Source organism: Gemmata sp. (assembly GCF_051859125.1).
GTDB lineage: Bacteria > Planctomycetota > Planctomycetia > Gemmatales > Gemmataceae > Gemmata.
Genome location: NZ_JBHYGG010000261.1, coordinates 1 through 46,910, shown reverse-complemented (window position 1 = coordinate 46,910; position 46,910 = coordinate 1). Strand labels below are relative to the sequence as shown.

Sequence of the window (46,910 nt, the reverse complement as noted above, 5' to 3'; positions counted from 1 at the left end):
AGCGACGGAGCCTCCCGCCGAGTCGATTCACGAACGCGATGGCCTGGGCCTCGGCCTGGGCCTCGGCTTCGGCCTCGCCGGGGAGCGGAACCATTGCCGCTCCGCCGTCCGGCGGAGCCCCGGCGGGCCTGGAACAGCCCACGCACGCCACGAGCAGGCACACCAGCACCCTTCGACAAGTCACGACTGCCTCCTGGCCGTCTCCGGACACCGGCACGCGGCTCGGCTGGGGACGCGAACTCGCCGGCACGGTGTCACACTTTGTGGCGAGCGCTCGCCACCGATCGGCCGACCGCCCGCCCGGGGCGGGTCGCCGGGAGTACCGGGTGGTGGCCACCCGCGCCCTTCGAGGGCGCGGGTGGAACCATCAGAGTCAACGTCCGGGCTTGTCGCAGTCGGACCCCGTGCCCGCGGGCGGCGCAGAGTGTGGCGGCTTCGGTCACGGCGGGAGCCCTCGCCGGCACGTTACCACACCGGCCCGGGGAACGCGAGCGGCGGCCCGCCGCGGCGCGATCTCCCGTCCGGCCGGCCCCGGAGTCGCCTCGCGGCCCCTCGGCCGTCCTGAGCGATCCTCGCGCGATTGCGGCCGGGTCGGTGTTGTAGCGGACGGGGCGGACGTGCGGAATGGGGCGGCGGGATGGACTAGGGGCGCAAGATGCCGGCGAAGCACTCCGCCGGCGTGGGGCCGGCCGGCTCGGCCGCGGGATCGTCCGTTGCGGCCGCCGGGCCCGCGGGAGCGGGCCGGTGGACCGGCCCGGCGGCCGCACCGCCGAGCCACCCCCGTAGCGCCTCCATCGCACGGTCCGGTCCGGTGCCGGGCAGGAGCACCGCCGGCACGTGCCGCAGGGCCGGCTCGGTCGCCACCGCCGCGAGCACCGCGGCCGCGGCCGGCCAGGGGACCGGGGCCAGCAGCACCAGCACGTCCGGCGGCTCCGCCCGGAGCCGGCCCAGACAGTCGCACGGGTGCGCCGCCGTCTCGCACCCCAGCACGGCGGCCCCGAACCGGGCCAGGGCCGCCCCGTCCGCACTCGTCACCAGCACCCGCATCGCGTCCTCCGTTCTGCCGTTCTGCTCGGGGCCGCCGCGGCGGGTTGGCCGGCCGACTCGGACCCGCCCACGGCGGCGTCGCCCGGACCCGTCAACTCTCCGCCGCGGCGGCCCCGGGTGGGGTTGCAACCGCCGCGCCCGCACCGCCCGCACCCGCGTCGGGACTCCCCCGAGGACGGGTCGGGAACAATCGCCCGTCCCCGCGGGTCCGGGCGACGGAGAGGATCAACTCGCGCGGGCCGGGCGGCTTGACCAGGTGCAGGTCGATCCCGGCCGCCGCCCGCGGGCGGACGTCCTCGATCGTCCCGCCGGTCATCGCCACGAGGGCCACGCCACGCAGCTCGGGACAACGGTTCGGGCAACAACCGACCCGGAACCGGCCCGCACCCCGGCGGTTCCGCTTGTGCGTCGTCGCTGCGGGGTGATCGCCGCACTGAACCATTTCCGAAACGGAAACGGTTCGCGGTGTCCGGTCGTTTTGGCCGTGCGTGGTCTTCTGGCCCACACATCGAGTCGGCGCGATATCGCGTCGATTGGACGCCGGGACGAGCCCGACGAGGGGCGAGCCGAGCGCGGGCCGGATTCAGAGCGGCCCCGGGCTCAACGCCCGGGGCCGCTCCGTTTCACTCTTGATCCGCCCAGGTTAACTCGACCTCACCTGAACCCTCGCTCGCGCCCGCTCTGCTCGCGTGCCCTTGGCCGAAGTCACTGGGAAATACCCGGATCGCCCGAGGCGAACGGGCCGGGTTACGCCGTCCGATCAGTTCCAAAGAGTCACCCATGCCGGCCATCGCACGCATCACCTTGGCGCTCTGCCTGCTTCCTGTGGTAGCCTTCTGCGCCTTCGGCTTCCTGGCGACCTACGAGTCGCCCGGGGTCACCCCGCTGCGGGTCGCCTACGCGGCCATCGGGGTCTCGTCCCTGACGGCCGCCGGGTGGCTGGTGCTCCGCGGTTCTGGTCCCCGCACTCCCTCCCAACCTCGGCCCTGAGTGCCCTCACCACCCCTCCGCGATCAGGTGGACCTCGCAGGCCCGGTGGTGACGCTCGAGGAGGCGTTCCGGCTCCTCATCATCGGCGGCCCCCAGCGCGTCGAGTACGCCCGGTTCCGGGCCGCCCTCGACCGCCACCTCGCCCACCACCTCCCCGGCGTGCGAGTGCTACCCCGCCGCCCGCGACGCCCTCGCCCGGGGGAACTGGCCCGACAGGCCTGTCGGGAGGGTCCCACCTTCGTACGCGCCGCATAGCGTCGGACGCCCTCCCCCACTACCATCACCCGTCCGGGGCACGCCCCGGGGACTCGGGCGGCGGAAGGGAAACTCCCCGCGTCACGGTCACTTCACGGACGAGCCGACCCCGTCACGGCGGACCCAACCATGTCAGCTCGACTCGGGAACCCCTTCTCGGTCCTCTCCGTCCTCGTCGTCGAGGACTCCGCGGACACGGCCCAGTCCACGGCCGACCTCTTGTCCATGTGCGGGTGCCGTGCGCGGGTCGCCGACGGCGGGCCGGCCGGCCTCCGGGCGGCCGGCGAGGAGGTCCCGGACGTGGTCCTGCTGGACATCGGCCTGCCCGGCATGGACGGGTGGGAGGTGGCCCGGCGGATGCGGCACGCGGCCCGCGGCAAGCAGCCGCTCATCGTGGCGGTCACGGGCCGCGGGACCGATGGCGACCGCGACCGGTCGGCCGACGCGGGCATCGACCTGCACCTCGTCAAGCCGGTCGCCCCGGCCGCCCTGGTCCTCCTGCTGGCCCAGGTCCGCGGGGTCCTGGCGGCCCACGCCCCCGCCCCGGCCGCCGCGTCGGGACTCGGGGAGAGTGCCGGGGCACGCCCGGCGGGCGGCGCACCCGTTGCTCCGCCGTGGCCCGCGGGTGAGGGGGCGCGGGACGCGGGCGGCGGGCCGGTAGCCCCGGCCCGCCGCGCCCTCGCCCGCCGGGTGGGGAGCACAACGGGGCCGGCGGCCGCGCCGGCGGCGGGGGGCGAGCGATGTCGGAGGCGGAGTGGCTGGCGGCGACCGACCCGGCGGTGATGCTGGAGGCCCTGCGGGGGGCGAGCGACCGGAAGCTGCGGGCGTTCACCGCCTCGGCCTGCGCGGACCGGCACCTGTTCCCCGAGGACTACCCGGGCGACGAGGCCCAGCGGTTCCCGGGCGACGTCGCCCGGTGGGTCGACGACGGCGACTACGAGGGCGGCGGGCAGATGTTCGACGAGTTCCTCCTGGTCGTGCTCGCCGCGTACCGGTACGGGCCGTTCCCCTTCTGGAACCGGGCCTGGAAGCAGGCCCGGTCCGTCGCCCCGGGGGCCGCCGGCGCGGGCGAGCGGGCCCGGTCGGTCGCCCGCGTCCGGTGCATCTTCGGCAACCCGTTCCGGCCGGTGGCGGCGGCTCGGGGGTGGGTGACCCCGACGGTCGCGGCCATCGCCGGGGGGTGCTACGCCACCCGCGACTTCAGCCCGCTGCCCGTTCTCGCGGACGCGCTGCAGGACGCGGGGTGCGACAGCGCCGCCGTCCTCGACCACCTCCGCGGGCCGGGGCCGCACGTCCGCGGGTGCTGGGTGGTCGATCTGGTGCTGGGAAAGGAATAGGCGACGGGGGGGGACGGCAGCACGACGCGCAGGGCGTGAGTCAGGGGGCGATCGCGGATGCGGTCGGGGCCGCCTGCCCGACCGTCCACAAGATTCTGCACAAGTCAGGTGCTTCCGAGGAAGCACCTGAGCCAACCACGAAAGGGGAAGCTGATGACGACCCGGGACGTGTGGTGTGCCACGCATCCGGGTTGACCCGCGGCCCCTCTCACGGCATAGGGCGGTCAGTCGGGCCGGCGGTGCTTCCTTGCCGCCGAAGGCCGTGGGGGTGGAGGATCGCTCCCACGGCCGTGCCCGAACTCCGCCACAACCCCGAAGCCTCAATCCTCGCGTCACTACCTGAACGGGTTCGCCTTCGTCCGGCGCTGCACGGGATCGCCGGCCGTGCCCCGGGCGATCAGCTCCGCCTCGCGCTCGGTCTTGAGCCCCGCGTGCAAGAGCGTGTGGTGGCCGGGTTGCTGCGCGTCGAGCGCCTCCCACTCCCGCCGCTCGCACACCACGTTGCCGCCGGTGGCGCTCCCGGGCATCGTCATCCGGTACACGACCCAATCGCAACAGACCTCGGTAACTCGCATCGGACCTCCGGGAAGGCGGCGGCGGTGTGGTGCCGCCGCGTCACGTTATCGGTCCGCGGGCCGCGGCACAGGAGAGAAGTTGAAGGTCGGGCCGAGAGGCCAGCCGGCCGGCGCTGGTGGCGTGCGGGCATGGGGTAGCGGCCCGCCAGCGGCTACGGGGCCGACGCCGGCACCCGGGGGGGCGGGGTGTAGGGAACTGCCACCTCGGAGTGGCACTCGGGGCAATGGGGGTAGTAGTTGGCCAGGACCGGGAACGACCCATCCGGCGCCTCAGACAGGGTCGCTGCGAACCGCACGGTGTTCGGGTTAAAGGTGAACGCGCAGCCGCACCGCGGGCAGTGAGCCGTGAGGGTCATGGTGGTCCATTGGTCCGGGTGTGAGGTGCTGGGTCAAACTACCCACTCCCCCACACCACCCCAATCCCCGTCCTCAAGTCTTCGCACCCTCCTGACGCGCGATCGGGCGGCACGAAACGGCCCCCTACCCGGGCGGGTCCATCCCCGCGCCCGACTCATCCCGCTCCGAGTGAACGTCAGGGGAGGCCCAGAGCGGCCCGTACCCGTAGGGCGCGATCGGCGGGCGGGGACACGAGCCGGGCCGCGGCCGCCCGGTCCGGAGGTTCGAGCGGGACGCTACGCAGGAGGGCACCGTCATCGGCCAGCAGCGCGGCGGACAGGGCGACGACGTCGGGCTCGCCGTCCGGGCCGCGGTCCTCGCCCGCCTCGACGCCGAGTACGCCGAGTTGAAGTGACCCCGGGCCGGCTGGCGGCCGGGGGAGAATGGGAGTACCCCCGGTGGCACGCCGCGTGCCACGGAATCACTCGACGGGGTGACCGTGGGGGGGGTGATTGGGCGACAACCCACCGCGGCGCACCCCGCCACTTCGTTTCCCTGCGGCTCGCTTACCGGTCCCGCGACAGCCGTCTCTCCGCCGGCGATCGCCCCGCAACGCGCGACAGGTGCGAGTGGCACCGGCCGTTCGGCGCGGAGCGGCCCCGTCGGTCGCACGCGTGCCACACTTGCCCGCCGACGCGGGCCGTGTTAGCCTGCGGCGGTGCGCCCGCCGGCACCGCCAGGAGCACTCCACCTGCGGGCACGCAACAACCCAGCTGAGACTCGCGTCGCGTTCGGTTCCCGGTCGGAGGTCCGTCCGTGCTCCCCGGGGTCGTCCACCCCCGGGGCCGGCGGTTACGTGAGGGTCACTAATGGTCGGGGTGTGCCGGCGCTGCGGCGGTACGGGGCGGGTCGACGTGCTGCTCCCTCGAGGCGCCGGCGTCCTCCTGTCGGCCTGCCCGGCGTGCGGCGGGACCGGCCGAGAGGCAACGCCCCCCGGCGAGCGGCCGCGGTTCGGGGTGGGGCCGCTCGGCCGGCGGGCCGCCCTCGAGCACGGGGCGCGGCACGCACTGACCGGGGCCGCCCTTCTCGCCGGCGGTCTCCTGGTCACGTGGGCGACCTACGAGTTCGCCCTGCTCACCGGCGGGCCCACCTACGTCGTCGCCGTCGGTGCCACGCTGGGCGGCGGGACGATGGTTCTCGGGGGCGCCCTGTCGGCCTCGTTCGCACTGGGCCGCCGGGTGGGGTTGGCCCTCACGTGGTCGGCGTTGGCGATCGTCGCCGGGGCCGTGGCGTGGGGCGTGGTGAAACTCCTCGCCTGGACGTACTCCTGAGCGCGTGGCTCTTCCGACGTCCGGACCTGTCGGCACCGTCGGGCCCGCTCGGTCACGCCACGAGCGCCGGGGCCGGCGACCTGGGGCGGGTCACCCCGGCGACGCGGGTGATTGCCGTCGTGATGCCGAACGATCAGTCGGTCCCCCACGGGTGGGCGAAGTACCGGGTGAGCGTCGCGGACCTCGAGAAGTTGACCGGGTACACGTTCCTCGACCGGGTGCCGCCAGCCGTTGCGTCGGCGCTCAAGGCCAAGGTGGACGACGTGCGGATCCCGCCCATGGGCAAGTCGAAGGGGAGCGAGTGACCATGCGGACCGCGACCGGGCCCGCGCTCCAGCAGGCGAGCGCGGGCCTCCTGTACCAGAGCGAGACCGACGCCCCGTGGGAGGTCGTGACCTGGGGGAGCGCCACTGGCACCCCGACCCCGTCGGAGGTGAAGCGGCTCGGCCGGCACCGGACCGCGGGGGCCCTGGCGAAGGCGCAACCGCTCGACGAGTTCTTCGCCCCGCTGACGACGGATCAGGACTGGTACGGCAACGAGGAGCGGGCCACCGCCCAGAGGTACCGCGACCTGTTGGCCGCCATCAAGCAGCACCTCACGGGCCCGGTCGTGGTGAAGGTCGGTACGCGGAAGCTGACGGTCTACGTCGTCGGCGTCGCGGCCGAGGGCGGGTGGGCCGGCATCAGGACGCGGGCCGTGGAGACGTGAGGGCGCCGGCGGCCACACAGAACAACAAGATCACGAACCGCTCGGCGTCCTGCTCCCGCACCTCTGCGTCGCACGAGGGAGGGCCGGCACGTCCGCACCCCACTCCCCAGCGACGGCGGTGAACGCCCACGCCACCCGCCGGAGGCACGCGGCCCTCGCCCCGGTCACGGCACCGGGCAACGGCCACCTCCAGCGGAGAGCGTGGACGCCCGGACGCTCCCTCCCCGGACCCGTCCAACTCACTGGGACCTTAACTCGAAGCGGCACGTGAGGTCGCCACCCGGGGGCAGGGTGTGCTTGAGCGTCGAGTTCGTGCTGTACCGGTCGGGCACCACTTGCTTCACCTCGTCGGCCTTGCCCGACCCGTCCGCACTCATACCGGCGACCTGGCGCCCGGTCTTCTGGTACGAGAGTACCTCGACCTTGCACTCGCCCGGCGACGGGCCGGCGTCCTGTGCGATGGCGAACCGCCCCTCGGTGATCGTCCCGGAGGCCGCGGTGCCCGCCCCGGTCGGGGTGAAGGTGATCGTCCCGGTGGGGAGCGGGTAGCCGTCGAGTTTCACCTCACCGGATACGGGCACGCGGTCCGGCCCCCGCCCCTGGCAACCCAGAAGGGCGCCCAGGCCGAGGAGAAATCCGAGTGGGAGCCGCAAAGGGCGGGTCATCGTGATCAGCATAAGCGGACTCCTGCGAGGTATGCGGCGGGTGTGTACCCGCCCGCGCTCACAGCGGGCGGGCCCGAGGTGCCCGATCAGGGCACGGGGAGTGGCTCGCCACCGCTGGGGCTCGCGGCGGCGTGCCAGGCGGGTCGGTCCGCACCGTCGGTCACGAACCGGATGGACCCGTCGAGGAGGGCCACGTTGACCCCCCCGGTGTGGTTGCTCTTGGCCGTGAGCCGGTGCGGCCCTCCCGACCCGCCCCCGGTGCACGGGTTGCGGGTACTGGTGACGCACCGCTCGGTCACGTCGCTGACGGCCTCGTTGGGCAGCGAGTCGTGCGTGTACTGCACGGTCCCCGAGTCGGCGAACAGGGCGCCGCGCGAGTCGTTCTCCATCTGCTTGCGGATCTCGGACACGGCCGCGGTGTTCGACGTGCCGTCCGTGATGTCAGCGAACTTGGCCTTCCGGCCGTGCGGGAACGGACCCTTGGTGGTCAACTCGGTCACCGCCGCCCAGTCGCCGTTCCGCTTGTACATCCCGATGCCGGCGTTGGCCGCGTAGTTGCCCCGGAAGCCGAAGTCCTGAGCGGTGTTGAAGATCGGGGCGTCGATATCCGAGGGACACACGAACGACGTGAGCTTGACGTTCCGGGCCGCCTGGTTGGCCGACTCCCACCAATTGACGTTGCGGTTGTAGAGGGCGAAAACCGGGCCCTGCTCCATTTGCGGGAGGATGAGCATGACCCACGAGCCCCGCTGGTACGTTCCGCCCGTGTTCATGACGTGGCCCTCGGGGAAGTTCCCGACCACATCGTGGTAGTTGTGGAGGGCGATGCCGATCTGCTTCAAGTTGTTCGAGCACTTGGCGCGGGCAGCGGCCTCGCGGACCTTCTGGACCGCCGGCAGGAGCAGGCCGATGAGGATGGCGATGATGGCGATCACGACGAGCAGCTCAATCAATGTGAACCCGGACCGTTTGGGGTCGCGCGGGAGCATGGGAGTGGCCTCTGTGGGAAAGGATCTCGCAGCACCCCGACGACCGGTCCCGGGTGCCGAATAACAGCAACTGAATTGTTGGCGCTGCGCGCCCTGTTTCACGGAAAAAATGTAACGAACCTCGGCGGTCTGGCCGCCGCATGAGCCCCACTCGCGTGGGGGCGACATGCGGCTGGGGTGGCGATCACGACGAGCAGTTCGATGACGGTGAACGTGCCCCTCGGGGAGGGAGACCGATTCATGGTGGCCTCGGATGTGCGAGGCACGGGTCGCTTCCCGGTCGTTGCGGCGTGGGACGGCCCCACCGAGATAGAAGAATGTAATCGTAGCCAGAGCGAAACAAGTTTCCAAAGAGTTATCATTCGCCGTTAACCACGATCGTGTCTTGTCAGCGGGTGAGAATTAGTCGCTGCACACCGGTACCACATTGCCTGGGTTCCTGCGACCCCGCGGCAGAGTTCCCGGACAGCGACAGATGTCAGGTGCTGCGATGTGCCGCCGCTCGCGGACCCGGCGGAACACCTCAAGGATTTGGTGGGCTGGTCGCAGCCGTTACAGCTCGCATTGAACCGGGCTGGAGTATGCTGACCCCGCCCGGTTCAATGCGCCGGGCGCGTAACTTCGTGACGGGAGGGGTCGATATGGCCAGCGGAACTCACGTTGTCATTGTTTGGGCCCGTGAGCAGTCGGGTCACGAAAAGTTGTTCACGCTCACCGCGAGAGCCGCGGACCCAACAGTTGCGAACCTCCCGCGAGTGGAGCAGCAGGTCGAGGAAGCTCAGTTCGTCGAGGTTCTGCGAGAGGAAGGGCTCACGGAGACTCAGGCCAAGGCACGGAAGTCCGAGCTGATGGCCGACTATAAGCGTCGTGGATACAGGTACCAACCGCGGAAGCCTCATCACCAAGACATGATGGGCGACTAACCACGGAACGCGAGCGGGCCGGGGAGTGATCCCCGGCCCGCGTTGCTTCGCCCGTCGTCCGGTCTCAGGCGGCCTTGAACCCCGCGACGGGCTGGACCCGCTTCTGGCCGCCCTCGGTGCAGGTCACTACCGCGGTCACCTCGGCCTCGCACTGCGGGTCGTACTTGCCGTCGATCACCTTGAACGCCAGCACCCGGGCGAACTCAAGTGCGGCCGCAAGATCCCGTTCGAACGACTCCTCGACGGCCTCGCGGCGCTCCGGGTGGACCTTCGCGAGGTCCGCGGGCGACAGCCCCAGGGCTTGCTGCTTGTGCGGTCCCTGGGTGAAGACCGCGGCGTACAGGATACCCGCCACTGCGAGCATGTCGTGGCCCGACCATCCGCCGGTCCGGGAAGGGATCGGCTCCCCGGATTGGATGGCGGCGAGGACGTCCTGGGCGTGCTGCTTGTTGAACTGGATCGCGTGCATGTGGTGTTCCTTGAGTGCTTGGTGTGTTGGGGGAGGCGGCCGCGGATCACTCGGCGGCCTTCGCGAACCCGCGGTAGAAGCCGGCCAAGAAGTTCGACCGGCGGCGGGTCGGGACGTTCGCCATGACCCGCGGGTACCGGCGGACGAGCCACGCCAGGGCCGAAGCGTCGTCTCCGGCGGCAACGAGCGGGGCGAGCTCCGATTCGATGATGCCGGCCCAGGCCTCCTGCTCGGTGTCGTGCGGCTCGAGTTCGCGCACGTGGTGCCCGAGGTGGAAGCCGGCCTCGCCGTAGCCGGACGAGCCGCCCCGGGCGGCGGTGCGGCAGTGCGCGCGGATGTACGTGGGGCACCCTAGGAAGGTGCCGGGCGGGTTCGCCTCCGGGCGGCGGGGGAACTTCTGGCGCCGGTCTTCGGCGGGGTGGTGGGACGTGTCGGACTGTGTGGTGTCCTGCATGGCCTGCCCTCGGTTACGAGCCGTCGCGCAAGCCGCAGAGTGCCCGACGACGCGTCGGACTGAAACGCAGCGGCGAGACGGCTCGCCAGTGAGAGGCACAACGGGTAGCGATCGGGGTCGCGGACCTACCCGGTGTGCTGTTGGTGGACCGAAGTCCCCAGGCCATGCATCTCCGCGACACCGACAGCGTACCTCAACCCTTCGCGGAGTCCAGCCGGGGTTATTGCGTCGCCGCGTCGCCCCTCACCCCGCCGCGGCGACCGCCGGCGTGTCGGCCTCGTCCAGGTCGTCCGCGTCGCGCGGGTCCTCACCGAACGGCTGGACGCACCCCACGGCCGCGTTCAGCGTCCACCGGAACCCGGCCAACTCGGTCAGGTGCCGCACCATCTCCTCCGCCAGGTAGCTCCCGGGGGCCGATGCTGGGATCCCGGCATCGGCCCACAGTTCGAGCGGCGTCTCCTTGTGGTACTCCCGCCGGAACGCGTCGATCCGGTCGGCCAGGTCCTCGACCGCGTGGGCGATGGCCCACAGGTCCGCGTTCATCTGGCTCGCCTCCAGCACCTCGTACCGGGTCGGGTGAGTCTCGGGCATGTTCATGATCCTCGTGAGGGTTGTGGGGTCGGGCTCGAAGCGTTCGCGGCGGTCACCGGCGGCGGCCGGGGATCGGGACGGCGTGACCCTCGAGCATCTCCAGGTAGGAGCCGACGGCCCACGCGCACCCGCCCGCGGCCGCGGCCACCTCGTACGACTCGTCGAGCAACTCCCGCTCGGGCCCCTCGGGCCGCGGGAGCCCGGCCTCGAGCCAGTCGAGCCCGACGCTGTCCCCGTTGCCCTCGGCCAGGTCGAGCAGCTCCTCGCGGGCCTTCGCCAGGATCGCGATGAGCCGGTGGACCCGGCGGTTGAACTCGCCCTTCGCGTACATCGCGCGGTACTTCCGCGCCGCGGGCCGGTCGGCCCCGGCCGGTTCCCTTGCTGTCGTCGTGGCTCCCATGCTCGTGATCCTCGTGACGGAATGGTTCGTGGAGTATCTGCCGGCCGCTCCGCCGGGGTCACTTCGGTGCCTTGAGGCGGGGGCGGACGCTGAGCAGCTCCTCGGACGTGCTCACCAGGAACCGCCGGGCGACCTCGGCCTCGGCCGGGCACACGGCCCCCGCGGCCTCCGCCGCGTCGAGGTCGCCGAGCAGGTCGTCGACGGCGTCGGTCAGCGCGACCCAGGACAGGACGATCCGGGCGCGGCTCGCCCGCTTCGACTTCGCGGCGCGGCGGCCGCCCTTGGTGGCGGGGGCGGGGATCAGGAACGCAACTCGGTTGCTCACGGGTGGCCTCGTGGTTCGGTGTGAGGGTGCGGGGCCAACCGCCTGCAAAACGCAGGCGGTTGGTTGGCTGGTTCAACCGTTACCCAGCGGGTAACGGTTGGCGGGTGCGGTCAGTCGTCGAGGAGCGGGGACGGGACGTCGATCAGGCACGGCGGGACCGAGTCGGCGTTCAGGAGCGTGTTCGAGGCGTCGCCGAGGTACTCGATCGCGTCGGCGAGTTCCCGCTCGCTGTACGCCTCGTGGAGCGGGTGCCGCGGGTCGAGGACCGCGGCACGGAGCCGGTTGGCGTCCTCGATGAGCCGCTCGAGCACCCCGCGGGCGAACGTGCACCAGCGCGAGGCCGCGTCGTGGTGTGGGTCGCGGGGCCGGGGCGTCGGGTGCGGGGCGTGGGCCGCTGCGGATCCGTTGGCCGGGGGCGGGGCCTTGCGGGTGCGTGCCATGTCGTGCTCCGTGTGCGTGGTGGTGAGGGGTCAGGCCGCGGGGGCGGTGGTGAACGCGGTGCAGACCGGGCACACGAGCTGCGTGCCGGCGGACGAGACGTCGAAGAACCGGTCGCCGGCGCACTCGGGGCACGGGGCCGGGGAGCCGATGGACCGCCGCCGCGGGGCGGGCCGCGGTCGGGGCCTCGGGCGGACGTGCGGGGACTTGCTTAGCTCGGGGCGTGCGGGTACTGTGGACGACATCGAGTGTCTCCTTCACTGAAACGGGATGGGACGTCGACACCGGCCCCGCGGAGTTGCCGCTCCGCGGGGCCAACTTTCTTCAAGCCTGAGCGTGCGGCAAAGATAATCAACAATCGTTGATGAGTCAACGGGCGTTGATGATTTTGCCGCGAGTGGTTAAGGTTGTGGCTGTGCCGAGCCGATCAGGGTGTGACCCGGAGTCGGCAACACACGGTTCGTCACCCGGGGGTAATGGAACGTGAGCGTGGCAACGGAACGTAGTTTCGGCGAACGACTCAAGCAACTCCGTGAAGAATTGGGTGTAACTCAGTACGCCCTCGCCAAGAAGTCTGGCGTTACCGCTCAGGCCATCTCGAAGATCGAACAGGGCGATCGTGACCCGGGTTGGAGTACGGTCGTTAAGCTCGCACATGGTCTCGGAGTTTCGGTCGCGGAGTTCGACGAGTCGGTAGACGCGGCTGAGCCAGCCGAGCCGAACGACGAACCTCCCCCACCCCCGCCCGCGAAGAAGCCGGCCCCCAAGAAGCCGAAGCGCTGACCGCTCCTCACCTCGCCTTCCGCCGCGCCGCGGGCTCCGCCTCCTCCTTCATGCCCTCGGCACGCTCCCCCGTCGCCGCGAGTGCCCGCACGTCGGTGCGGGCCAGGAGTTGCCGCAGGCCGTCCAGGTCAGCGGGCGGGTCGTCGCCCGGGGCGAGCTGGCGGGCCGCGTCAGCCACGCCCCCGAGCACCGCCTCGCACGCCTTCCGCCGCAGCCAGCCGAACACGTCGATCGTCACGGTCACGTCCTCCAGGTTGTGGGCCGGTCGAACTGACCGGCCCAGGTTCGGTCTCTTCACCACGGGATCTCGTCGCCCGCCACTGGCAGCGGCTCGTCCCGCACCGGGGCCGCGGTGAACGCCTCGAAGTCGGCCCGGCCCGCGTGCCACCCCTCCTCCAGGTTGGCCCGCTGCCAGTCGTCGAGGTCGGCGGCCCCGTCGGCCGCGAGGCTCGCCCACATCGCCCCCACCGACGTGCCGTCCTGGCCGAAGGTGCGGCCGATGTCGAAGCAGTCGCGGGGGCAGGTCAGGCCGTCGAGGTCGCACACGGAAGGCTCCTTCAGGTTGGGTGGTGGCCGGGTCGCGGTCGGTCACTCGTCGTCGCCGGTGCCGCTCATCGCCGCGGTCAGGCCCGCCCCCGCCAGGACCACGGAGCCGGTCACCACGGAGCCCAGGGCCAGCAGGACCAGGCCGCACGCCACTTGGATCAGTGCTCCGAACATCTCGCGTCCCCCGTTCGTCGCGCCCGTTGCGACCGTCAACACCGATACTATAGGCTTGGCCTAGGCTTGTTGTCAACCGGATTCCTGGTGAAATATTGGCACGGCCTAGGCCGGCGGCGTACATTGGCGGGTAGGAGGGTCCGATGCCGAGCAACCCGCGGAAGAACAAGGGCGTGTACATGGAGTTGCCGCCCGACCTGGTCGAGCAGGTGAAGGCCCTCGCCGAGCGGAGGGGCCACACGTTCAAGGACGAGGTCATCGAGGGGCTGCGGCGGCACGTCGCGTACCCGCCGCCCCCGCCGGCCCCGGTCGAGTTGCTGCCCCTACCGCCGGTCACCACCGCGGTGAAGCCGGCGGTCACGAAGAAAGGGAAGGGAACGGGTCGCGGATAAATACTTGACACCGAGCAAGCATATACAGTATGGTGCCACTCGTGCCGCAAACCCCGTCGTTCTCCGACCAGCTTCGATCGATCATCGAGGGCTGCGGGATCTCCCGCTACGCGCTGTGCCAACGCACGGGCATCGCCGAGTCCGCGATGAGTCGCTTCCTGTCCGGCAAGCAGGGGCTCACCCTCGCGAGCCTGGACAAGTTGGCGGCGGCGCTCGGCCTGGTGTTGACGACCGGGGTTCAACAACTGCCCCAGCGGCGGCCGCGGGGGCGACCCAAGAAGGAAGAGCCCGCGATGAAGACGGTGACCAAGACGAGTCCGAAGCAGTGGCAGGCACTCGCCGCGTACTACGCGAAGGACGCCCGCGAGAACCACTTCTCGTCCCGGCGCGGCACGTGGCACATCGAGGACCTGAACGTGCTGTGCCTTTACAACAACAACCCCTACGCAAAGGGGCGGCACTTCCGGGACGAGGAGACGGCGGAGTTCAGGAAGCGGCTCGCGGAGAAGGGCATCAAGGAACTCGCCTACGCCACCGACGGCGACGGCGACAGCGAGTTCCCCGACTACACCTACGCCATGATCATCGACGCGGGCGAGGACATGCAAAACTGGGTCGCCGCCACGATGGAAGAGATCGTTCGCAGTACCCTCCGACGCCTCACCACCTCGCCGGAAACTCCCCTCCTTGCAGCGGCCGTTGATGTGGCCACCGGCAACAAGGCGACTCCCAAGAAGCCGGTCCCGAAGCGGGGGAAGAAGTGACCACCGGGGTGTCGGCGGTCCCGTGCTCGCTCGTCTCGGCGGCCGCCCGGAGGCAACTCGCGGCCGTGCTCGCACAGATCGGCCGGTACTGCCCCGCGGACCGGGAGCGGATCGGCCGGGTCGTGCGCGCGGTCGAGCCCCTGTCGGCGGAGGCGGTCGCCGACGGGACGATGGGCGAGTGGCTGGAGGACTCGCCGTCCGCGGACGACCCGGCGACCTGGGGGTACGGGACCGCGGAGACGCCGGGGGTCGTGGTCATCAACGAGCGGCTGCCCGAGCCCGCGTTCCGCGCGACCCTGGCCCATGAACTCGGGCACGCCTGTTGTGTGCTCGAGGACGTCGAGCGGACCAATGCCCCCAACGACGAGTGGGCCGAGGAGGCCGCCGCCGACTGGTACGCCTACAAGTGGGGGTTCGGCCCGCTGATCGGCCGGATGCGGCGGCGGCGCGACTGGCTCCACCACGGGGCCAACCCGGGCGGCTTCGTCGAGGAGATGGTGAGCCCGGGGCGGTGGGTGCGGTACCGACTCAGCCGGCGGTTCCGGTACAGCATCGAGCGGCACGGGTGACCGCCGAGCCCGAACCGGTAAGCAACTGGGTGCTGGGCGGTTCGTTGTGCGTTCGAGGGGAGACCGCTGCGACGGCCAGCGAGTGGCTGGCCGAGGGTGTGCGGCTCGGGTGGACACTTCACATCTCCCAATTGGCCGTGCGCCCGATGTTCCGCGTATTCCATGTTGCCCATCCAACCGTCAAATTCGGAACGAAGACACTTTCGGGCGAACCGGTGAGAGGTTAAAGTATGCGGCTGAACGTTATACGCCGTCTCGGAGTTGCCCGTGTCGCCATCCTCCGTTCTGCTGGCGGTCCTGTTCGGGTCTGACGGGGAGCTTCTCGACCTCGCCACCCTTCCCGGGGTATTGAAACTCGCCGGCTTGGTTGCCGGCGTGTTAGGCCCTGTCGCCGTGGCAACGTGGACCCTGGCAGCCCGGACGTACCGGGCGAGAGTGCGCGCCGCGGAGAGGCAGGCGGCGACGTGGAAGTCGCAAGCGGAATGCTCGGGCGAACAGGCCGACAAGTACCGCGGCGAGGCGAACGCGGCCCGCGCCGCGCTGGCCCCGTTCCAGGTCGAGTTCGCCGAGTCGCGAGACTACCAGCACGCCGCAGAGAAGGACCTGCAGGGTACCCGCCACGAACTTGAGGCTGTCAGGACGAGCCTCCACCGCGAGCTGAAGGAACTGGGCAAGCTCCGTGGTGAGATCGAGCACCTCCAGCACACAGTTGGCGTGCTCCGCACAGAGGCCGGGGTGACAGAGGAGCAACTCGATGACCGCACGAGGGCCCTCACGCAACTGGAGCGGCGTGTGAAGTCCGCGCTGAAGCTCGAAGGCCAGTTGTGGAACGCAAAGGCACTCCAGAAGCGTCCCAAGTTCCGCGACCTGGGCCGGCGGCAGTGCGCGATCGTCTCCGTGCTGAACCTCAAGGGGGGTGTCGGCAAGACCACTGTGACCGCCCACCTCGGGGCGGCATTCGCCCGCCGGGGGTACCGGGTGCTGCTGCTCGACCTCGACCTCCAGGGGTCACTCACCAGTCTGCTCCTCACCCAGGACAAGATCAACGCGCTGGTCGACGATACGAGCCTGATGCAACACTTTCTGAGCGCCGCGGCGGAGGACAGGCGAGTGAAGCTCGCGGACTACGTGCAGGAGGTCTTCGCGACCACCGAGGCCGGGGGAGCGCTTCACCTCGTCGGCACGACGGACAAGCTCGGGTACGCCGAGCTGAACCTCACGATGCGGTGGCTGATGGGGAGCGGGGAACGCGACACACGGTTCCTCCTGCGGAAGGCCCTCCACCTCATGAGCGTGAGCCGCGAGTACGACCTCGTCCTGATCGACTGCCCGCCGCTCGTTAACATCTCGTGTGTGAACGCGCTGGCCGCGAGCGACTACCTGCTGGTGCCCACGACCCTCAGCCGGCGGTCCTTCGAGCGGGTGCCCCCGATGCTGAAGCGGGTGGTGCGGGACGAGCGGTTCGTGCGGTTCATCAACCCGAAGCTCCAGGTACTCGGGCTCGTCGCGAACCGGACCTACCCTTCGGGGATGACCAGCACGGAGCGGGACGACTGGAACCAACTCGCCGGCTGGTGCCTCGACGCCTACGGGCAAGAGGTCACACGGTTCCCGACCGTGATCCCCGACATCAGGGACGTCCGCCACAGCGAGACGGAGTTCGTGGCCGAGCCGACGGGCACGCGGCTCGAAACCTTGTTCGGCCAACTCGCCGCCGATGTCGAAAAGGAACTCCCCAGTGAATGTCGCCGCTCTGCAAAAGCACCTTCGTGACCTGGCCGAGTTCCTCGCGGCTGCCGAGGCGGGGAAGCCCGTGGTCACGGAGCTGACCGCGGTCCACGACGCGCTCGCGCCGTTTAAGGACGAGAAGCTTCCGGCGTTCGTGACGTTCCTGCGCCAGGCCCACGAGTATTGGACCACAGGTGTCCTCACGCCAAAGGCAAAGGCGAGGAAGGCGAGCCCAAAGAATTCCAAGCCCCCCGCACCGACCATCGACGACGTGCGCGCGAAGGTTGCTGTGCTCTATGAGACGGCCCCGACCGCGTCCGATGAACAGATCAACGAGGTGTTCGGCCCGCTCGTCGGGACCTTCGGCCTTGAAGACCTCAAACTGATCGCGACCGCCGCGCACGTTGAGGGGAAGGTGACAAGCCTTCGTGCCAAGCAAAAGGTCGTTGACGAGATCCGAAGAGCAATCACAGACCGCCGAGGCGTGGCTCAGCGATCCGTGCAGTAGCCGGCAAACGGGCGTCTTGCTCCTCGACGTGGGTTGACAAGTTCCGTTGAGGTGCGGCCCCTCAGTCGCGCAACGAACGACGACCCGGCCGAGTAGATGCCCGCCCTTGTGGGAGAGGTCATCTGACACGCGTGATCCGAACCTGGGTCCGGATCGAGTTGACAGGTCCTCTGTTGCCCTGCGCAATTGATGCGACCGCTACAGCCGGGCGATTGGTCCCCCTGGCTGGTCCATCTGCACTTCTCCAGAATGGATGCGGGTTAGATTCTAGTAACATTCCTGTATGACACCATCAATAGTGCCTCCCCACTTTCCTGACGCACAGCACGTCGGGGCAATCCGCCGTGCACTCTGGACGGACCGTGAGTTCGGACGGGCCGCGGTGATGGTTGGGGCCGGGATGAGCCGGAATGCCGTCCCCCTTCGCGTTGGCCGGACGTCGATGCCGACGTGGGAAGAGTTGACCACGGCCTTGATCGACCGGCTCTACCCCGATGGATCGGGTGGGGAGAGACGACGCGAGTGGCTGAGCCGCGTGGCGGGTGCCACGAGCGTCGCGAACCGCCTGGCGGAAGAGTACACGGTTGCGTTCGGACGGCACGATCTCGACAACCTCATTAAGGAGACCGTGCCTGACGCCGATTTCGGTCCCGGCCCGCTACACCGCTGTCTATTGGAGCTGCCGTGGGCGGACGTGTTGACGACCAACTACGACACGCTCCTTGAGAGAGAGGCAGCAACGGTGTTCCGTCGGCGGTACACGGTGGTCCGCCGGCCCGAAGAGATCTCATCGGCCGCCCGACCCCGGATCGTCAAACTGCACGGTTCGTTCCCGTCCAACAGCCCGTTCATCCTCACCGAAGATGACTTCCGGACGTACCCGCGCCGCTACGCCCCGTTCGTCAACTTGGTCCGACAAGCGGTGATGGAAAACTCCCTCTGCCTCATCGGGTTTTCCGGCGACGACCCCAATTTCCTGGCCTGGAGCGGATGGGTGCGGGACGAGTTGGCAGAGTATGCGCCGAGGATCTACCTCTGTGGCTTGCTCGATCTGTCCACGTCACAACGGAGCCTGCTGCAGGCCCGCGGGGTCATCCCCGTCGATCTCTCCCCGCTTTTCCCGAGCACGGGGTTTCCGAACGCCGCTCATCGCCACACCCTGGCCTTACAGTGGCTCTTGAACAGCCTGCAGGCACACCGCTCTTCACACCCGCTTGACTGGCCGAAAGCACCACCCCCACAGCCGCCTGACGACCCCGAGATGCCGCGGTTGCCTCCGTCGCCCATCCCGACACCTGTGTCCGAGCCTGAGTTCCCGAACCAAGACGGAGAGGGACTCGACGGGGCCAAGACCATCTTGTCGGCCGCCCGGGCGTGGACTCACAATCGGTCGCTGTACCCCGGGTGGTTGATCGCACCGGACGAGGTCCGGGACCGCGTCTGGAGAACGACGAAGCACTGGATCGCACACTACGTCGAAGCGCGACCCGGGATCTATCCTGTGCAGCAATTAGAAGTTCTCGACGAACTCAACTGGAGGTTGGAGCTCGCGCTGTCCCCAGTGTGGAACGAACTCCGTCCGGAACTCGAGCGAGCGCTCTCGGCCGTCAACCCGTTCCCTACGGAGCTCAAGGATCTGCCTACCACGGCAGTCACGCCGGGATCCACCAAAGAGCTAAAGTCGAACTGGCGCGAGGTGCGACGTCAGTGGCAGACCCTCGCGTTTGCACTTGTACGTTTCTACCGCGAGGAACGGTTAGACGAACCGTTCGAGACGTGGCACGGCCGCATGGACCGTCTGCCGCTTGATGCGGACGCAAGGGCTCGCCTTTGTTACGAGCGGTGCCTCTACGCCGTCGCCCGTTTGGACGACGAACAGGCAACGGAGAGTGTGAGTAGGTGGCCAGAGGACACACAGGATCCGTTCTGGTCCGTGAGAAAAGCTGGCATCTTGGCGGAGTTAGGGAGGGTGGACGAGGCGATTGACCTCGCACAGACCGCAGTGGACGTGCTCCGGCGCGGGATCCTCGACACCGCGGACCACATCTTTGCGCTTTCGCGCGAAGGCTGGGCGGTCTGGCTCCTCAACGGGATCGACCAATCCGAGAGGCGGCGCAGGCGAGCGCCCCGCGACCTCGAGCGCAGTAACTTAGTCGAACGGTTCCGCCAACTCCGGAGATTCGGGGCGGACCCGTGGGACTTGGCGGACTGGTTCACGACGCGGCTCGGCGGCGAGCCGCCTCAACCCACGGCCCCATCCGAGACGCGGTTGGGGTTCGAGCCAGGCACTGCCACGCACACGACGCGGTCGAGCGAGGACTTTCACGACCGGCTGCTCACGGTGTACCAACTTCTTCGGTTCACCGAAGAAAGCGGGATCCCTCCGGTGGTCCCGAGCGTTTACTTCTCCAAAGACGCGCACGTAACCGCCGCGACATGGTTCGCGGACCACGACCCGTCGCGAACGCAGTCTCTAATGTTCCGGCTGCGGGCGGAGAATATTCTGGACTCGTACCTCTCTCGGTCCCGCATCGCGGCGCTCCCACAACCACTCGTGGACCGGTGGCGTACCGATGCACTGCGGGCCGCAGAGGCCTCTGTTCCCTGTGCCGGTGCTGGCCGGCGGGACGCACCACCCGTAGAACGCCGCGCGGCGGATCGACTAACTGCTGCCACCACAATTCTTGCACGCTTGATCGTTCGCGCACCGGAGAACGAGCGACAACGACTGTGGGAATTCGCTCGATCACTCGCACCGATCCCTGCCGTTCGCGGCCACGTCACTAACCCCCAGGCAGTGCGCGCGCTGTTCCACGCCCTTGCCGCAAATGCTTCGGTGGAAGAGATCGAGGCCCAACTCCCAGCGTTATTCAACATCCCGCTTCCCGGTGAGCCAGACTTTCACGTCTTTCACCCAGACAACTGGCCCGATCCACCCTTGGTGGTAGGCGACCGTGCGAGGCGGCGGTCAAGCGGTTTGAGAACTGGGCAACTAACCTCGGCCCGTCGCCGAGCCGTTACCGCTTTGAAGTCAGAAGGAACCCAACTGCGCCGCGCGGCGATGTGGCGGTGCGATCTCCTTCACGATCTCGGCGCGACATCAGCCGCCGACGAGCGAGCAATGGCGGTTGCGTTTTGGGGCCCTGTCCTCAAGAAATCGGGGTTGCCTTGGGAGTTGTGGGGGCCGTACACGGGGAAACTCGCGCTCTCGATACCAGTGCCTAGCGGGCGGTCTGCGGCGGTGAGAGTGAAGGAAGACATTCTGGCTAAACAGCTAGGAGCGGTCCTCGGTGGGTTCGTCCAGCCGGACAGCTACTTTCGACTGATCCGGTATGCGACTGCCCCACGGACCACCCCGCATGACACCCGCAGGGAGTACATCGAGTGGACGGCGGAGGATCACGAATCGCTGTTCAAAAAACTGCGTGCATGGTGGAACGACCACGGACGGGAGGCGGTAACCAGTCGCCGCGAGAGGCGGCTCTTCGAGGACTGGGACAGGGACGCACTCGCGCTGTTCATGCGGGGCTTGTGGGACGTGGTCCGGGATGTACTGTTGCCGCACGTTCGGCGGCGGAGCCGCCTCGCGAGTGAGATCCTTTCCTTCGTCGAGGAAGTGCGGGACTGCGGCCTACCTGTAGGTAGCGTGTTGCCGGCTACGTTGCTTGTTCGGCCGCTCAGCGAGTTGAACGTCGTTGTCTCGGACCTCCGTCGTGAGTTCGCGCACACTGGTGTAGAGTTCTACCTCTCCGCGCTGCGAGGCCTCAACCACTGGGCGGAGTTGTCCCGTTCTGACAGGGGGCGTTCGACTACCCTCCCGGCGATTCCGCCAGATCTGCTCCGGGAGATCGGGGCGACCGTGGCGACTCGTCGCCCGGGTGCGCTCAGGTTGGCGCTCCAAGCGTCGGTCCACATCCTCGGCCAACTTCAAGTCGCCGCGGACCGTCAGTTTCGAAACAGCCTTCTTGTCGGCCTCGACTACCTCTTCTCCGAGTTGGCTTATTCCGAGCGGGCGAGCTCTCAGCGAGGTATCAAGTACGAAGAAATTCCATCGACTCGATACGAGGTGGTGCGGCTCGCGAAAGCCCTCTCGGATCTCGGTGACGCGGGAGACAGGGTAGTGCAAGCGTGGCTTGAGGCGGCTCGGTCGGACCCGCTCCCAGAGATCCGACGGGCTGCGGGTACGATTTCGGACTCAGAAGAGGATTGATCGCGACGGAGTCGCGGGCGATGTTGTGGCCCCCGTGAGTAACCACGCCGATCCCGCCCGGACCGTACTGGGTGCTCGCAGGATCGGTTCGGTTCGGTTCGGGTCGGATCGGTGCCGTAGCTACCCAGTTGGCATAACCTTGACAGAACCCCCTCCGACCTGACACAACCCCCCGCCCGGACCCGCGATTTCAAGGCGTTCCCGGGGTTCCGTCAGTTGTGTCAACTGTCGGGTAAGGGAAACACAACCGGCCTCGACTCCCCGGGGGGCGGGGCCGATGATGGTGGGCAACCACCCCCAGGAGAGGCGCCGTGGCCCACCTCGTCCGCCAGGCCAAGACCTACTACACCGACCCGGCCGGGAAGCGGGTGCCGAAGGGCACGCCCGGGGCCAAGAAGGTCACCGAGAAGAGCGCCAAGTGGTACGGGTGCGGGATCCCCGGGCTGCCCCCCAACAAGCGGGTGCCCCTGGCCGCGACCCGGGACGCCGCCCAGCGGATGCTCAACGACCTGGTCCGGAGGGCGGACCAGGGCCGGGCGGGGATGCTGGACCGGGACGACGCCCGGAAGACCCTCGCCGAGCACCTGACGGCCTTCGAGGGGGACGTGGCCCTCGGACTGGGTGTGAAGGGCGGGCAGAAGCGGACCGCCCCGGACCCCGAGCACGTCGCCCTCGTCGTGGCCCGGGTGCGGGCCGTGGTCGAGGGGTGCGGGTTCAAGATGGCCGCCGACCTCGCCCCCTCCTCGGCCCCCCAGAAGGTCGCCCGGTACCTCCAGGCCCGCGTGGCGAGGGACACGCGGGACGGGGGGTTCTCCCCCCAGACTGCCGACTTCCACCTGGCCGCGGCCCGGCGGTTCGTCCGCTGGCTGGCCCGGAAGGTCCCGGTCCCCGCGGACCTGCTGGACGGCCTGCCGGGGTTCAACCCGAAGGCGGACCGGCGGCACGCCCGGAGGGAGATAGGGCCGGTCGAGCTGGCCGACCTGATTGAGACGACCCGGGCCAGCAAGAAGGTGGTCCGCGGCCTCACCGGGACCGACCGTGCGACGCTCTACTTGACCGCCTTCGCCACGGGCTACCGGGCCGGCGAGTTGTCCGAGTTGGGGCCGGAGAACTTCGACCTGGACACCGACCCGCCGGCGGTCGTCCTCCCGGCCAGGCTCACCAAGAACAAGAAGGCCGCCCGCCAGCCGATCCAGCCCGGACTGGCTGAGTTGCTCGGGGCGTACCTCGCCGGGAAGCCCCGGGGGAGGGCGGTGTGGCCCGGGACGTGGGGCGAGAAGCCGGCCAAGGTGCTGCGGGTCGACCTGGCGGCCGCGGGGATCCCGTACTGCGTCGAGGGGGTGAACGGGAAGGAGTACGCCGACTTCCACGCACTCCGGCACTCATACCTCTCGGCCCTCTCCGCGGCCGGGGTGGGGGCCAAGGAGCTCCAGGAACTCGCCCGGCACTCGGACCCCCGGCTCACCCTCGGGATCTACACCCACTCCCGAGTCGAGGCCCTGGGGGCCTCCGTTGCCAAGCTCCAGATCCCCGGGGTGGGGGAGGCCAGCCCGCTGTCCCGCCTCTCACGCCAGGACCTCGAACGGGCCGTGGTCGCCCTGGCGGCACTCGTTCGGGCCCTCACCGGTCCCGGATACACCACGGTTACACCCAGGGTTACACCGGCACTGGGCACGCCCGGGGATTCGGTGGGACCGTCGGAGACTCTTTAGATCGTTACATGACCCATGGGGGTAACGCAACGCACCCTGGGAAAGCCAGGGTGCGGGACGGGTGGGGATGGTTAAGGACGGGTGGGGACTGAGTACCCTCGGCGCGATTTGAACGCGCGACCCCCGGTTTAGGAAACCGGTGCTCTATCCACTGAGCTACGAGGGCAAAGGTTTAACATATCAGCACTTGCGTCGCCCCATCTCGCTCACTCCTCCGGTCGGTGACACCCCGACTGACACCCCGTATCCTCGGATGCGGCCGGGGGGCGTTGTGACCGCCCCCGGACAAGACACGCGAACCCCCAGCGAGGCTCGCCATACCCGAGGAGCATGATACCGCGTCCGCAGGCGCAGGCAAATCCCTGAAGCCCAACAAGCCGTACCCCGGGTTCCCGCTGTTCCCCCACGCGACGAAGCGGTGGGCCAAGAAGATCCGCGGCGGGACGCACTACTTCGGCCCGTGGGACGACCCCGACGGGGCACTGAAGAAGTACCTCGCCGAGAAGGACGCGCTCCACGCCGGCCGCAAGCCGCGGGAGGTGTCAGCGGGTGTCACGGTCAAGGACGTCTGCAACCAGTTCTTCAACGCCAAGAAGGCGATCGTCGAGTCCGGCGAACTGACCAACAGATCCCGGGAGGACTACCGGTCCGCGTGCGAGGTGGTGATCGCTTGCTTCGGGAAGGCCCGGCTCGCGGACGACGTCGGCCCCGACGACTTCGCGGCCGTGCGGGCGGCGCTGGCCAAGCGGCTCGGCCCCGTGTCGCTGGGGAACACCATCCAGCGGGTCCGGAGCGTCTTCAAGTTCGCGACCGACAACGGGCTGGTCACCTGCCCCGTGTTGTACGGCCAGAGCTTCAAGCGGCCGTCGCGGAAGACGATCCGCGTCGAGCGGGCGAGGAGGGGGCCGAAGCTGTTCACCGCCGCCGAGGTGCGGGCCATGATCGACGGGGCGACGGTGCAGGTCGGGGACGCGGAGCCGGAACTGGTGCGGCCGGGCCGGGCGGTCCGCGCGATGGTCCTCCTCGGGATCAACTGCGGGTTCGGCAACGCCGACTGCGGGCGGCTCCCGCGCTCGGCGGTGGACCTCACCCGCGGTGTCGTCGATTACCCCGGGCCGAAGACGGGCATCCCGCGGCGGTGCGTGCTGTGGCCCGAGACCGCCGCCACGATCCGCGAGGCCTCGGCCGCCCGGCCGGAGCCGACGGACCCGGCCGACGCGGACCTCGTGTTCGTGACGAAGTACGGCCGGCCGTGGGCGAAGGACACCGCGGACCCGACGCTCGCCAAGGAGTTCAAGAAGCTCCTCCGGGCGCTGCGGATCGACGCGCGGAAGGGGGTCGGGTTCTACACGCTGCGGCACACGTTCCGGACCGCCGCCGAGTCGAAGGACCAGCCCGCGGTGGACTACGTCATGGGGCACGAGGTGGCCCACATGAGCAGCCACTACCGCGAGACGATCAGCGACGACCGGCTCCGGGCCGTCGCGGACCACGTCAGGAAGTGGGTGTTCGGCGAGGCCGCGTGACCGCCGCTCAACGACCCGGGCCGGGGATCACTCCCCGGCCCGCTCGCGTTGCGGCGTCCACTTTAGGACCTGGGCTGCGTACACTGCGGGGGCCATCTAGGGCCGAACTCCGCCGCCGCGGGCCGTACACCCTCCGCAGAGGCCCGAGCGACCACCGCAGCTCCCCGATCTCGTTCGTGGGCCGCCCGTCGGGGTGCCGGTAGTGCGTCGTGGCCCACCGCATGAACGCGACGAGCAGCTCGCTGACGGTCAGGTTGCCGACGCCGAGCCGGACTCGGCCTCGACGGTCAGGGCCGCGATCGCCTTCAGGTCTTCCGACGCCTCGCACGGCCTCGAAAGTGACTCTACAATGATGCGTACCCGTCCCCCCACGGCTAGTTCCGGAGAGTGCCCGTGGCCAAGATCCTGGTCGTAGACGACGACGCGGACGCCCGCGACACCCTGGCGGTGCTGCTCCGGGACACGGGCCACCAGGTCACGTGCGCGGCCAGCTGGCGGGAGGCATTGCCGGTCGTCCTGGCGCAACCACTGGACGCTGTCGTCCTGGACCTGCGGATGCCGGAAATGGACGGCTCGTCGTTCCTCGAGGTGGTCCGCTCGTACCACCGCCTCCGGACGCTCCCGGTGGTCGTGCTGACCGGGGTCGGGGACGGGCCACTCGCCGACCGGGCGCGGGCGCAGGGGGTGGCCGCGGTCCTTCAAAAGGCCACCACGGCCCCTCGCGACATCCTCGCCGTGATCGACGAGTGTGTCCCCCACCCGGCCGACGGCCGGCCACCCGACCCGGAGGGCCTCGCGGAGGGGGCCGCGCCGCCGGGGGAGTCGCCGGTGCCGAGGGTGTTGATCGTGGACGACGAGCCGGCGGTGCGGCGCATGGGCCGCGCGGCGCTCGAGTGGGCCGGGTTCGAGGTCGAGGAGGCGGGGGACGGGGCGGACGCGGCCCGCGCGTTCCGGACCCGGCCGGCCGACGCCGTCGTGTGCGACCTGTTCATGCCCGAGCGGAACGGGATCGAGCTGATGAACGAGCTGGCCCGGGAGTTCGGGGACGTGCGGTTCGTGGCGATCAGCGGGGGCGGGGGCGAGGGCAAGTACGACCTGCTCCCGGCGGCCCGACTGATCGGGGCCCGGGTTGTGCTGAGGAAGCCGTTCGACCGGGCTGCGTTGGTCCGCGCCGTGCGGGACGCCCTCGCCTAATAGCCGCGACTCAGGGGTGGTCGCCCCCGAGTCGATTCATTCCGATCCGTCCCCCAAAGGGAGGGCCGCCGAAATCACCCCTGCGGTTTCCTCCGGCAGTGACCCAGAGCAGGTGAGGGCAATGCCCACACCTGACGCGGGTCGGATATCGTGTGCGGGTTACGCCCACAGAATCGACCGGGTGGCCGGTGGGAAATGAACGGGGGCGGGGGTTGTTACACCCCCGCCCCCGCGTCTCTCCGGAGCCCTGACCCTGTGCCGGCCGTCGCCCAATCAGCCGTGCCGGACCAGGGGCTCCGACTGAGTCCTGCCCGCGCGGCCGCCGGTGTCAAATCGCTTCCGGCCGAAAGGTCAGCCACCCGGCTCACCCGCGCCCGAGCTCGGCGCAGTCCGCCCGGGCGGCCGCCAGGTACGTGCGGACCGTGGCCGCGTACTCGGCCGGGTCGATCTCCTCGGGGAGCGTCTGGAGCAGCTGCGCCCGGACCGCGGCCGGGGCCGCCGCCACCTCGACGTCGGCCCCGTGGACCTCCGCGAGCAGCGCCGCGGCCCGGACCCGCTGGGCGTCGGACAGCGCGGCCCACGGCACGGGCGACAGGGCCCCGAACTCGGTCACCACCTCGACCCGCTGGCCGTCCCGGGGCACGGCGGTGACGAGCCGGGGCGGGGCGTCCCGCGCGGGGAGCGGCTGCGGATCGGGGGTGGGGCGGCCCATGGGTTGGTCCCTCCGGGTGATGCCCGCGAGCCACGCGCGGGTGACGTGCAGCGTACCACGCCCACCCGGGCGCACAAGGGTCGCGGTGGCGGCCCGCTGCCGTGTTACGCGGACCAGGCGAGGCCCCCGCCGGTGCCGTCGTCGTGGAACCGGAGCCGGCGGGCCGACAGCTGGTTCCCGTTTAGGCGGCGGTTCACCGTCATCGTGCCCGCCCCGACCGCGTCCGCGATCACCCGCTGGCTCATACCCTGCTCGTGGAACTTCCGCACCCACGCGGCCCGGTCCTCCCGCGTCAGGTGCCGCCGCTCGTCGTTGAGCAGTGCCGCGGGTTCCATGCCCGGAACCGGCGTGATTTGCTGACACGTTATTCCGTGCACTCTCGATCACACCTCTGGATCGCCCGTCGCGCTCGCCCCGCGGTTCGGAACACTCCGCATGCTCCCGCCCCGCCGCTCCCCAACGTCGCCCCCGACCCCGCCCGTGCCGATCGGCTCTGTGGCGGTCGCGTGGGACGGCCACCCTCAGCACCCGCTCGCCGTGGACGTGGACGCGATCGCGTTCGTCGTGCTGGTCGAGGGCGCGGCCGTGCAGCTGGCCGAGTACCTCCGACGGCACCCCGAGCGCCGGCCCGGCGTCCTCGCGACGCTCGCGGAATGGCTCGACGCGCGGTGAGACCGTCCCCGTTGCGGTTCCGGCACAGATCGAAGATGCTCGTGTGGCCCGGCGAGAGCCCGCACCACGCTCGGAACGGGCCGCCTGGCGAACCGACACGGAGGATCTGCGATGCCCGCTCACAAGCTGCCGGACCTGGACCCGGCGACGCTCGACCCGGACCGGGTGCTGTCGATCGGCCAGGTGGCGAAGTTGGCCCCGGGCGTGGCCGAGGAGAACCACTGCCACCGGGTGACGATCCGCCGGTGGGCCACGAAGGGGGTGAGGGTCGCGGGCCGGGTGCTGCGGTTCGGGGTGACCCGGACCCCGGGGGCCAGCGGCTCGTGCGGTGGGGCGACTACCTCGCGTTCCGCGACGAGTGCGCCCGGCTCCGAGACGACCCGCCGGCCCCGGAGATCGTGACCCCGGCCGAGCGGAAGCGGCGGGCGAGCGTGGCGGCCGCGGAAGCTCGTCGCCTCTTTGGTCTGCCGGCCGGGAAGACGCCGTGACCGCCGCCCTGCTCTGCACCGGTTTCGCCTGCCTCGCCGCCGCGCTCGCCGTGGCCGCCTGGCCCACGTCCGGACGTGGGTATTCGGCGAACCCCCCTGACGTAAACGCACAACAGCGTGAGGGCATACCGATGGCGCGTTGTCTCTGCCCGAATGATGCGATGGCTATTCCGCAGGTGGCTTGCGTGCGTGGTGGATCGGAAACGACATTCTTCTGGTGCTGGTCGTGTACGGAACTGTTTGCGTTCGTCGGGGAACCGGGGAAGTTGGTTGCAGGATTTGCTCAGGCGGGACGGGACGGTTGGCGTTTGTTCAAGACTTATGGATCGGATTCAGAGGTTCAGTCTGCCGTTGCCGCCGTTTCTCAGGTGAAGCGAGAGGGGGCGGTAGGATAAGTGCAGTTCGGATGTTAAGAAGTCGCACCCGTGTGGTTACATGGCTTCGGAGGCGAGCCGCGTGACCTCTACACAACGCCGCGGGCCGGCGCGGCTCGCCCCAATCCCGACGCACTTGTCGGGAGCCTGCGTGCCGTACAGACGCCCCCGGCAAGTCGGGCTCTCCGGGTCGTTCCTAGGGTGTGGCCCGCAGGTGATCCGGAGGGCGGAGCATGGACCGGGAGGAGATCGAGGCCATCGGGGTGCGGCTCCTGGCCGAGGCGCGGGCGCTGCGGGAGGCGTTCCCCGATGCGGCGGTGGTACCGGGCCGCGCCGTCCCGGACGTCCCGGACGGGGAAGCCGGACCGGAGGGGGCGCTGTGGCGGGCCCTGCGGTGCCTGCGGGACGAGGTGGCGCTCGTGCGGGCCGGGGCGGCGGGCACCGTGGTCGTGCTCGGCGACGAGATCGCGTGCGTCGAGCGGCTCGTGCCGGCCGGGTGACCCGGCCGGACGGGCGGCTACCGGAGGGCGGCGTACTCGGCGTCGAGGCGGGCGAGGACCGCGGCCTCGCGGGCCGGGTCGTGCGCGAGTTCAACGGCCACGCGAATCGTGACGTACCGGGCGACCCGGTGCCGGAACGTCGGGGGCGGGTCGTCGGCCCACGCGGACCCGAACCCGGTCCGCTCGCGGAGCACGGGCTCCAGCTCGTCGACGGCCCCGGACAGGGACACGTCCCCGGCGATCACCCGGGCGGCGACCCGGCCCGATGCCTCGCCCTCGCGGACCGCGCGGACCCGCTGGGCGTCGAGGGCCGCGGCGTCGCCCTCGTGCCCGCGCACCTCCTCCCGGGCGTCGGCCCCGAGGGACGCGTCGATCCCGAGGGCGGTGAGGGCGATACCGAGAAGTGCGGCGGCCGAGGCGGCCCCGGTGCGGCGGGCGGACATGGGCGGTCCTCCTGACGGTGCGCGAGCGGGTGTTCGAATACGACAACGGCGGAGCCTGTCACCGCGGCCCGTCGATCCGGGTCACCGGTCCCCGGCCCGCTCGCGTTCTGTGGCGTCTACCCCTGGACCCGAGTACAATGACACCTTGCGGCCGGCCGGGGGCACACCGCGCCCGGTGGACCGCGACCGGGGCCGAAATGCAGATCACCGTGTACCTCCGCTCCTACGCCGTCGCCGGCTCCCCCACCTCGGTCTCGTTCGGCCCCGACCACGCCCGCCAGCGGCACACCTTCACCGTCGATGGGCAGGTGCACGAGGCCGCCCACGCGGTGCGGTCCGTGGTCGTCCCCGACGGCGCGAGGCTGGACACGGTGGACGGGGTGCTCCGCTGGAGGGACGGCACCGGGACCAACAGCTCGACGGCGCAGGAGGTCTTCGAGCTCGCGAGGGCGGGGGACCGGGGGTTCAGCCTCGGGACGGTGTGAAACGCGAATTCGCGATTCGGAACTCGCCCCGGCGTCTCATCAACCGGGATCCCGGCCGATATCGGAATTCCGTTATCGGCCCCAACCACGGTCATCACGACCGTGGTTGCTTCAGTCATCACCTTCTTGGTGACGACTGGCCCCGCGTGTGGGCCAGAAGACCACGCGCGGCCGAAACGACCGGACACCGCCGACCATTTCCGCGACGTCACGAAATTGGCTAGTGCAGCGCACCCCGAGCGGCGACGCGCAAGCGGAACCGCCGCGGCGCGGACCGGGAGCCGGCCGGTTGCAGCGCGACCCGACCCAACTGGTAGCCACCGGCTACCGGGTCACCCCGTGTACCGGGCCCGGTCGTTGGCCGCCTTCAGCTCGTCGTGGATGCTGAACAGGACCGCGATCACCATGGGCGTGATCATCAGCCGGAACGTGAGGAAGTCGTAGATCGGGCTGTCGGACGAGCGGCGGCGGGACACGGAACCCTCGGGTCGTGGGCGGACGGTCGGAACAACGGGCACGCGGGCGGTGAGAGTACCCGGCCCGGACCGGGCACGCAATCATGGTTGCGCGTGAACGTCAGTCAGCCCGACTGTCGCGAACGGTACGACCGGCGTAAAGTGACCCGGCCGCAATCGCGCGACGTTCGCTCAGGACGGCCGAGGGCCGCGGGGTGAGGTTTACCCGGGCGGAGGGGAGATCGCGCCGCGGCGGGGCAGCGGCGAACGCGGGCCTGCGGAACGGAGAGCGTTACGCAGCTCCCGCCTCGGGGGCCTTGGGCAGTCGTCAACGAGAAGTTGATGACTGGCCCGAACGCGGGCATGGGCTGGTGTGGTGGAGATCGCCGCACGAGACGCCGGGGGCCGGTCAGGTCGGGGGTTCGGGCGGGGTCGGCCGCGGCGGTGCGACCGTCTCACCGGTGACCGGGTCGGTCGCGGTCGGAGTGAGGGCCCACGCGACGTTCCGCCACCACTCAAGGCGCGCCCGGGTCGCGGCCAGCTTCTTCGCCGCGTCGGCGAGCCGACGCAGGGCCGGGGAGAGGGGCGCGGCGGCCGGCGTGTTCTTCACGTCCGCCAGGCTCATCTCAAATCCCCTGGTGTTCCTCAGGCGGCCGGGCCGACGATACCGGCGGCGTGCTGGAACCGCAAGGGGATGGGGCGTGTTCTTCAACCCTTCCACCCGGCCCGCCCCGCTTCTCGGCCTTCCGCTTGTCGTACTCCTTCACCCGCGTGGCCTCGCACTGCAAGCAGTAATGGTTGCGGCCGTCGGGACTGTCCACGCGCTTCGAGAACTCCCGCAACTCCTTCACGGCGCGGCACCGCCCCCGGCACACCTTGGTCCGCTTCTCGCCGGCGAGCGTGAGTACCACGGCTTCGAGGGTCGAGCCCGTGGCCGTGCGGCGGGCACCGGCCGCCCCGAGGACCGCGGCGGAGATGGTCCGGTCGCCGTTCTCCACGTCGGTGGTGCGGGCGACGTGCAGTGTGACGTCCTCGGCGAAGATGGCCACGAGCGCGGCCCAGTTGTCCGCCGCGTGGACCGCGTCCGCGTCCACATGCGCGGGCGGGTGCGGCGGGTCCTTCGAGGCGAGCTTCAGCGGCGCGACCGGGTCGTCGCGGTGCAATTCCAGCCACGTCCGCACCTGCGTCGCGGTGACCGCGTGCCCGTCGGCAGCCTGCTCGACAGCGTACTCGCGCAGGGACTGCGGGACGCCGGGCTCCGACAGTGCGTACATCGCCGTCGGCGTGACGTGCCTCAACACGTCGGGGTCGGCCGCGCCGAACGCCCGGTGGACCGCGAGCAGCCGGGACGCGCTCCGCCGCGGCACCTGGGCCTCCGCCGCGAGCCACGGCTCCCACTTCCCGCGACCGAGCCGCTTGCGCGCACGGGCCAGCACCCGCCCGGCCTCGAGCACTTCGCCCACGCTGCGGCGGAGGCGGACCCGCAGCTCGGCGGCCGCGCGGTGTAACCACGCCCGGTCCGGCTCGGCCATGCCGGCGTAGTCGAACGGGGCGGCGGTCTCGTCGGTGGTGTCGGTCACGGGGATCGCTAAGGGGGCGTGGACCTGCGTGACCATCTCGGTCACGCAGGTCGCGGCGTCAGAACAGGCGGAACTCCCCGGTGTCGGGGTCGTAGCTGATCTGGCCCCATTCCTCCTCGGTCAGCTCGTCGTCGTCATCGTCGAGGTCGTCGTCGTCCCCGGGCTCGTCGGGGTCGTCCTCGTGCGGCCGGGCCGCCGCGAGGCTGAGCCGGACCCGAGCGGGGTCGGCCCGGACCAGGGGCGGCACCAGCACCGCCGGCACCTTGGAGAACGTGCCGGTGGCCGGGTCGAAGACCGCGTACAGGTCGGTGGAGACGCGGCGGTACAGGCGGGGCTCTCGGTCGGCACTCATGGTGGTGCTCCGGGGTGGGGAACGAGATCGGGCGGCCGCGGTCACCGCTCCCGCCGCAGGTCGAGGATCGGCACCCCGATGTTGCCCGGGGCGGGGACCTTCTCGACGTCCCGCATGCTGAACGGGTGGCCGGCGCGGATCCACTCGTTGAAGATGTCGCCGGCCGGGTCCCCCCGCTCCTCCATCGTGGCCCGGATCCGCGCCACCGCCTTGTCGATGGACTCGCTCCGGGCCAGGCCGAGGGACACGGACTCGATGAGGTTGTTGAGCGCCTCGAGGCAGTTGGCCAGGAAGGGGACGCCCAGCTCGAGCAGCCGGTTGACGAGCGTCAGGAGGGTCTCCCGGATCGGAACCAGCTCCTCGCTGATCGCGTCCTCCATCTTCGACTGCCGGTCGATCAGCTCGGCGTACTTCGCGCCGAGCTCGCCCCCCTCGCGGACCTGGGCCATGAGGCTCCTGATGTCGGCGTTGGCCGAGGCGGCGGCGATCGGCCCGTTGTACTGGGCCAACTCGCGCCCCCGCTTGGCCAGCGCGTCGAGCGCGTCGCCGGCCGCGGAGCCGACCTTGGCCACGGTCGCCATCGCGACGCCGGCGGCGGCCCCGTACGGCCCTAACCGGTTCAACCCGGCGACCGCCCCCTCGATCGCCCCGCCGATGGCCGGGGCGGTGCTGCCCGCGGCGACCCCCGATGCCGCCCGCCCGGCCGGCGAACTCCCCCCGGGCCGCCGTCTCCTGCAGCGCGGGCTCTGGGACCGGGGGGATACCCCCGGACGGCAGTGACCACATCCATCCCGCCGCACCGAAGCCGCCCTTCGCCGACTCGACGTTGAGGGCGGCCTTGGCACGCTTCAACGTCTTGATCGAGTGGCCCGCTTCGGTGGCCCTCTCGAACACCGTCGCCGCGGCAACCGATCCCCCGCTCAGTAGCCCCCGCGGGAACGCCGCGGCGGCTTCCTGTGCCCCGATCGGCTCGCCCGCGGGCTCGGGCTCCTTCGCAGCACCGGCCGGGGCGCTCGCCTTCATCGCGGCGACTTGCTCCTCGATCCAGCCGAGGTAGGACCACATCACGGACTCGTCCGAAGTGAGCGGCCCGTTCCCGAACCGCTTCCGCGACACGTCCTCGACCTTTGCGAGGTACCGCACGCCCTCGCCGACGCCGTACCGGAACTCCTTCACCTCGAACCCCACGTCCGGGGCCGGCCCCACGGGCTCCCCGGCGAGCGCCCGCCGCAGGTTCGTGACGCGATTCCACACGGCGATCTCGTCGGCGGAGAGCAGGTCGCCGCCGCGGCCGCCGGCGTACACCGTCGCGAGGTGCTCGCGGGCGGTGGGACCGTGCCCGTACGCGAACGGCCTCGGCTCGTACGGCGCGGCGGGAGCCGGGGTCGGGGCGGGCGGCGGGGGCAACAGGGTCTCATCGAAGATGGCGATCACGGGGCGGGTCCTCGTGGTGTGGAACTGGGTGGGGGTCAGGTGTTCCACGGTGGGACACCTGCCGGGGTCACGACAACTTGCGGCTCGCGGTCTCCAGGACCGCCAGGAACTCGCGGGCCTGGTCCTCGCGGGCGAACCGGATCACGATGTCCCGCTGCGGGCTGAGCCCGGTGAGGCTGCCCTCCGGCAACCGGATCGTCGCGCTCTCCGCGGGCCGCACGCTCTCGGCCAACCTCGTCACCGCGGCCACAGCCTCGGCCTACTGCACCAGCGCCTTCAGGTCACTCGTCGTCATCTGCGTCATCTCCAGGTTGTGGCCGCACTCGGCGGCCGGATCAGGTACAGGAACTACTCGCCGCTCAGGTCGAACAAGGTCGCGCCCGCCACAGCCGGGGCTCGCGGCGCCGCCGCAGGAACTTCGCCGCGGTGCTCTCGCTGCACGTCGCCACCGGATGCCACGCCCCGCCGGTCTGGTGCTCGAGCCGCACCCGGGCGGCCCCGCGAACGGTCGTCGTGGCCACGGTGACCGTCACGTTGATCGTCCTCATCGTCGTGCGCCTCGTCGGAGTGAGTCCGCAACCACTACCTGCCCGGCCCGAGGTCGGCCCGCTCGCCCAGCTCGATCGCCGCGAGGTAACCCGCCGCGGTCCCGATCACCCGCCACCGGTTGCCGCGGGCGTGCGGCTTGAAGGGCAGCGTCACGGGCGGGGTGCTCATGCGGCCCTCGTCGCCGAGGCCAGGCCGCGGACCAGATCTTCGAACCGGGCCACGCTCGCCCGGACCCGCTCCAGGTCGCCCGCCGCCACGGCGGCGGTGACCTCGCCGGCCGCGGCCGCAACGCCCGGGTGCCGGCCGCTCACCCCGAGCGACGCGACCATCGCGTCGGCCTCGAACTTCAGCCGGTGCATCTCCGCCTTCGCCGCGGCGGTCAGCGCGTCGGCGTTGTTCTTCAACCACTCGCGGTCGCCGCCGGTGAGCAGGGCCGCCGGGCGGACCCGGATCGTGCCCACCGGGGTCACGGTCAGCGCGGTGCCGCGGGTGCGGAACGCGGCGAGCTTGTCGGTTGCGTCGGCTGGGGCGATCATGCTGCGAGTTCCTCCGTGTCGTCAGCGCCTTCGCCCCCAAGTGTCACGCTGTCACGCGGTGTCACACATTCCGAACCAACGTGGCCCTTACACACCTTTAATGCCTCTGACCCTGCGCCCCATGCGTGAGTTAGAAAGTCATGCGTGGCACCGCGTGATAGCGTGAAGCCCCCGTCCGTGCCCGAGTCAATCCGTTCGCGCAGTCCGATCCCCGAGTGCACCCGGATCCGGGTGCCGTCGCGGCGGTGCTGACTCGCAACCACGCGGGGGCACGCGGCTTGCAGGTCGCGGCCGAACATGGTCTCCGACCCGCACTCGCGGTGGCGGTCCTCGTTCCAACTGCGCCACGCCTGGTACAGGACGGGGAAGTCAACGGTCTGGTCCGCCCCGACGGTGCAGGCTTCGCGGATGAACACGCGGACCGGGCTCGACATGGCATCCAGTTCCTCGGCGCACTGCTCCGCGGCCCGGTTCGGGGTGAACCCGCCCTGGCGCCGCAGCCTCACCCACCCCTCGGCGGCCCAGGCGAGGATCCCGGGCAACACGGCGGTCAGTTGCGACCGGAGAGTTTGGTTCTCCCGCCCGAGCCACGAGTTCGGGGTGCTCAGGATGTAGAACCGGGACGCGATGGCCCCCGAGGCGTCCGGCAGCCGGTGCGTCTCGTTCGACGCGATGACGAACCGGACCCGGAGCCGGGCGGTCACCTGCCGCCGGTTCTTGCGGTTGACGGTCTGCGCGTCCTCCCCGCTGATGGACAGGAGCCGCTCGATGACGGCCGCACAGTCCGTGCGCCCGGACAGCCGGGCGTCGGGGATGACGGCCACCCGGCGGCCGAGCAGGGGCTCGAGCCCGAACGGCTCGCCGAGCGCCGCGAAGGTCGTCACGGCCACGTTCGCGGCCCCCACCAGCTCCTCCATGACACCGAGGATCGTGTCCTTGCCGCTCCGGCGCGGGCCGGTGAGGAACAGTACCTTCTGCCGCGCGGTGTCGGCGCTCAGCAGGTAGCCGAACCACTCCTGGAGCCCGGCGATGCTCGCGGCGTCGCCGCTGAACCACTCGCCAATGCTCCGGAGCCACACCTCGGGCCGCGCCGGCGGTCACCGGGAACGGCAGGGCGGCCGGGGTGAACCACCGCGGCGTCGGGGGCGAGAAGGCCGGCCGGCCGGCGGCGATGTCGCCGAGGGTGAACAACCCGTTCGGCGCCGGCGATCACGTCCACGAGGTCGCGGTCGCCCGGGGCCGGGCCATCCAGAACGGCGGGTCGCTGTCCGTGTTTGGGTAGTTCACCTGAGAGGCCAGGTTCAACCGCACGTCGGACTTCACCCGATACCCGTCGGGTAACAGTTGGCGGGTGCGGTCACTCGCCGGCGAGCGGGTCGGGGATGGTGAGCAGGCACGGGGGGATGGAGTCGGCGTTCAGGAGCGTGTTCGAGGCGTCGCCGAGGTACTCGATCGCGTCGGCGAGTTCCCGCTCGCTGTACGCCTCGTGGAGCGGGTGCCGCGGGTCGAGGACCGCCGCCCGGAGCCGGCCGGCGTCGTTGAGGAGCTTCTCAAGGACGCCGCGGGCGAACACGATTCACCGGGCGGCCGCGTCCCGGGGCGTGGCCGGCGGGGCCGCGGGCCCCTTCACCTTCTTCGCGCGTGCCATGTCGTACTCCGTGTGCGTGGTGGGTCAGGCCGCGGGGGCGGTGGTGAGCGCGACGCAGGCCGGGCACACGGGCCGCAGGCGGTCGCGTCGAAGAACGTGGCGGCGCAGCACTCGGGGCACGGGGGCGGGCTGCCGATCGACCGCCGGCGCGGGGCGGGCCGCCGCGAGTTCCGTCGTGGATGACATCCCCTTCGCTGCGGCCGTCGCGACCATCGCAATGGCGTTCGTTGCCGGCGTGGCCTCGGGCCGCCTCATCGAAGCCGACCGGTGGCGGCACTCGGCCGACGCCGAGCCCCGCGAGGGCGTGCCGGTGCGATCGGGCCGGCGGCTGTACTCGGTGAAGCGGATCGTTCCTTCGCCCGACCGCGACCACTGACCGGCCTCACTTCCCCTTCTGCCGTGCCGCCACGCCGGACTGCTCACGCCCGGCTACCGACTGCACCCGCCGCCGCAATCGCACCGTGGGCGGCGTGATCCTGGAACCGCGGCCCCGCGACCGACGGCCCGCGACCGGCGTGTCAGTCGGCACGGTCCTGCCCGACCGCGTGGTACGACTGGTGGAGCGTGGTCTGCCTGTCGCGAGCGTGGTCTGCCTGTCGCGATCGGGCGCATTGTGTCGAAATGAGAGCGGCCCCGTGTCACCACGGGGCCGCTCCGCGTCAATCGTTACGGCCCACCCGAACGGCGGGGCCTTCAGCGTCCCAGTCGTCGGCCCCGGCCGAGGTGCCGGGGCCCCGGCCGGCCCGGGCGCGACACAGGAGCGCGTCCTCGAGCACCGCCCGGGTGCCCCCGTCGAGCACGGACGCGGCCGCGATCGGCCCGAGCAGCGCCAGGAGCCCGATCAGGTCCGGCCAGGTCCGGCACGCCACCAGGCACGACCGGTCGGGCGTGCAGAACGCCACCACCCAGCACGCCCCGGCACGGGCCTCCCCGGCCCGCTCCCAGAGCACGAAGTGGGTCCCGTCCGTGTCGCCGAACTCCTGGCCCCGTCGGTACCCGGCCGCCCCCAGCCGCTCGTCCCGGAGCTCCCCCGGCTCGGGGAGCACCTCGCACGGGCGGAACTGACCACCCTCGAATACGAACTCCTGCTCCATCGTTGCCCCCGCGTCGGACCCCTCTCCGCACCCGCCGCCCACCCCGGCACGGGGCTTCCCGGCGTCAGCACGTTCGTTTCGCACGGTGTCGGGGCGGTCGGGAGGGGCGGCGTGGGGTGGCGACATGCGGCATCACTATTGGTTCGGGACGGTCAGGATGCGGGGGGACGGTGTGCAAGAACTTGCCCCGAGCGAACCCGTATCAGTCAGCATACGGCGTGCCGCAAACTCTGAGACAGGTTGGGGCTGGTCCGAGCGAGGGCGAGCCAACCGCGACTCACGGCAGGCAACCCGGCGGTAGCGCAACGAACACGTGTTGTCTAATTTCTCAAGAATTTTTGACAGGTTTCGCCCAGGTCCGCGATTATGGAGGTGGCCCGAGATCGGTCCGCACCCGTCCCGGGCTACCTTCACCCGACATCGCCCCGGGCGCGGTGCTCCGTCGCCCGGACCCTCCATCCTCCTCACCGCCATGTCACTTCCTCCCCCGCGCCCCACCGACCTCGCGGTCTCCGGGGTCCCGATCGAGTGGCCCCCCGAGCGGCTGTCGCGGCTGACCGCGGCCCTGGAGGCGCTGGGCGAGGCCCACGCCGACGCCCGCGAGCTGGGCCTCGACCCGTGGGAACTGGCCCTCACCCTCTCGGAGCTGGCCGGCACCGGGGCCGAGGCCCGGGACCTGCGGTGGCTGGTCACCCACCGGCTGGTCGCGCACGCCGCCGAGGCGGACGCGGCCGGGCCCGGGCGGCGGGCGTTCCACCCGGTCGCCGACCGCGCGGTGGGGGACCGGTCGTGCTTCGTGGTGACCCCGGGCGGACTGTTCTTCGCCGACCGCATCATCGCCCGGCACGCGGCCGCCCCGCCGGGGACGCGGGCGGGCGGGCGGCCCCGGTGGGACCCCGAGGCCCGGGTGCTGACCCGGGGCGACGAGGTCGTCAAGCGGTTTCGCACCCCGGCCCGGTCTCAGGAGATCATCCTGGCCGCGTTCGAGGAGTCCGGGTGGCCCCCGCGGATCGACGACCCGCTCCCGCGCCTGGCCGGCGACGACCCGCGGCAGCGGCTCCACGACGCGATCCGCCGCCTCAACGGGAACCAGCTGTCGGCCCGCCGGCTCCGGTTCCACGGCGACGGCACCGGCGAGGGCGTCTCCTGGTCCGGGTGACGGCCCCGCGCCCACCGATCGCCCCCACCGCGCCCCTTGAGGTGCCGACCCCGCCCGGCGTACCCTGACAGTCGACCACGGGTCGTCAGCGGGTTGGAACGCAGCCACGTCGCCCTTCCGCAAGGGTGGAACTGCGGCCGACAGGTCGTTTCTCCCGCCCCGGGTGCGCCGCCGTCGCGGCGCGCTCAAGACCACTGCCCCGATCCGACACGCTCAGCGGTTCCCCGCCGTGGGTGACCGCGCGCCCACGCCATCAGCCCCAAGCGAGGAGCCCACCAGATGTCCACCACGAAGCGCGCGGCCCGCCGCCCCTTTCCCAACGCCCGCAACGCCGGCCTCCGGGTCGAGGGACTCGAGGACCGTACCGTGCCCGCGGTGATTACCGTCACCAGCCTGGCCGACGACCTCCTCGGCGACGGCCTCGTGACCCTCCGCGAGGCGATCCAGGCCGCGGAACTCAACACGCCGGTCGACGGCTCGGCCGCGGGCTCCGGGGCCGACACCATCGTGTTCGCACCGGGACTGTCGGGTGACATCGACCTCTCGATCGCCGGCGACAACAAGAACGGGCCGACCGCTCTCCTGATCACCACCCCCATCACCATCGACGGGTTCAACGGCGGCGACGGGATCGTCATCCGGCGCGCAGACGTGGCCGCGAACCTGCGGCTGCTGGGTCTCACCGCGTCCGCCAACCTCACGCTCCGGGGCGTCACCCTGGCGGACGGCCTGGTGGAAGGGGCCGCGGGCGGGGACGGCCTCGGCGGGGCGATCTTGAACAACGGCGGCGTCCTCAACGTCGTGCAGAGCCTCCTCCGGGACAACACGGCCCTGGGCGGCCTCGGCGGCGGGGACGGCCTGGGCGGGGCCATCTTTAACGACGGCGGCGTGCTCAACCTCACGAACAGTACCCTCACCGCGAACGTGGCCCTGGGCGCCGGCGGTGGCGAGGGTCTTGGGGGCGGCATCCTGAACCGCAACGGCCTGCTCACGGTCCTCAGCAGCACCCTGAGCGGCAACGTCGGCGGCGACGGCCGCAACGTCTACAACCTCGCCGACGGGCTCCTCTCGACCGCGACCGGGGTGGTCAACAACAGCATCCTCGGCCAGGCCGGGCCCGCGGACGTCACCGACATCGTGAGCGAGTCGATCGGCGGCGGCCTGCCGCTGACCTCGGGCCTCGGGAACCTGATCCGCAACCCCGGGAACTTCCTGGGCACGGTCGTCAGCACCCTCGACCCGCTCCTCGGGCCACTGACCGACAACGGCGGCCCGACGCTGTCGCTCCTGCCCGGCCTGCCGGCCATCAACATCGGGATCCCGTCTCTGCTGACGGGCATCACGACCGACCAGCGGGGCGGCATCCACCTCCGCATCCTCGGCCTGGGGGTGGACATCGGGGCCATCGAGGTCGGCGACGGCGGCGACGATACGACCGCTCCGACGGTGAGTAGCGTCACGTCGACCACCCCGGACGGGACGTACGGGGTCGGCGCGGGAGTCAACGTGACAGTGAACTTCTCCGAGCCGGTAACCCTGGCGGGCGGGAACCTGACCGTGGCCCTGGACAGCGGCGGCACGGTCACCCTGGCCCCGTTCACCGGGACCACCGCGACCGGGACGTACACCGTGGCCGCGGGCCAGACCAGCGCGGACCTGGACTCGACCGGGCTCACCCTCGGGGCCGGGGCCACCCTCAAGGACGCAGCGGGAAACGCCGCCGCCCTCACCGTCCCGGCCGGCGCGTCCCTCGCCGACCTCAAGAACATCGTCATCAGCACGGGCACCACCTCCGACACCACCGCCCCGACGGTGACCATCGGCCCGCCGTCGGCGGCGGCGACCGCCCGCGGTCCGGTGGCGTTTACCATCACCTACGCGGACCCGAACTTCGACGCGAGCACCCTCACCGCGGCCGACGTGGTCTTGAACGCTACGGGCACCGCAACCGGGACCGTCGGCGTGAGCGCCGGCGCCGGGAGCACCCGCACCGTGACCATCAGCAACGTCCGGGGCAACGGCACGCTGGGCATCTCGCTCAACGCCGGGACCGCCCGCGACGACGCCGGGAACCTGGCCGCCGCGGCCGGGCCGAGCGCGACCGTGGCCGTCACCAACACGCCGATCCTCGCGGTGAGCGCAAACGACGGGGGCGTCCGCGTCCTCAACGCGGGCACCGGCCAACCGATCTTCACGTTCCGGCCGCTGGACGCGAACGGGAGGGCGTACACGGGGCTCGTACAGGTGGCCCTGGGCGACCTGACCGGGGACGGCGTGGCCGACGTGTTCGTGGCCCCGACGCAACCGGTCGGGGCGCGGGGGCTCGACGCGAGCAAGGCCGGGCGGGTGTTCGTGTACGACGGGGCGGCCCTGGCCACGGGCGCGGCCCCGGGGGCGTTCCGGGCGTTCACCCCGTTCGCCACCCACCAGGGGCCGGACGGGGCGACCGACCGCGCGTACCGCAACGGCCTGAACATCGCGGTCGGGGACGTCAACGGGGACGGGGTGCCCGACCTGATCGCCGGGACGCGGGGCGGGTCGGCCACCGCCGGCGACACCGAGTACGGCCGCATGGTGGTCGTCAGCGGCGCGTCCGCCGCGGGCGTGACCACGATCATCGGGGCGGAGGTGACCCCGTTCGGGAACCTGTACCAGAAGGGCGTGGTGGTGGAGGCCGGCGACCTGGACGGGGCCGCCAACGCCGCCGGCCTCCCCCGGGACGAGGTCGCGGTGACCCGCGGCGGCCCGGTGGCGGCGAGCAACCCGAACAAGACCATCAAGCTCAAGGCCTACGGGTTCGAGGGCGGCTCGCTCGCGGAGCTGAACCTGTCGGGGACCGGGGCCCCACTGGCCCCGTTCGCCGCGGTCACCGGCCCGAGCGGCGAGGTCCTGGCCCGGGACGGCCGGCTCGCGTTCGTCGACCAGAACGGCGACGGCAGGAGTGAACTCGTGGTGTCGATTCTGGACCCGCTCTCGACCCCGGGCAACGTGCGGGTCCGCGTGGCGACGTTCGCGGTGGACACGGGCACGGGGCTGGCGACCCCACTGGGGGCCGGGTCCGGGGCGAGCAACAGCGTCCTCGTCGGGGCCGCCGTCAAGGACCACGCGATCGCACGCGTCGACGCCGACGGGAACGGGACGAGCGACCTCGCGCTGGTTACGGAGGGCGCGCCCTCGGGCGTCGCGTACCTCGACCCGCGGACCGGCGCGGTGCTGCCCGGGGGGTTCTCGCTGGGCGTAGCCCGCGGCGGCGTGGCACTCGACGGGTTCTGACGGCTGCGGCGCGCAAGTCGGTCCCGGGCCCGCGTCCGGGGGTGTACCAACCCACGGACGGAACCCGTGACCGCCCACCCTTCCACCGAGTCGCTTTCGCACGGCCCCACCGCGGCCGACCCGACCAGCGTGTCCCCACGCGAGCGGTCCGAACTCACGCTCCGCTCGCGGCTGAACCACCTGCTGCTCACGCGCTCCGGGATGCGGAGGACCCAGCAGGCGGTCCCGCCCCAACTCGAAGCGGCGATCCGCGAGATCCGCCGGGCGCTGGGACTGGAGCCGGCCGGCACCGGACCCGGATCCAACCTGGCCTGACGGCTCACTTCCCCCACCCGCCGCGGTCTGCGCCTCCTCGCCTCGACCACCCCAGCCGCCTCCCCCGCCGCGAGCGCCCGCACGTCGTGCCGGCCAGGACCTGCCGCGAGCCGTCGGGGTCTGCCTCACCCGGGTCACGCGATCGCGGGACGGCCGTGGCCCCCGCCCGCCCCGGCGATTAGCATGGCACGTGCGCACGGCCGTCCGTCCGGGTCGTGGCCCCACCGCTCGGAGATGCTGATGACCCCCGACCGCCGCCAGTTCCTCGCCGCCACCGCGACCGCCACGGCCCCGCTTGCCGCGGCCCCGCTGGCCGCGGCTCCGCCGGCCGCCAAGCCCCGCCCCGTCCGCGTCGGCGTCTCGACGTACTCGTTCTGGCAGTTCAAGAACGACAAGCTCCGCAACGTCGAGGCGTGCGTCAACCTCGCCGGGGAGATGGGGTTCGACGCCGTCGAGGTGCTGCACCGGCAGATGACCGACGAGGCCCCCGCCGCGCTGCAGCGGCTCAAGCGGGCGGCGTTCCTCAACGGCATGGCCCTGTGCGGGTTCTCCACCCACCAGGGGTTCGTGTTCCCGGACAAGGGCGAGCGGCAGAAGAACGTCGACCACACCGTCCGGTGCCTGGAGCTGTGCTACGCGATGGGCATCCCGACCATGCGGGTGAACACCGGGCGGTGGGGCACGACCAAGAGCTTCGACGACCTGATGAGGGACCGCGGGGTCGAGCCGGCCCTGCCCGGCGTCACCGAGGACGAGGCGTTCAAGTGGGTGACCGACGCGCTCGGGGCGTGCCTGAAGGCGGCCGAGAAGTGCGGGGTGGTGATGGGGCTGGAGAACCACTGGGGCCTGGGCCGCACCCCGGAGGGCGTGCTCCGGGTCGTCGACGCGGTCGACTCGCCGTGGCTGCGGGTGACCCTCGACACCGGGAACTTCCTCGAGGACCCGTACGACCGGCTGGAGAAGCTCGCGCCCAAGGCCGCGCTCGTGCAGGCGAAGACGTACCACGGCGGCGGCCTGTGGTACACCCTCGACCTGGACTACGACCGCATCGCCCGGATGCTGCGGAAGCACAAGTACGCCGGGTACGTGTCGCTGGAGTTCGAGGGCAAGGAGGACCCGCTGACCGCCGTGCCCAAGAGCCTCGACCTGCTCCGCAAGGCGTTCGCCGCCTGACCCGGCGCGTGGGTCGCCACGCGGTATACTCGAGGACCTCGCCCGCACGGCCGCGGGTCTCCCCCGTCACCCCGGAGGTCACCCGATGCCCCGCACCCGTCCGGTCGCGCCCGGCTCCAGAACGACCCGGACAAGTCCATCCGCCCGGTGAAGGGCAACAAGTTCCAGGCCCGGCCGTGCGACCTCGGGGTCCGGTACAACCTCGGCGTCTTCCCGACGATCGGCGAGGCCCGGCGGGCGGTGGCCGAGTTCTGGTGGGGGAAGCGCGAGCCCAGGGTGCGGTTCGCGCGGCCGGTCAAGGACCGCGCCGGGTGGGTGACGTGGATCGCGTGCGTCCGGGTGCCGGGCGTGGGCGGCGGGAAGCTCGAGACGGTGCGGGTGGGCGGGACGTACCCGAGCGCCGGGGACGCCCACGCGGCCGCGGTCGCGTGGCTCGTGGCTGAGCTGGGGGTGTTCGCCTGGCGGGCAGGTTCGCCGGCAGTGCCACCACGCCCACCATGTTCACGCCCTCAGCCGCGGGACGGAGAGAAGACGCGTGCAGGGTAACGCGGTCCGTTGCCCGGATCGGACGGCACGGCGAACGCAACGCTGGCCGGGGCGGCGGCTTCGAGAAATTGACCGACCGGGAGAGGCGGCGCCGGTCAATCGTCGCGTAGTTCGGCAACGACGCCTTCGAGCCCACGCGGCAGTTGAACCCCACGGAGGCCCATCAGGGCTTCCTCCAGAGTACGGAGGCCGTTGGGTCGTGCGGACGCCAGAAAGGTGCGGGCGATTGCCCGGGGAGTGAGGTGGTGCCGGAGGGTGGCCCGATGCGGGTTGGCGGAGAGGTGCCGTGGCAGCCGCTGACCGCTCCGCCGGCCCGCCCCGGTTCCTACTTCCCGGGCTTCTTCTCGTCCTTCGCGTCCTTCTTCTCGATGAACTTCCCGTCGGGTGCGAAGTACACCTCGCACTCCTTGTCGCCGTCCTTGATGTCGAACTCGTACTTCACCTCGCCGCCGTCGCCCTTGGTGACCTTCTCGGTCTTCGACGGCTTGGCGTTCGGGTACTTTTGCTTGAACGCCGTCAGCACCGCGGCGGGCACGTCCTTCTCGGCGACCTCCGCCTCCTCCTTGACGAACTTGCCCTCGGGGGTGAACTCGGCCTCCAGCTTCTTCTCCCCGTCCTTCAGGGTGAACTCGATCACCGACTTGCCGTCGTCGTCCTCCTTCTCGACCTTGACCACCTGGGCCTTCGGGTACTTGTCCTTCATCGCCTTCACGGCGGCCGCGGGGGCCTTGTCCAGCTTGATCTCCTCGTCGGCGCGGGCCGGGAGCGAGAGGGCGGACACGGCGAGGGCGGCGGTCAGCAGTCGGGTCATGGCGCGCTCCTGGTGTGATCTCCGGTGTGGGCGGGCAAGGGGGGGTGCAACCGGCGCGCCCGAAGCGACCGAGCTGCCCCCCGCCAGGAGGTCGAAGCCGAGGGGCCGGACGCGGCGGGGTGATGAGGGTGCTCCGCGGGGCCGCCGGGCCGACGTGGTGACCGGCCCCGCCGCCCGAACGCGCAACGAACCCGCCAGGTCGCCGGTTGGTTACGGGTTCGAGCGGCGAACGTGTCCCGGATCGCCGTTCCGACCGGTGCGGTCGGGCGAACCGTTCCGCCGGCCAGAGGGTGCTGTAGCGGCGCGGTGGTCGCGGACCGGCGCGCCGCGGGGAGTCCGGCTCGACTGAGCAGTCCCGCCCCGGTCCGTGCGCAACGCGCCGCCTGTTTCGCGGGTCCGACGCGCACCGGAGGGGCGGATCTGGTTTGACACCCGTTGACACCCGCCGGGAGGGTTCAGAGGGGCAACTGGTGTCACTGGGAAGTGAAAAACCCCTGGGTTTCCAGGGGTTTTAGCGTTCTGATTGCTTCAGGAAACCGGTGCTCTATCCACTGAGCTACGAGGGCAAAGTTCCCGGTGACCGGCCGCGGCCCGACCCCGATGTACCGACTTCGCAATCGCGTCCCGGAGCGGGGCGGTCGGAGTGGATCTTACCGCGTCCACAGCCGGCAGCAAACCCACGAAATCGAACTGGCACGCTCCGCGGGCGGGGGCGGGGAGGATTCTCCCGTTGGCGGGTGACACCTTCGGGGCACGAATCTCGATGTCCCCGGTGGGCGACACGCGCCCCCAGCCCGTTCGACCGGAGCCCGCACCGTGACCGACACCCCGCTGCCGTTTCCCCGTCCGTCGTCACCGCCCGCACCGCCGCGGGTCCTCGTTGTGGACGACGACCCAGTGGTCCGCTTGGCCGCGCAGGTGCTCCTCACAAAGGCCGGGTTCGACGTCGAGGCCGCGGTCGACGGCCGCGAGGCGCTGCGGGCGTTCCGCCGGCACCCGACCGACGCGGTGGTGTGCGACCTCTATCTCCCGGAGAAGAACGGGCTGGAGGTCATGGCCGCGTTGGCAGGGGAGTTCGGTCCGGTGCCCGTGGTCGCGATCAGCGGGGGCGGGTCCGACGGTCGCGTGGACCTGCTCGCGGTCGCCGTGCGGCTCGGGGCGCGGGCCGCACTGCGGAAGCCGTTCGGGGGGGCCGAACTGGTCCGCGCGGTTCGGGGCGTGCTCGGCATGGACCGTGAATCGGAAACGAGCCCGCCCGTCGTGGTCGGCTGACCGCACGCGAAACCGGGGCACACCCGGCGGGCCCACCGGCTCGCTCTTCGACTCGTCCGCCTCGGTCCCGAGGCGCGCTCCCTCGGCACCTCGGCCCCGTTTGGCACCCAACGTGCAATACCGCTTGGTACGGGCGCAGAGCCCGTGCTGGTCTGCACTTCTGACTCGCCACCCGCGTGCCGGGCGAGTCCTGCCCACCAGTTCGGCGGCCTTCTCAACGCACCACGGACCGGTCCGCGGCCGCTCACTCATTCATCCATTGGCGCACCGGCAACTCATCATCCCCCCCCGTGGAGGCCACATGTCCCCCCGCCGATTCTCCCCGTCCCTGGAAGCCCTCCGGGAGCGGTTCGCACCCGCCGTGCTCACCTCGTACACCGGCGGCGCTCTCACCATCTCGTCGGACGACGCGGCCCCGGTCGACCACCGCGTTCGCGTCCTCGTTCGGGACCAACAGGTCGTGCTGTTCGTCGACGGGCAGAGGTCCGTCGCCGGTCCCTCGGCGCCCCTCACGTCGATCGACGTCCGCCTGGGCGGGGGGAACGACACGGTGACCGTCAATCTGCTCTCGTCGGTTGGCCGGAACGACCTCATGACGGTCCGCATCGACGCGGGGGCGGGGGCCGACGTGGTGCGGGTGAGGACCGACCGGATGGGCCGCGGGTCCGGGTTGTTCACCGACATCATCGCCGGGCCCGGGGCCGATCGGATCGACGTGGCCCTCGGGCCGGTCGGGCCGGTTGCGAGCGCCCGGACCGAGATCTGCCTCGGCGGCGACGGGGAGCGGGACGTGGTCAACCTGGCGTCGGGGGCGGTCGGGGCGGACTCGTTCGTGGACTTTTGCGTCTGCCGGGCCGAACTCGACGGGCCCGCCGGAACGAACGACCTGGTCCGGTGGAGGGACGTGACCCCGCCGGGGAGGGTGTGCATCGGCGGGGTCGAACAGCCCCCGTTCACCGGGCCGGGGACCGGGGGCGCGCTGCCGCCCCCCGCGCCGGGGGCCGGGGGGGCGCTGCCCCCGGCGGTCGCACCGGTGAGCACGGACCTGATGTCGAAGCGGATGCTCCTCGGGAGCTTCTGACCCGCGCCCCCCGGCGGC

General features: G+C 71.1%; 60 protein-coding genes and 1 tRNA gene. 29 read left to right on the top strand and 32 right to left on the bottom strand.

Annotated features, from left to right (window positions below; translation table 11 throughout):
- Positions 1-642: 642 nt before the first annotated feature.
- Together ACTIGN_RS24925 and ACTIGN_RS24920 are read right to left on the bottom strand one after the other, a co-directional pair.
- On the bottom strand, positions 643-1,047 hold the full coding sequence (locus ACTIGN_RS24925; protein ID WP_439628940.1) for a hypothetical protein: 405 nt from the start codon (positions 1,045-1,047) through the stop codon (positions 643-645).
- Between the two features lie 91 nt (positions 1,048-1,138).
- A complete protein-coding gene (locus ACTIGN_RS24920) occupies positions 1,139-1,378 on the bottom strand; it encodes a hypothetical protein (RefSeq protein ID WP_439628938.1) in 240 nt (79 codons plus the stop codon).
- 449 nt (positions 1,379-1,827) lie between these two features.
- Between ACTIGN_RS24920 and ACTIGN_RS24915 the strand changes: the two genes are divergently transcribed.
- From ACTIGN_RS24915 to ACTIGN_RS24905, 3 genes are all read left to right on the top strand, one after another.
- Entirely contained in the window at positions 1,828-2,037 is a 210-nt protein-coding gene (locus ACTIGN_RS24915; RefSeq protein ID WP_439628936.1) for a hypothetical protein, read from the top strand.
- A 384-nt stretch (positions 2,038-2,421) separates the two neighbouring features.
- A complete protein-coding gene (locus ACTIGN_RS24910) occupies positions 2,422-3,075 on the top strand; it encodes a response regulator (protein ID WP_439628934.1) in 654 nt (217 codons plus the stop codon).
- On the top strand, positions 3,033-3,629 hold the full coding sequence (locus ACTIGN_RS24905) for a hypothetical protein (protein ID WP_439628932.1): 597 nt from the start codon (positions 3,033-3,035) through the stop codon (positions 3,627-3,629). The genes ACTIGN_RS24910 and ACTIGN_RS24905 overlap by 43 nt, the downstream gene beginning before the upstream one ends.
- A gap of 335 nt (positions 3,630-3,964) precedes the next feature.
- Here ACTIGN_RS24905 and ACTIGN_RS24900 read toward each other — a convergent pair whose 3' ends face one another.
- Positions 3,965-4,204 (bottom strand): hypothetical protein, encoded by a 240-nt coding sequence (locus ACTIGN_RS24900; protein WP_439628930.1) that lies wholly within the window; start codon positions 4,202-4,204, stop codon positions 3,965-3,967.
- 1,250 nt (positions 4,205-5,454) lie between these two features.
- Between ACTIGN_RS24900 and ACTIGN_RS24895 the strand changes: the two genes are divergently transcribed.
- The 3 genes from ACTIGN_RS24895 (at position 5,455) to ACTIGN_RS24885 (ending at position 6,580) form a co-directional block, all read left to right on the top strand.
- The gene (locus tag ACTIGN_RS24895; protein ID WP_439628928.1) at positions 5,455-5,871 is read left to right on the top strand and encodes a hypothetical protein; all 417 of its coding nucleotides are present in this window, start codon (positions 5,455-5,457) and stop codon (positions 5,869-5,871) included.
- A 122-nt stretch (positions 5,872-5,993) separates the two neighbouring features.
- Positions 5,994-6,176 (top strand): hypothetical protein, encoded by a 183-nt coding sequence (locus tag ACTIGN_RS24890; RefSeq protein ID WP_439628926.1) that lies wholly within the window; start codon positions 5,994-5,996, stop codon positions 6,174-6,176.
- 2 nt (positions 6,177-6,178) lie between these two features.
- The gene (locus ACTIGN_RS24885) at positions 6,179-6,580 is read left to right on the top strand and encodes a nuclease A inhibitor family protein (RefSeq protein ID WP_439628924.1); all 402 of its coding nucleotides are present in this window, start codon (positions 6,179-6,181) and stop codon (positions 6,578-6,580) included.
- Positions 6,581-6,819: 239 nt separating this feature from the next.
- Here ACTIGN_RS24885 and ACTIGN_RS24880 read toward each other — a convergent pair whose 3' ends face one another.
- From ACTIGN_RS24880 to ACTIGN_RS24840, 9 genes are all read right to left on the bottom strand, one after another.
- Positions 6,820-7,161, bottom strand: coding sequence for a hypothetical protein (locus ACTIGN_RS24880; RefSeq protein WP_439628922.1), 342 nt, complete (start codon positions 7,159-7,161; stop codon positions 6,820-6,822).
- Positions 7,162-7,331: 170 nt separating this feature from the next.
- Positions 7,332-8,234, bottom strand: coding sequence for a DUF1559 domain-containing protein (locus ACTIGN_RS24875; protein ID WP_439628921.1), 903 nt, complete (start codon positions 8,232-8,234; stop codon positions 7,332-7,334).
- A gap of 987 nt (positions 8,235-9,221) precedes the next feature.
- The gene (locus ACTIGN_RS24870) at positions 9,222-9,626 is read right to left on the bottom strand and encodes a hypothetical protein (protein WP_439628919.1); all 405 of its coding nucleotides are present in this window, start codon (positions 9,624-9,626) and stop codon (positions 9,222-9,224) included.
- A 46-nt stretch (positions 9,627-9,672) separates the two neighbouring features.
- On the bottom strand, positions 9,673-10,080 hold the full coding sequence (locus ACTIGN_RS24865; protein WP_439628917.1) for a hypothetical protein: 408 nt from the start codon (positions 10,078-10,080) through the stop codon (positions 9,673-9,675).
- A 243-nt stretch (positions 10,081-10,323) separates the two neighbouring features.
- Entirely contained in the window at positions 10,324-10,671 is a 348-nt protein-coding gene (locus ACTIGN_RS24860; protein ID WP_439628915.1) for a hypothetical protein, read from the bottom strand.
- A gap of 52 nt (positions 10,672-10,723) precedes the next feature.
- Positions 10,724-11,071 (bottom strand): hypothetical protein, encoded by a 348-nt coding sequence (locus tag ACTIGN_RS24855; RefSeq protein WP_439622356.1) that lies wholly within the window; start codon positions 11,069-11,071, stop codon positions 10,724-10,726.
- Positions 11,072-11,129: 58 nt separating this feature from the next.
- A complete protein-coding gene (locus ACTIGN_RS24850) occupies positions 11,130-11,396 on the bottom strand; it encodes a hypothetical protein (RefSeq protein ID WP_439622354.1) in 267 nt (88 codons plus the stop codon).
- Positions 11,397-11,506: 110 nt separating this feature from the next.
- Positions 11,507-11,836: a hypothetical protein gene (locus ACTIGN_RS24845; protein WP_439622352.1), complete on the bottom strand. Its 330-nt coding sequence runs from the start codon at positions 11,834-11,836 to the stop codon at positions 11,507-11,509.
- Between the two features lie 30 nt (positions 11,837-11,866).
- Complete coding sequence (locus tag ACTIGN_RS24840; RefSeq protein ID WP_439628913.1) at positions 11,867-12,079, bottom strand: hypothetical protein; 213 nt, start codon at positions 12,077-12,079, stop codon at positions 11,867-11,869.
- A gap of 238 nt (positions 12,080-12,317) precedes the next feature.
- Between ACTIGN_RS24840 and ACTIGN_RS24835 the strand changes: the two genes are divergently transcribed.
- Positions 12,318-12,617, top strand: a complete 300-nt coding sequence (locus ACTIGN_RS24835) for a helix-turn-helix domain-containing protein (protein WP_439628911.1) — start codon at positions 12,318-12,320, stop codon at positions 12,615-12,617.
- Positions 12,618-12,624: 7 nt separating this feature from the next.
- Here the strand turns inward: ACTIGN_RS24835 and ACTIGN_RS24830 are convergent, their stop codons facing one another.
- From ACTIGN_RS24830 to ACTIGN_RS24820, 3 genes are read right to left on the bottom strand one after another with little or no spacing between them, the layout of a single operon-like run.
- Entirely contained in the window at positions 12,625-12,915 is a 291-nt protein-coding gene (locus ACTIGN_RS24830) for a hypothetical protein (protein WP_439628909.1), read from the bottom strand.
- Entirely contained in the window at positions 12,912-13,163 is a 252-nt protein-coding gene (locus ACTIGN_RS24825) for a hypothetical protein (RefSeq protein ID WP_439628907.1), read from the bottom strand. The genes ACTIGN_RS24830 and ACTIGN_RS24825 overlap by 4 nt, the downstream gene beginning before the upstream one ends.
- A gap of 42 nt (positions 13,164-13,205) precedes the next feature.
- Positions 13,206-13,337, bottom strand: coding sequence for a hypothetical protein (locus ACTIGN_RS24820; protein WP_439628905.1), 132 nt, complete (start codon positions 13,335-13,337; stop codon positions 13,206-13,208).
- A gap of 143 nt (positions 13,338-13,480) precedes the next feature.
- Here ACTIGN_RS24820 and ACTIGN_RS24815 point away from each other — a divergent pair, with 143 nt between their 5' ends.
- The 7 genes from ACTIGN_RS24815 to ACTIGN_RS24785 all read left to right on the top strand — a co-directional run bounded on the left by ACTIGN_RS24815 (position 13,481) and on the right by ACTIGN_RS24785 (position 23,220).
- Positions 13,481-13,729 carry a hypothetical protein gene (locus ACTIGN_RS24815; protein WP_439628903.1) on the top strand — a complete coding sequence of 83 codons (249 nt, stop codon included), beginning with the start codon at positions 13,481-13,483 and terminating at the stop codon, positions 13,727-13,729.
- Positions 13,730-13,758: 29 nt separating this feature from the next.
- Positions 13,759-14,493, top strand: coding sequence for a helix-turn-helix domain-containing protein (locus ACTIGN_RS24810; protein WP_439628901.1), 735 nt, complete (start codon positions 13,759-13,761; stop codon positions 14,491-14,493).
- On the top strand, positions 14,490-15,062 hold the full coding sequence (locus tag ACTIGN_RS24805; RefSeq protein WP_439628899.1) for an ImmA/IrrE family metallo-endopeptidase: 573 nt from the start codon (positions 14,490-14,492) through the stop codon (positions 15,060-15,062). Before ACTIGN_RS24810 ends, ACTIGN_RS24805 begins: the two co-directional genes overlap by 4 nt.
- 435 nt (positions 15,063-15,497) lie before the next feature.
- Positions 15,498-16,835 (top strand): AAA family ATPase, encoded by a 1,338-nt coding sequence (locus ACTIGN_RS24800; protein WP_439628897.1) that lies wholly within the window; start codon positions 15,498-15,500, stop codon positions 16,833-16,835.
- On the top strand, positions 16,801-17,298 hold the full coding sequence (locus ACTIGN_RS24795; protein WP_439628895.1) for a hypothetical protein: 498 nt from the start codon (positions 16,801-16,803) through the stop codon (positions 17,296-17,298). The genes ACTIGN_RS24800 and ACTIGN_RS24795 overlap by 35 nt, the downstream gene beginning before the upstream one ends.
- A 442-nt stretch (positions 17,299-17,740) precedes the next feature.
- Positions 17,741-21,508, top strand: coding sequence for an SIR2 family NAD-dependent protein deacylase (locus tag ACTIGN_RS24790; RefSeq protein WP_439628893.1), 3,768 nt, complete (start codon positions 17,741-17,743; stop codon positions 21,506-21,508).
- A gap of 311 nt (positions 21,509-21,819) precedes the next feature.
- On the top strand, positions 21,820-23,220 hold the full coding sequence (locus ACTIGN_RS24785; protein WP_439628891.1) for a tyrosine-type recombinase/integrase: 1,401 nt from the start codon (positions 21,820-21,822) through the stop codon (positions 23,218-23,220).
- A gap of 93 nt (positions 23,221-23,313) precedes the next feature.
- Here ACTIGN_RS24785 and ACTIGN_RS24780 read toward each other — a convergent pair.
- Positions 23,314-23,386, bottom strand: a tRNA-Arg gene (locus tag ACTIGN_RS24780).
- A 373-nt stretch (positions 23,387-23,759) separates the two neighbouring features.
- On the opposite strand from ACTIGN_RS24780, the gene ACTIGN_RS24775 reads away from it, so the two are divergent.
- Both ACTIGN_RS24775 and ACTIGN_RS24770 read left to right on the top strand, forming a co-directional pair.
- Positions 23,760-24,746: a tyrosine-type recombinase/integrase gene (locus ACTIGN_RS24775; RefSeq protein WP_439628889.1), complete on the top strand. Its 987-nt coding sequence runs from the start codon at positions 23,760-23,762 to the stop codon at positions 24,744-24,746.
- Positions 24,747-25,139: 393 nt separating this feature from the next.
- Entirely contained in the window at positions 25,140-25,940 is an 801-nt protein-coding gene (locus ACTIGN_RS24770; RefSeq protein ID WP_439628887.1) for a response regulator, read from the top strand.
- A gap of 364 nt (positions 25,941-26,304) precedes the next feature.
- Here the strand turns inward: ACTIGN_RS24770 and ACTIGN_RS24765 are convergent, their stop codons facing one another.
- Both ACTIGN_RS24765 and ACTIGN_RS24760 read right to left on the bottom strand, forming a co-directional pair.
- On the bottom strand, positions 26,305-26,652 hold the full coding sequence (locus ACTIGN_RS24765; protein WP_439628885.1) for a hypothetical protein: 348 nt from the start codon (positions 26,650-26,652) through the stop codon (positions 26,305-26,307).
- Positions 26,653-26,756: 104 nt separating this feature from the next.
- Entirely contained in the window at positions 26,757-26,987 is a 231-nt protein-coding gene (locus ACTIGN_RS24760) for a hypothetical protein (RefSeq protein ID WP_439628883.1), read from the bottom strand.
- Between the two features lie 100 nt (positions 26,988-27,087).
- On the opposite strand from ACTIGN_RS24760, the gene ACTIGN_RS24755 reads away from it, so the two are divergent.
- The 3 genes from ACTIGN_RS24755 to ACTIGN_RS24745 all read left to right on the top strand — a co-directional run bounded on the left by ACTIGN_RS24755 (position 27,088) and on the right by ACTIGN_RS24745 (position 28,686).
- Entirely contained in the window at positions 27,088-27,324 is a 237-nt protein-coding gene (locus ACTIGN_RS24755) for a hypothetical protein (RefSeq protein WP_439628881.1), read from the top strand.
- 111 nt (positions 27,325-27,435) lie between these two features.
- Positions 27,436-27,726 carry a hypothetical protein gene (locus tag ACTIGN_RS24750; protein ID WP_439628879.1) on the top strand — a complete coding sequence of 97 codons (291 nt, stop codon included), beginning with the start codon at positions 27,436-27,438 and terminating at the stop codon, positions 27,724-27,726.
- A 693-nt stretch (positions 27,727-28,419) separates the two neighbouring features.
- Complete coding sequence (locus ACTIGN_RS24745) at positions 28,420-28,686, top strand: hypothetical protein (protein WP_439628877.1); 267 nt, start codon at positions 28,420-28,422, stop codon at positions 28,684-28,686.
- A 17-nt stretch (positions 28,687-28,703) separates the two neighbouring features.
- Here the strand turns inward: ACTIGN_RS24745 and ACTIGN_RS24740 are convergent, their stop codons facing one another.
- Positions 28,704-29,129, bottom strand: coding sequence for a hypothetical protein (locus tag ACTIGN_RS24740; RefSeq protein ID WP_439628875.1), 426 nt, complete (start codon positions 29,127-29,129; stop codon positions 28,704-28,706).
- A 197-nt stretch (positions 29,130-29,326) separates the two neighbouring features.
- On the opposite strand from ACTIGN_RS24740, the gene ACTIGN_RS24735 reads away from it, so the two are divergent.
- On the top strand, positions 29,327-29,614 hold the full coding sequence (locus tag ACTIGN_RS24735) for a hypothetical protein (protein ID WP_439628873.1): 288 nt from the start codon (positions 29,327-29,329) through the stop codon (positions 29,612-29,614).
- Positions 29,615-29,946: 332 nt separating this feature from the next.
- On the opposite strand, the gene ACTIGN_RS24730 is transcribed toward ACTIGN_RS24735, so the two are convergent.
- The 10 genes from ACTIGN_RS24730 to ACTIGN_RS24685 all read right to left on the bottom strand — a co-directional run bounded on the left by ACTIGN_RS24730 (position 29,947) and on the right by ACTIGN_RS24685 (position 35,599).
- Positions 29,947-30,090, bottom strand: a complete 144-nt coding sequence (locus ACTIGN_RS24730) for a hypothetical protein (protein WP_439628871.1) — start codon at positions 30,088-30,090, stop codon at positions 29,947-29,949.
- A gap of 388 nt (positions 30,091-30,478) precedes the next feature.
- Positions 30,479-30,694: a hypothetical protein gene (locus ACTIGN_RS24725; protein ID WP_439628869.1), complete on the bottom strand. Its 216-nt coding sequence runs from the start codon at positions 30,692-30,694 to the stop codon at positions 30,479-30,481.
- 1 nt (position 30,695) lies between these two features.
- The gene (locus ACTIGN_RS24720; protein WP_439628942.1) at positions 30,696-31,685 is read right to left on the bottom strand and encodes a DUF3102 domain-containing protein; all 990 of its coding nucleotides are present in this window, start codon (positions 31,683-31,685) and stop codon (positions 30,696-30,698) included.
- Positions 31,686-31,707: 22 nt separating this feature from the next.
- Positions 31,708-32,001 carry a hypothetical protein gene (locus tag ACTIGN_RS24715; protein WP_439628868.1) on the bottom strand — a complete coding sequence of 98 codons (294 nt, stop codon included), beginning with the start codon at positions 31,999-32,001 and terminating at the stop codon, positions 31,708-31,710.
- Between the two features lie 41 nt (positions 32,002-32,042).
- Positions 32,043-32,624: a hypothetical protein gene (locus ACTIGN_RS24710; protein WP_439628866.1), complete on the bottom strand. Its 582-nt coding sequence runs from the start codon at positions 32,622-32,624 to the stop codon at positions 32,043-32,045.
- 878 nt (positions 32,625-33,502) lie between these two features.
- Positions 33,503-33,676, bottom strand: a complete 174-nt coding sequence (locus ACTIGN_RS24705) for a hypothetical protein (protein WP_439628864.1) — start codon at positions 33,674-33,676, stop codon at positions 33,503-33,505.
- A 118-nt stretch (positions 33,677-33,794) separates the two neighbouring features.
- Positions 33,795-33,983 carry a hypothetical protein gene (locus tag ACTIGN_RS24700; RefSeq protein ID WP_439628862.1) on the bottom strand — a complete coding sequence of 63 codons (189 nt, stop codon included), beginning with the start codon at positions 33,981-33,983 and terminating at the stop codon, positions 33,795-33,797.
- Between the two features lie 34 nt (positions 33,984-34,017).
- Positions 34,018-34,152 carry a hypothetical protein gene (locus ACTIGN_RS24695; RefSeq protein WP_439628861.1) on the bottom strand — a complete coding sequence of 45 codons (135 nt, stop codon included), beginning with the start codon at positions 34,150-34,152 and terminating at the stop codon, positions 34,018-34,020.
- Positions 34,149-34,520 carry a hypothetical protein gene (locus ACTIGN_RS24690; RefSeq protein ID WP_439628859.1) on the bottom strand — a complete coding sequence of 124 codons (372 nt, stop codon included), beginning with the start codon at positions 34,518-34,520 and terminating at the stop codon, positions 34,149-34,151. The genes ACTIGN_RS24695 and ACTIGN_RS24690 overlap by 4 nt, the downstream gene beginning before the upstream one ends.
- Positions 34,517-35,599 (bottom strand): DNA primase family protein, encoded by a 1,083-nt coding sequence (locus ACTIGN_RS24685; RefSeq protein ID WP_439628857.1) that lies wholly within the window; start codon positions 35,597-35,599, stop codon positions 34,517-34,519. Before ACTIGN_RS24685 ends, ACTIGN_RS24690 begins: the two co-directional genes overlap by 4 nt.
- A gap of 44 nt (positions 35,600-35,643) precedes the next feature.
- Between ACTIGN_RS24685 and ACTIGN_RS24680 the strand changes: the two genes are divergently transcribed.
- The gene (locus ACTIGN_RS24680; protein ID WP_439628855.1) at positions 35,644-35,802 is read left to right on the top strand and encodes a hypothetical protein; all 159 of its coding nucleotides are present in this window, start codon (positions 35,644-35,646) and stop codon (positions 35,800-35,802) included.
- Positions 35,803-35,877: 75 nt separating this feature from the next.
- Here the strand turns inward: ACTIGN_RS24680 and ACTIGN_RS24675 are convergent, their stop codons facing one another.
- Positions 35,878-36,093 carry a hypothetical protein gene (locus tag ACTIGN_RS24675; RefSeq protein ID WP_439628853.1) on the bottom strand — a complete coding sequence of 72 codons (216 nt, stop codon included), beginning with the start codon at positions 36,091-36,093 and terminating at the stop codon, positions 35,878-35,880.
- A gap of 250 nt (positions 36,094-36,343) precedes the next feature.
- Between ACTIGN_RS24675 and ACTIGN_RS24670 the strand changes: the two genes are divergently transcribed.
- Complete coding sequence (locus ACTIGN_RS24670) at positions 36,344-36,544, top strand: hypothetical protein (protein ID WP_439628851.1); 201 nt, start codon at positions 36,344-36,346, stop codon at positions 36,542-36,544.
- Between the two features lie 283 nt (positions 36,545-36,827).
- Here ACTIGN_RS24670 and ACTIGN_RS24665 read toward each other — a convergent pair whose 3' ends face one another.
- Entirely contained in the window at positions 36,828-37,262 is a 435-nt protein-coding gene (locus tag ACTIGN_RS24665; protein ID WP_439628849.1) for a hypothetical protein, read from the bottom strand.
- A gap of 472 nt (positions 37,263-37,734) precedes the next feature.
- On the opposite strand from ACTIGN_RS24665, the gene ACTIGN_RS24660 reads away from it, so the two are divergent.
- The 5 genes from ACTIGN_RS24660 to ACTIGN_RS24640 all read left to right on the top strand — a co-directional run bounded on the left by ACTIGN_RS24660 (position 37,735) and on the right by ACTIGN_RS24640 (position 43,728).
- Positions 37,735-38,421: a hypothetical protein gene (locus tag ACTIGN_RS24660; RefSeq protein WP_439628847.1), complete on the top strand. Its 687-nt coding sequence runs from the start codon at positions 37,735-37,737 to the stop codon at positions 38,419-38,421.
- A gap of 279 nt (positions 38,422-38,700) precedes the next feature.
- A complete protein-coding gene (locus tag ACTIGN_RS24655) occupies positions 38,701-41,694 on the top strand; it encodes a beta strand repeat-containing protein (RefSeq protein ID WP_439628845.1) in 2,994 nt (997 codons plus the stop codon).
- Between the two features lie 66 nt (positions 41,695-41,760).
- On the top strand, positions 41,761-42,009 hold the full coding sequence (locus ACTIGN_RS24650; RefSeq protein WP_439628843.1) for a hypothetical protein: 249 nt from the start codon (positions 41,761-41,763) through the stop codon (positions 42,007-42,009).
- Between the two features lie 240 nt (positions 42,010-42,249).
- On the top strand, positions 42,250-43,182 hold the full coding sequence (locus ACTIGN_RS24645) for a sugar phosphate isomerase/epimerase family protein (RefSeq protein WP_439628841.1): 933 nt from the start codon (positions 42,250-42,252) through the stop codon (positions 43,180-43,182).
- Between the two features lie 147 nt (positions 43,183-43,329).
- Positions 43,330-43,728 carry a hypothetical protein gene (locus tag ACTIGN_RS24640; RefSeq protein ID WP_439628839.1) on the top strand — a complete coding sequence of 133 codons (399 nt, stop codon included), beginning with the start codon at positions 43,330-43,332 and terminating at the stop codon, positions 43,726-43,728.
- Positions 43,729-44,053: 325 nt separating this feature from the next.
- Here the strand turns inward: ACTIGN_RS24640 and ACTIGN_RS24635 are convergent, their stop codons facing one another.
- Entirely contained in the window at positions 44,054-44,539 is a 486-nt protein-coding gene (locus ACTIGN_RS24635; protein ID WP_439628837.1) for a PepSY-like domain-containing protein, read from the bottom strand.
- Positions 44,540-45,355: 816 nt separating this feature from the next.
- Here ACTIGN_RS24635 and ACTIGN_RS24630 point away from each other — a divergent pair.
- The gene (locus ACTIGN_RS24630) at positions 45,356-45,811 is read left to right on the top strand and encodes a response regulator (RefSeq protein ID WP_439628835.1); all 456 of its coding nucleotides are present in this window, start codon (positions 45,356-45,358) and stop codon (positions 45,809-45,811) included.
- A 301-nt stretch (positions 45,812-46,112) separates the two neighbouring features.
- The gene (locus ACTIGN_RS24625) at positions 46,113-46,892 is read left to right on the top strand and encodes a hypothetical protein (protein WP_439628833.1); all 780 of its coding nucleotides are present in this window, start codon (positions 46,113-46,115) and stop codon (positions 46,890-46,892) included.
- The last annotated feature ends 18 nt before the right edge of the window (positions 46,893-46,910 follow it).

Excerpts from the sequence above, each read along its gene's own strand:
- ACTIGN_RS24645 (WP_439628841.1), top strand. The coding sequence starts at position 42,250 with ATGACCCCCGACCGCCGCCAGTTCCTCGCCGCCACCGCGACCGCCACG.
- ACTIGN_RS24815 (WP_439628903.1), top strand. The coding sequence starts at position 13,481 with ATGCCGAGCAACCCGCGGAAGAACAAGGGCGTGTACATGGAGTTGCCG.
- ACTIGN_RS24910 (WP_439628934.1), top strand. The coding sequence starts at position 2,422 with ATGTCAGCTCGACTCGGGAACCCCTTCTCGGTCCTCTCCGTCCTCGTC.
- ACTIGN_RS24865 (WP_439628917.1), bottom strand. The coding sequence starts at position 10,080 with ATGCAGGACACCACACAGTCCGACACGTCCCACCACCCCGCCGAAGAC.
- ACTIGN_RS24745 (WP_439628877.1), top strand. The coding sequence starts at position 28,420 with ATGGACCGGGAGGAGATCGAGGCCATCGGGGTGCGGCTCCTGGCCGAG.
- ACTIGN_RS24725 (WP_439628869.1), bottom strand. The coding sequence starts at position 30,694 with ATGAGCCTGGCGGACGTGAAGAACACGCCGGCCGCCGCGCCCCTCTCC.
- ACTIGN_RS24625 (WP_439628833.1), top strand. The coding sequence starts at position 46,113 with ATGTCCCCCCGCCGATTCTCCCCGTCCCTGGAAGCCCTCCGGGAGCGG.
- ACTIGN_RS24900 (WP_439628930.1), bottom strand. The coding sequence starts at position 4,204 with ATGCGAGTTACCGAGGTCTGTTGCGATTGGGTCGTGTACCGGATGACG.
- ACTIGN_RS24665 (WP_439628849.1), bottom strand. The coding sequence starts at position 37,262 with ATGGAGCAGGAGTTCGTATTCGAGGGTGGTCAGTTCCGCCCGTGCGAG.
- ACTIGN_RS24700 (WP_439628862.1), bottom strand. The coding sequence starts at position 33,983 with ATGAGGACGATCAACGTGACGGTCACCGTGGCCACGACGACCGTTCGC.
- ACTIGN_RS24860 (WP_439628915.1), bottom strand. The coding sequence starts at position 10,671 with ATGCCCGAGACTCACCCGACCCGGTACGAGGTGCTGGAGGCGAGCCAG.
- ACTIGN_RS24925 (WP_439628940.1), bottom strand. The coding sequence starts at position 1,047 with ATGCGGGTGCTGGTGACGAGTGCGGACGGGGCGGCCCTGGCCCGGTTC.
- ACTIGN_RS24715 (WP_439628868.1), bottom strand. The coding sequence starts at position 32,001 with ATGAGTGCCGACCGAGAGCCCCGCCTGTACCGCCGCGTCTCCACCGAC.
- ACTIGN_RS24765 (WP_439628885.1), bottom strand. The coding sequence starts at position 26,652 with ATGGGCCGCCCCACCCCCGATCCGCAGCCGCTCCCCGCGCGGGACGCC.
- ACTIGN_RS24735 (WP_439628873.1), top strand. The coding sequence starts at position 29,327 with ATGCAGATCACCGTGTACCTCCGCTCCTACGCCGTCGCCGGCTCCCCC.
- ACTIGN_RS24660 (WP_439628847.1), top strand. The coding sequence starts at position 37,735 with ATGTCACTTCCTCCCCCGCGCCCCACCGACCTCGCGGTCTCCGGGGTC.
- ACTIGN_RS24875 (WP_439628921.1), bottom strand. The coding sequence starts at position 8,234 with ATGCTCCCGCGCGACCCCAAACGGTCCGGGTTCACATTGATTGAGCTG.
- ACTIGN_RS24750 (WP_439628879.1), top strand. The coding sequence starts at position 27,436 with ATGCCCGCTCACAAGCTGCCGGACCTGGACCCGGCGACGCTCGACCCG.
- ACTIGN_RS24885 (WP_439628924.1), top strand. The coding sequence starts at position 6,179 with ATGCGGACCGCGACCGGGCCCGCGCTCCAGCAGGCGAGCGCGGGCCTC.
- ACTIGN_RS24655 (WP_439628845.1), top strand. The coding sequence starts at position 38,701 with ATGTCCACCACGAAGCGCGCGGCCCGCCGCCCCTTTCCCAACGCCCGC.
- ACTIGN_RS24915 (WP_439628936.1), top strand. The coding sequence starts at position 1,828 with ATGCCGGCCATCGCACGCATCACCTTGGCGCTCTGCCTGCTTCCTGTG.
- ACTIGN_RS24790 (WP_439628893.1), top strand. The coding sequence starts at position 17,741 with ATGCCGACGTGGGAAGAGTTGACCACGGCCTTGATCGACCGGCTCTAC.
- ACTIGN_RS24845 (WP_439622352.1), bottom strand. The coding sequence starts at position 11,836 with ATGGCACGCACCCGCAAGGCCCCGCCCCCGGCCAACGGATCCGCAGCG.
- ACTIGN_RS24755 (WP_439628881.1), top strand. The coding sequence starts at position 27,088 with ATGCTCCCGCCCCGCCGCTCCCCAACGTCGCCCCCGACCCCGCCCGTG.
- ACTIGN_RS24720 (WP_439628942.1), bottom strand. The coding sequence starts at position 31,685 with ATGGTCACGCAGGTCCACGCCCCCTTAGCGATCCCCGTGACCGACACC.
- ACTIGN_RS24820 (WP_439628905.1), bottom strand. The coding sequence starts at position 13,337 with ATGTTCGGAGCACTGATCCAAGTGGCGTGCGGCCTGGTCCTGCTGGCC.
- ACTIGN_RS24905 (WP_439628932.1), top strand. The coding sequence starts at position 3,033 with ATGTCGGAGGCGGAGTGGCTGGCGGCGACCGACCCGGCGGTGATGCTG.
- ACTIGN_RS24870 (WP_439628919.1), bottom strand. The coding sequence starts at position 9,626 with ATGCACGCGATCCAGTTCAACAAGCAGCACGCCCAGGACGTCCTCGCC.
- ACTIGN_RS24890 (WP_439628926.1), top strand. The coding sequence starts at position 5,994 with ATGCCGAACGATCAGTCGGTCCCCCACGGGTGGGCGAAGTACCGGGTG.
- ACTIGN_RS24690 (WP_439628859.1), bottom strand. The coding sequence starts at position 34,520 with ATGATCGCCCCAGCCGACGCAACCGACAAGCTCGCCGCGTTCCGCACC.
- ACTIGN_RS24695 (WP_439628861.1), bottom strand. The coding sequence starts at position 34,152 with ATGAGCACCCCGCCCGTGACGCTGCCCTTCAAGCCGCACGCCCGCGGC.
- ACTIGN_RS24840 (WP_439628913.1), bottom strand. The coding sequence starts at position 12,079 with ATGTCGTCCACAGTACCCGCACGCCCCGAGCTAAGCAAGTCCCCGCAC.
- ACTIGN_RS24760 (WP_439628883.1), bottom strand. The coding sequence starts at position 26,987 with ATGGAACCCGCGGCACTGCTCAACGACGAGCGGCGGCACCTGACGCGG.
- ACTIGN_RS24810 (WP_439628901.1), top strand. The coding sequence starts at position 13,759 with ATGGTGCCACTCGTGCCGCAAACCCCGTCGTTCTCCGACCAGCTTCGA.
- ACTIGN_RS24740 (WP_439628875.1), bottom strand. The coding sequence starts at position 29,129 with ATGTCCGCCCGCCGCACCGGGGCCGCCTCGGCCGCCGCACTTCTCGGT.
- ACTIGN_RS24855 (WP_439622356.1), bottom strand. The coding sequence starts at position 11,071 with ATGGGAGCCACGACGACAGCAAGGGAACCGGCCGGGGCCGACCGGCCC.
- ACTIGN_RS24635 (WP_439628837.1), bottom strand. The coding sequence starts at position 44,539 with ATGACCCGACTGCTGACCGCCGCCCTCGCCGTGTCCGCCCTCTCGCTC.